This is a genomic window from Shewanella halifaxensis HAW-EB4 (genome assembly GCF_000019185.1).
Taxonomy (GTDB): domain Bacteria; phylum Pseudomonadota; class Gammaproteobacteria; order Enterobacterales; family Shewanellaceae; genus Shewanella; species Shewanella halifaxensis.
Genome location: NC_010334.1, coordinates 1 through 57671, shown reverse-complemented (window position 1 = coordinate 57671; position 57671 = coordinate 1). Strand labels below are relative to the sequence as shown.

Below are 57671 nucleotides of genomic sequence, written 5' to 3'. Positions count from 1 at the left end.
CATCAAGGTCTTCTCTCGTATCGACTGAAATGCCCAGCGAAGAATAGACGGCGGTAGGATCGCTCATATCAAGTGTTTCTTGCTCATCCGCACTCGCAGCAGAGGAGAGCGAAACCAATATGCTCGCCGCAATAAGCTTTTTCATAAGTAATACATCCATTTCTTACTTAAATAATAGGGGGTGTTCTTCTTTGCAATAAGCTTATCTAAAGAGTTAAGAAAGCGGAGTCCCCCATGAATAATCAATACGATACAGAGTTGAGCGCCAGCTATCAATGCTCAACATTTAGCCTCAGACGATTATTTTGATCACTTAGGACTCTAAGATGGGAGATGTAAAACGGTATCTAACCGATTAAAGCTAGATACCCAGAAGAGGTGTGCAAAGGAGAATGCTACTGTACTGCTTATGCGGCCTGTCCAGCCGCAACGCCCGAGCTCCAAGCCCACTGGAAATTAAAGCCTCCCAGCCAGCCACTGACGTCCATCACTTCACCGGCAAAAAATAAGCCAGGGACAGACTTGGCTTCCATGGTTTTTGACGACAATTCATCGGTATCGATGCCGCCTAATGTAACCTCTGCGGTGCGATAGCCCTCGGTGCCATTCATCACTAATGTCCATGACTCAAGATCCAGCGCTAACTGTTCACGCTCGGCATGCACAAGTTGATTGAGAGCTTTATTAAGCAAGCTCTCGTCAAATAGCACTTCGACTAAACGCTTAGGCAACCATTGTGACAAGGCATTACGCAAGCTCTGTTTCGGGCTAGCTTCAAGTGCTTGTTGGATCTTAGCGCGTACATCCTCACCCGGCAGAAGGTTGATACTGATCGCCTCGCCAGGGTTCCAGTAATTAGAGATCTGCAAAATGGTCGGACCCGATAAGCCTCGATGAGTGAATAAAAGCGCTTCACTAAACTGCGTACCATCTTTAGCGGTAATGGTACTTGGCACCGCAATACCCGATAGCGGCTCAAAGCGCTGCTTTTGCTCACTATGCCATGTAAAAGGCACGAGACCAGCATGAGTCGACAATACCTTTAGGCCAAACTGCTCCGCAATATGGTAACCATAAGGTGAGGCACCAAGCTTTGGCATAGACAGACCACCCGTTGCGATAACTAGCGATTGACAGCTGTAGTGCTCTTTATCGGTCAAGACTTCAAACAGACCTTCGCTATTTTTAGTGATCTCACTGATTTCAGTGCGTAATTTAATCTGCGCGCCAGCCCACTCACACTCGGTAAGCAGCATGGTGACGATCTCTTTGGCCGAGTCATTACAAAACAGCTGGCCGTGATCGCGTTCGTGATACTCAATACCGTGGCGTTCAACTAGTTCGATAAAGTCACTCGAGCGGTAACGCGCAAGGGCTGACTTTACAAAGTGGTGGTTACTACAAATAAAGTTTGCAGGCTCAACCTTTTGATTGGTGAAGTTACAGCGGCCACCACCACTAATAAGAATTTTGCGACCCGCTTGCTTAGCGTTATCGAGCACCAATACATCTCGACCACGGTAACCCGCAGTCGCAGCGCACATTAGGCCAGCGGCTCCAGCACCAATAATGATGACGTCATGATGTTTCACTCGAAAACTCCTAAATAAGCTCTATCTATCGTCCGTAAACGCTAGGTATAAAAAAGGGCGCCATTTTAGCACTGTTTTCTATACAGGGAAGTACTTATGCCACTACCAACATCTGCACCATAGACGGCAAGAGGTGGGATTTGTTCAGGCAAGTGCTAATCCCAATGAGAGCTGACGCTGAAAAACAAAAAACCGAAGCTAGGCTTCGGTTTTAATCAACTCTATAAGTTGTTCAGTCTAATAGCTAAAACACTATTCTGCCGACGATGTCTCAGACTTCTGCTCACGACTGAGCAGCTCTTTAGCAGCATCTACTGGAGACTTACCCTTATACAGAACTTGGTAAACCTGCTCGGTAATCGGCATCTCGACGCCTAAACGCTTAGCTAGCGTGTAAACCTCTTTAGTGTTGCGATAACCTTCAACCACTTGGCCAATCTCTTCTTGAGCCGCTTCAACATCTGAGCCTTTGCCCAATGCTAAACCGAAGCGACGATTACGAGACTGGTTATCGGTACACGTTAGTACCAAATCACCGAGTCCGGCCATTCCCATAAAGGTAGAGGCTTGTGCCCCCATAGCCTCACCGAGTCGAGTCAACTCAACTAGGCCGCGGGTGATAAGAGCCGTTCTAGCATTAGCGCCAAAACCGATACCATCAGAAAGACCCGCGCCAATAGCAATAACGTTTTTAACTGCGCCGCCCAATTGCAGACCAATAAAGTCATCATTGGCGTAGACACGCAAACGCTTAGGGCTGTGCAGCAATTCAACTAAATCTTTAGTGAATTGAGGATCGGTACCCGCAATCGAAATCGCAGTCGGCATGCCTGCAGCAAGTTCTTTTGCAAAAGTCGGTCCCGATAACACAGCTAATGGATACTCATCGCCTAACACTTCGCGGGCAACATCTTGTATTAAACGGCCAGTCTCAGGCTCTAGGCCTTTAGTAGCCCAAACAATACGCGAATCTTTACGCAGAAGCGGTTTGGCTTGGCTCAGTACCAAACCAAATACATGGCTAGGTACGACCACTAGTACATTATTAGATGCAGCTAGAGCCGTCGCTAAATCAGCTTCAGGGATCAGCAGGTCAGGAAGTGGAATACCCGGTAAAAACGCTTCGTTAGACTTGTCGTTTTTCAGGTTTTCTATGTGCTCGGGTTCGTGTCCCCAAAGCATGGTTCTGTGGCCATTACTCGCTAAAGAAATGGCAAGGGCGGTCCCGTAAGAGCCCGCCCCCAGTACCGTAATGTCGGCAGTGTTTTTCATGCGATTAAGCGTTAGCTTCTTCTGCTGGTGCATCAGCTGCTGCAGCTTGACGCTGTTGAACATACTGAGCAAATAGTGCGTCAAAGTTAACTGGTGCTAGGTTTAGTTGTGGGAAAGTACCACGGCTAACTAAGCTACCAATTGCTTCACGAGCATATGGGAAAAGAACGTTAGGGCAGTATGCACCTAGAGAGTGAGCTAGCTGCTGTTCAGTTAGACCAGCGATAGCGAAGATACCCGCTTGCTGAACTTCACATAAGAATGCAGTTTCTTCGCCGTTCTTAGCTGTAACAGTCAAAGACAGTACAACTTCATATACGTCATCAGATAGTTTGTTGCTGCGAGTATCTAGATCAAGCTTAACTTCTGGGTTCCACTCTTTTTGGAAAACAGCTGGGCTGTTTGGTGTTTCAAAAGAGATATCTTTTGTGTAAACACGTTGAATGTTGAATTGTGGACCTTGTTGTTCGTTGTTTGCTACTTCAGCCATACTATCCTACCTTTAAAAAAGTTAATGAGGCTACTTAAAAAGAGCCAGTCTCAGGGCTTGGTAAGCTTAGGTAAACACCTAATTTACTGTCCCGGTTCTTGATTTATTTAGTCAACAGACGCTTTTTTGGAGGGAGCTTCCCCTCAGTTCAATGCCGGTAACCATAATAAGTTGAGAGCTAACACTCTAATCAATTTCTCAACAAAAAAACAATGGCTACACCAACACTTCTATCTTTTGCTTTTTGAAACAGGCAAATTATTTGACTGCCATTCACCCATACCACCTTTCAGATTAGTCACGTTTTCAAAACCGTGCTTAACCATCAGTTGAGCAGCTTGAGACGAAGTCATGCCAGCGTTGCATACCATTATAATGGGACTCGCTTTTGAGTTTTCAAGGGTTTTAAGCTGATTATTTTTTATATCGGCTAGCGGTAGGTTGATAGCGCCAACGATATGACCCTTCTTAAACTCTTCTTTCCCGCGCACATCAACCACTTTAGCGTCTTGTTTGTTGATCATCATAGTCGCTTCTTGATGATCAACATTTTTAACTTTAGAAACACTTGTCTTAATCGTTATGACGATAAGTCCGATAAACAAACCAACCCAAGCCACACTTAACATCGGGTTCGCTTTAAAAAATTCCATATATTCTTGCATCGTTAACTGCCTACTATTTTCAGGGCCAAATATAATGAGGGCACAGAGTATACCATTGCTTGAGACAGAATACAGAGCGTTAGTCACGCTTGACGCCCGTAAGCAGGCTTGAATTAGTCCCTATCATGCAATTCGATAACAGCAATCTAGGTAAATTTCTTTATGCGGTACTGCAATTGGTAGTAATATTTAACCAATTCCGATTTCAATCTTATTTTTTAAACTTAAAGGTACTACCATGATGACACGCAAACGCCCACTGGCACTGCTGATCCTCGATGGCTGGGGTTACCGTGAAAACACACAGAAAAATGCTGTTTTTCATGCCAACACACCGGTTCTAGACCAGTTAACTGCCAAATATCCAAATAGTTTAATCTCAGGTTCAGGCATCGATGTTGGTCTACCTGATGGCCAAATGGGTAATTCTGAAGTCGGCCACATCAACATTGGCTCTGGCCGCATCGTTTATCAAGAGCTAACTCGCATTAGCAAGGCTATCGATGATGGCGAGTTTGATACTAATCCGACTCTAATCAAGGCCATCGATGATGCGATCAAGGCTGATGCTGCAGTTCATATCATGGGGCTTTTGTCTCCTGGCGGCGTTCACAGTCACCAAGATCATATCGAAGCTATGTGCCGTCTATCGGTGAAGCGTGGTGCCAAGAAAGTTTATCTGCATGCCTTTTTAGATGGTCGCGATACCCCGCCTCGCAGCGCGAAGCCAGGACTTGCTCACTTTGAAGAGCTATTCAAGACCTTAGGCACTGGGCAGGTAGCCTCTCTAATAGGGCGTTATTACGCCATGGACAGAGACAATCGCTGGGATCGTGTATCACAAGCCTATGAACTGATCACGGAAGGCAAAGGTCTGCACCAAGCAACCAGTGCAGTCGAAGGTATCGAAGCTGCTTATACTCGTGATGAAAATGATGAGTTTGTTGGTAGTACCGCGATTCCCGATGCACAGGGCAACATCATAAAACTAGAAGATAATGATGCGCTGATTTTCATGAATTTTCGTGCCGATCGTGCCCGTCAAATTACCCGCAGCTTTATAAATGCCGACTTTGATGGTTTCAAGCGAGCGGTCACGCCGAAAATTAATTTCGTGATGCTAACTGAATATGCCGCCGATATAAAAGCCGCTATCGCTTATCCATCAAGCGACTTGGTTAATACGCTAGGTGAGACGCTACAGAATCGAGATCTGACTCAGCTACGTATCTCTGAAACAGAAAAGTATGCTCATGTGACTTTCTTCTTCAACGGCGGTAAAGAGGAGCCGTTCAAGGGCGAAGATCGCATTCTGGTTCAATCTCCTAAAGTTGCGACTTATGACCTGCAACCAGAGATGAGTTCAGTAGAATTGACCGATAAGTTAGTGGAAGCTATCGAGTCAACACAATACGATGTCATCATCTGTAACTACCCTAACGGTGACATGGTGGGTCATACTGGTAACTTCGATGCAGCAGTAAAAGCCTGTGAAGCTGTCGATAGCTGTATTGGTCGTATTGTCGAAGCGCTAGAGAAAGTCGGTGGAGAGTGCTTAATTACCGCCGATCACGGCAATGCCGAGCAAATGACCGATGAGTCAACCGGTCAAGCACACACCGCCCACACTAGTGAGTTAGTACCATTAATCTATGTTGGACGTGACGCAGAGATCGAAAAAGGTGGACGTTTGAGTGATTTAGCGCCGACTATGTTAACCTTAATGGGACAAGAAGTGCCTGCAGAGATGACAGGCCGCTCAATAATACAACTCAAAGAGTAATATACCAACTCCACTAAAGATGTGCTCAATTCAGAGCTTTCTCAGGGCTTTCAATTCAAGGCGCATTGTGGAAGAAATGGTTATCCCTTTTGAGACAATGCAACGCAGCAGTGAAAGTCCTGAGAAGCTCACGCTGTGCGGGTTTAAAATCACTTAATACGGCACATGTGGCTTTCAATATAGAATCACTATTAGCTACAAGCCACTTGCTTGTCTAAAGTGATTTTAATTCCCGCTGAATGAGCAACTATTTAATGGAATTGGTATAACACGTGAACATTCGATTTTTTATAAAAGCCAGCATTATTGCTGGCTTTCTATCACTTCCTTTAACGGTTAACGCAACGGATCTAGAGCGTCGTCAGTCTGAGCTAAAATCGATTCAAGTGCAGATAAACAAGCAACAGTCTGCGGTTAAAAATACCAGTAAACAAAGGGAGCGATTGGTCTCTTTATTGAAAGATGATGAAAAAGCGATTGCTCAAGCAGCAAGAAAAGTAAACACCACCAAGCAAGCTCTAGCTAAAACTGATAAGAAAATTGCTGAACTAGACAGAAAACATGTTCAATTAGATAAACTAAAAAAAGCACAACAAAAATCACTGTCAAATCAACTCGCGAGTGCCTATTTAGCAGGAAATCACGATTACACAAAAATGCTGTTAAATCAGCAGTCCCCAGCAAGTATTGAGCGCCTTCTGGCTTATTATCAATATTTGAATAATGCTCGTATCGACTCAATAAACCAATTACAGACAACCTTAAAAGAGTTAGACCAAATTCAAGCGGATCAGCAAGAACAACAAAATCGTCTGAATCAGCTGGTGCTTGAACAGCAGCAGCAAGCTAAAAAGCTCAATCAAGAACAGTCGCAAAGACAGAATACTCTGACACAACTGCAAAGAACCTTAAACAATAGCGGTGCAAAACTAGAGCAACTACAAATTGAAGAAGCCAGCCTTAAGAGGGTGGTCGAGCAAGCCTTACTTGCAATGAAGAACAACCCGTCATACGAAGGACTATCTAGCCGTAACAAGCTAAAGTGGCCCACCAAGGGGCATATAAAATCAGCCTTTGGTAGTAGACGCTCCGGCCAGGTGAAGTGGAAAGGCGTCATCATTTCAGCCGATGAAGGCCAAAATGTGAGCGCAATTGCTGGCGGTAAGGTGATTTATGCCGATTGGCTACGCGGCTTTGGTATGGTTTTAGTGGTCGATCACGGTAAAGGCTACATGAGTTTATACGGTCATGCACAAGCATTACTAAAGAGCGCGGGTGACTCTGTTAGCAAAGGAGAACCGGTTGCTTTAGTCGGGCGTTCGGGTGGACAGACAGAGCCTGGCCTATACTTTGAAGTAAGGCACAAGGGGCAAGCTGTCGATCCTGCAAGGTATTGCAAACGTTAGACCATATAACCCCTTAATATATGAGGGGTTAATATGTCACAGTGCATTCGTTACTTTTGCTGTCTTGCAGTGGGGTTAGCATTAGGGTTATCGGTTACCCTATCCGGACAAGAACACACCCAAGAATATAAGTCTCACTTAAGTTACCCAGTGCTTCTCGATATCATCGACACTGTAGAGACCTATTACGTACAAAAATTCACAGAAGAGGAACTTATAGAGGCTGCCATCGAAGGCATTTTCAATAAGCTCGATCCCTACTCAAGCTTCCTAGATAAACAAACCTTTACCAGTATGCAAGAGCTCAACAGTGGTGAATACTTCGGTTTTGGTGTTGAAATAGCGACTGATAACGACCAAATTACCATAGTTACGCCTTTCGCAGAGTCACCTGCAGAAGCGGCTGGGATTAAACCGGGTGACCGAGTCATCAAACTCAATAAACAACGAGTTACCGCAGAGAAACTAGAGAGTATTCTCAATGAGATCAAGCAGCATAGCTTAGATAACCAGCCCATTGAACTTGAGATGGTGAGAGCCAACTCAGATGTACACTACTCTGTTACCATCAGTCCGAGCCTTATCGCAATAAACTCTGTCGAGGCCGAGATCCTCGACAATCAGATTGGCTATATCCGTCTTTCGAGTTTTCAAGAGAATACCACTCAAGAGCTTGTCAAACAGCTATCAGCTTGGCAATCAGAGAAGCTAAACGGCATTATTCTTGACCTTAGAAATAACCCTGGAGGGCTACTAGACCAAGCAATTACCGTTGCCGACATATTCCTCGACAAGGGACGGATCGTGGCGACTGAGGGGCGCTTCTTCGATGCAAATTCTGACTATTACGCCTCACCGCAAACTATGGCAACTAACATTCCGCTATCGGTACTGATAAATAAAGGCTCTGCGTCTGCATCTGAAGTGCTAGCAGCAGCCTTACAAGAAAATGGTCGAGCCAAGTTAATCGGCCAAACTAGCTTTGGCAAGGGCACCATACAAAGTCTTATTCCGACCCTGATGGATGGCAATGCCATTAAGCTAACAATAGCCAAATACACGACACCAAACGGTAAAGACATTAACTCGAAAGGTATTGAACCAGATATAAAAATCGAACTAGAAGCTGTATCAGATGAGGAAAGTATGCCTATAATCGAAAAAAATTCACTCCGTGAGTCTGTTGCTCAAGATAAATTGGTCAGCTCGGCTATAGCATGGATTCAAGCAGAAAAATAATAACCTGTGCGCTACTTTCTATTATTCATCTTTTTATTGTTACCAAGCTCGAGTGTATTCGCCAGCAAAATGGCCATCATTATTGATGATCTCGGATATCGTCAATCTGATAAGGCGGTGTTGAGTTTGCCCGCCAACATCACTCTTTCTATATTGCCGCACACGCCATTAGGCCAAAGTCTCGCCCGAGAAGCTTACCTACAAGGGAATGAAGTTTTAGTCCACCTGCCGATGCAAGCGCTAAATGGCAAGGCTATTGGTCCCGGCGCTTTAACTAACACTATGAGCGAAACAGAGTTGAAGACCCAAATAGCAGACTCTATCAATAGCGTACCTAACGCTAGCGGCGCTAATAATCATATGGGAAGTTTGCTGACCCAGCTTAATAGCCCCATGCGTTGGGTTATGGAGTCGTTGCAGCAGCACAATTTATATTTTATCGATAGCATGACGACCAAATATACTCGAGCAGGTGCAATAGCGGAGTCAATGGGTGTACCACTATTAAGAAGGGAGATATTTCTAGATAACGATAGATCGCCAGCAGGATTAGAAAAACAGTTTAACTATGCTATTTCTTTGGCACACACTAAGCGCAATATTGTGGTCATAGCGCACCCATACCCAGAAACAATCGAGTTTCTCAATGAGAATCTACACCGTTTGCAGAGTAGTAATATCGACTTGGTGCCCACCTCACAGTTATTACCGCAACGTGTAGCCACCAAATCATTAGCAGACCAAGCGTTACTGCAAGATTGAGATAGACAGATCTGGCAGTAGCGACTTAAGCTCTTGCTTGTTTGTTACTATCATATCTAGAGTATAGGCATCTAGCACAGCCAAATAAGCATTAACGGCATCGCCTAATGCTCCCTTTAGCTTACAAGCTGGGGTAAACAAGCAATATGGCTTACTGCAGTCGATAGGCGCCAAAGAGTTTTCTAAAGCCCGTACCACCTGACCGATATTGATTTCAGCTGCAGGTTTAGCAAGTTTAAAACCGCCACTCTTACCACGAACGGTTTGCAAATAGCCTAGCTTCCCCAAATGATGTACAACCTTAGAAATATGGTTGGCAGACAGGTCAAATACTTCTGTGATCTCAGAGATACGGAAAAGCGACTCTCGCTCGGAGTTCACCGCTAAATACATCAGCGTTCTTAAGCCATAATCTGTGTAACGAGTTAACTGCATCGATTAACAATCCGTAAAATAAGTATCTGAACGAAAATTTCTAAAGGTTTTTTAGGCGCTTGTAGCCATTTCTAAAGACCCGATTAACCACAGAGCTTCAGCATTGGTTTTACCACAAGCGTCTTCGGTTGCCGCGAACAAACCGCATACGGCAGGTCTTTGTTGCTGTCCGAACAATTTACATAAGTTGCTATCATCTAGCTGTATACATCTAATCCCTGCCGGCTTTCCATCTGGCATACCTGGAATAGGAGTAGTAATAGATGGCGCAATGCAACATGCACCACAACCTAAACGACAATTCATCTTATAACCTTAGTTCTTACGGCACCCATTATAGCTCTATAAACTAGTAGAGAGTTGTATCACTTCACATACTATACAGCAAGGCATTAATCAGTTTGTAAATCCGTGATCAGTATGCGACTTTCTATTGAACTTTTTACGCACAATGAAAAGCCTCTGAACTATTTTCAATAAGAAGTGCTGAAGCTTTCACCTTTGTTTATTAAATAACGGATACGAAAAAGCCCTAACATTCTTTATAAACAAGAAGCGTTAGGGCTTATCGTCATGCTTAAACGAAAAAAGCCTCATCTTTCGATGAGGCTTTCGTCTTTATGTTGGCGGAGCGGACGGGACTCGAACCCGCGACCCCCGGCGTGACAGGCCGGTATTCTAACCAACTGAACTACCGCTCCTTTAGCAAAGTGCTTACGCATAATGCTAAATTCTTTTTAAGTCGCTAGCTTGTCAGGGCTAGGAGACTCGCTTATCTCTTTGAGTTAAGCAATGTTTAGCGCCTGGAAATGACCTACTCTCACATGGGGAGACCCCACACTACCATCGGCGATACTGTGTTTCACTTCTGAGTTCGGAATGGATTCAGGTGGTGCCACAGCTCTATGGTTTCCAGACAAATTCGGTAAATTTGAAAAGCTGTTACTCGCTAGCGCAAGTAATTGAAATTATTTTTGAGTTCACACTACATTAAGTGCTTAAATTCTAACTCTGGTGTCTGTTGAAACATCAGTCTCATACAAAACCCATTAGGGTTGTATGGTTAAGCCTCACGAGTCATTAGTACAAGTTAGCTCAACGCCTCACAACGCTTACACACCTTGCCTATCAACGTCCTAGTCTCGAACGGCTCTTTAGAGGAATTAAATTCCTAGGGATGACTCATCTTAGGACTCGCTTCCCGCTTAGATGCTTTCAGCGGTTATCGATTCCGAACGTAGCTACCGGGCAATGCCATTGGCATGACAACCCGAACACCAGCGGTTCGTCCACTCCGGTCCTCTCGTACTAGGAGCAGCTTCCTTCAATCATCCAACGCCCACGGCAGATAGGGACCGAACTGTCTCACGACGTTCTGAACCCAGCTCGCGTACCACTTTAAATGGCGAACAGCCATACCCTTGGGACCGACTTCAGCCCCAGGATGTGATGAGCCGACATCGAGGTGCCAAACACCGCCGTCGATATGAACTCTTGGGCGGTATCAGCCTGTTATCCCCGGAGTACCTTTTATCCGTTGAGCGATGGCCCTTCCATACAGAACCACCGGATCACTATGACCTACTTTCGTACCTGCTCGACGTGTATGTCTCGCAGTTAAGCTGGCTTATGCCATTGCACTAACCGTACGATGTCCGACCGTACTTAGCCAACCTTCGTGCTCCTCCGTTACTCTTTGGGAGGAGACCGCCCCAGTCAAACTACCCACCAGGCACTGTCCCGAACCCCGATTCAGGGGCCGCGGTTAGAACATCAAAACTACAAGGGTGGTATTTCAAGATTGACTCCACTCCATCTAGCGACGAAGCTTCAAAGTCTCCCACCTATCCTACACATGTAGGTTCAATGTTCAGTGCCAAGCTATAGTAAAGGTTCACGGGGTCTTTCCGTCTAGCCGCGGGTATACGGCATCTTCACCGCAATTTCAACTTCACTGAGTCTCGGCTGGAGACAGCGTGGCCATCATTACGCCATTCGTGCAGGTCGGAACTTACCCGACAAGGAATTTCGCTACCTTAGGACCGTTATAGTTACGGCCGCCGTTTACCGGGGCTTCGATCATGAGCTTCTCCGAAGATAACCCAATCAATTAACCTTCCGGCACCGGGCAGGCGTCATACCGTATACTTCCTCTTGCGAGTTTGCACAGTACTGTGTTTTTGATAAACAGTTGCAGCCACCTGGTATCTGCGACTCTCGGCAGCTTAGGGAGCAAGTCCCATCACCACTAAGAGCGTACCTTCTCCCGAAGTTACGGTACCATTTTGCCTAGTTCCTTCAGCCGAGTTCTCTCAAGCGCCTTAGTATTCTCTACCCGACCACCTGTGTCGGTTTGGGGTACGATTCCTACTAACCTGAAGCTTAGAAGATTTTCCTGGAAGCATGGCATCAACTACTTCATCACCTTAGTGACTCGTCATCAGTTCTCAGCCTTAAGTACACCCGGATTTGCCTAAGTGTACAGCCTACAACCTTAAACGCGGACAACCAACGCCGCGCTAGCCTAGCCTTCTCCGTCTCTCCATCGCAGTTAGCAGAAGTACGGGAATATTAACCCGTTTCCCATCGACTACGCCTTTCGGCCTCGCCTTAGGGGTCGACTCACCCTGCCCCGATTAACGTTGGACAGGAACCCTTGGTCTTTCGGCGAGGGGGTTTTTCACCCCCTTTATCGTTACTCATGTCAGCATTCGCACTTCTGATACCTCCAGCGTGGGTTACCCCTTCACCTTCAACGGCTTACAGAACGCTCCTCTACCGCACTAGTGCAAGCACTAGTACCCATAGCTTCGGTGTATTGCTTAGCCCCGTTAAATCTTCCGCGCAGGCCGACTCGACTAGTGAGCTATTACGCTTTCTTTAAATGATGGCTGCTTCTAAGCCAACATCCTAGCTGTCTAAGCCTTCCCACATCGTTTCCCACTTAGCAATAACTTTGGGACCTTAGCTGATGGTCTGGGTTGTTTCCCTTTTCACGACGGACGTTAGCACCCGCCGTGTGTCTCCCGTATAGTACTCATTGGTATTCGGAGTTTGCAAAGGGTTGGTAAGTCGGGATGACCCCCTAGCCTTAACAGTGCTCTACCCCCAATGGTATTCGTACGAGGCGCTACCTAAATAGCTTTCGAGGAGAACCAGATATCTCCCGGTTTGATTGGCCTTTCACCCCCAGCCACAAGTCATCACCGCATTTTTCAACATACGTGTGTTCGGTCCTCCAATTGATGTTACTCAATCTTCAACCTGCCCATGGCTAGATCACCGGGTTTCGGGTCTACACCTTGCAACTAAACGCGCAGTTAACACTCGGTTTCCCTACGGCTCCGCTATTCGCTTAACCTTGCTACAAAATGTAAGTCGCTGACCCATTATACAAAAGGTACGCAGTCACGGTCTCAAGAACCGCTCCCACTGCTTGTACGTATACGGTTTCAGGTTCTATTTCACTCCCCTCACAGGGGTTCTTTTCGCCTTTCCCTCACGGTACTGGTTCACTATCGGTCAGTCAGGAGTATTTAGCCTTGGAGGATGGTCCCCCCATGTTCAAACAGGATGTCACGTGTCCCGTCCTACTCGTTTTCACGTAAAGTTAGTTTTCATGTACGGGGCTATCACCCTGTGCCGCTGTGCTTTCCAACACATTCCACTAACACCCTCTACGCTTAAGGGCTAATCCCCGTTCGCTCGCCGCTACTAGGGGAATCTCGGTTGATTTCTTTTCCTCCGGGTACTTAGATGTTTCAGTTCCCCGGGTTCGCCTCACTACACTATGTATTCATGTAGTGATACATGCTTATGCATGTGGGTTTCCCCATTCGGACATCGTTAGCTCAAATGCTTGTTACTAGCTCGCCAACGCTTTTCGCAAGTTACTACGTCCTTCATCGCCTCTGACTGCCAAGGCATCCACCATATACGCTTAGTCACTTAACCATACAACCCAAATAAGTCTCTATGAGAAATACTCGTTGTCTTGAGCGGGTAAGCTCAACACAGCCGTACTGTAACTAATGGTTTCTACTTTCGCCAAAATTAGAATTTTTATCTTATTGCTCAACAAGTTAATGTTAAACAACAAGCTAAGACACTTAATGTTAAGTGTTTTTAGAACTCAATTTTTTAATTTCGCGCTAATCCTATAAATAACAACACGATAAATCGTAACTGTTATCCCTTTCAGATTAACACTATCAGCTTTCCAAATTTTTAAAGAACGATATCAACTGCAACTAAGGCAGGATATTTTGTCGCTCATCTCTACAAGTAGAGACAAACAAGCAATCTGTGTGAACACTCAACAACGATCAAGTTAGTCGTATAGGTAAGGAGGTGATCCAGCCCCAGGTTCCCCTAGGGCTACCTTGTTACGACTTCACCCCAGTCATGAACCACACCGTGGTAAACGCCCTCCCGAAGGTTAAGCTATCTACTTCTGGTGCAGCCCACTCCCATGGTGTGACGGGCGGTGTGTACAAGGCCCGGGAACGTATTCACCGTAGCATTCTGATCTACGATTACTAGCGATTCCGACTTCACGGAGTCGAGTTGCAGACTCCGATCCGGACTACGACCGGCTTTGTGAGATTAGCTCCACCTCGCGGCTTCGCAACCCTCTGTACCGACCATTGTAGCACGTGTGTAGCCCTACTCGTAAGGGCCATGATGACTTGACGTCGTCCCCACCTTCCTCCGGTTTATCACCGGCAGTCTCCCTAAAGTTCCCACCATTACGTGCTGGCAAATAAGGATAAGGGTTGCGCTCGTTGCGGGACTTAACCCAACATTTCACAACACGAGCTGACGACAGCCATGCAGCACCTGTCTCAGAGTTCCCGAAGGCACTAAGCTATCTCTAGCGAATTCTCTGGATGTCAAGAGTAGGTAAGGTTCTTCGCGTTGCATCGAATTAAACCACATGCTCCACCGCTTGTGCGGGCCCCCGTCAATTCATTTGAGTTTTAACCTTGCGGCCGTACTCCCCAGGCGGTCTACTTAATGCGTTAGCTTGAGAGCCCAGTGTTCAAGACACCAAACTCCGAGTAGACATCGTTTACGGCGTGGACTACCAGGGTATCTAATCCTGTTTGCTCCCCACGCTTTCGTACCTGAGCGTCAGTCTTTGTCCAGGGGGCCGCCTTCGCCACCGGTATTCCTTCAGATCTCTACGCATTTCACCGCTACACCTGAAATTCTACCCCCCTCTACAAGACTCTAGTTTGCCAGTTCAAAATGCAGTTCCCAGGTTGAGCCCGGGGCTTTCACATCTTGCTTAACAAACCGCCTGCGTACGCTTTACGCCCAGTAATTCCGATTAACGCTTGCACCCCTCGTATTACCGCGGCTGCTGGCACGAAGTTAGCCGGTGCTTCTTCTGCGAGTAACGTCACACCCAAACGCTATTAACGCTTGAGCTTTCCTCCTCGCTGAAAGTGCTTTACAACCCGAAGGCCTTCTTCACACACGCGGCATGGCTGCATCAGGCTTTCGCCCATTGTGCAATATTCCCCACTGCTGCCTCCCGTAGGAGTCTGGACCGTGTCTCAGTTCCAGTGTGGCTGATCATCCTCTCAGACCAGCTAGGGATCGTCGCCTTGGTGAGCCATTACCCCACCAACTAGCTAATCCCACCTAGGTTCATCCAATCGCGGAAGGCCCGAAGGTCCCCTCCTTTCCCCCGTAGGGCGTATGCGGTATTAGCAGTCGTTTCCAACTGTTATCCCCCTCGACTGGGCAGATACCTAGGCATTACTCACCCGTCCGCCGCTCGTCACCTCAGGAGCAAGCTCCCTTGTGTTACCGCTCGACTTGCATGTGTTAGGCCTGCCGCCAGCGTTCAATCTGAGCCATGATCAAACTCTTCAATTAAAGTTTTTTTGCTTCTTCCACCTTACAAGTAAGGTTAAATCAGCGGCTCAACGAATTCTGTATTACATATTGCTATGAACACTCATTCATTAAGTAATTTTTTGATTGCCTCGTGAGAGGCAATTTCGAATAACTTAATCTCTGTGAGTGTCCACACAGATTTGCTTGTCATATTGTTAAAGAGCGTGCTAATCCTATTAAGAACAAGTCTTTCAGTTAGCAGCCTAAGACGCTAGGTCGTTGGCTTGAGGAGGCGTATTCTACACTCTCCAGTGGCGGCGTCAAGCGCTTATTTTAAGAAGTTTTTCAAGCGCTGATTTCTTAAGCAGAAGTCAAAACCCGAAGCTCTTAAAGCGTTTGTCACCTGAATCAAATCTCCGTGGAGTTTTAACTCTCACTCTATTCTTTTTCATAAAGAGAAGGGAGTGACTGATTGTGCTGCAAGTCCCGTACTATCTAGCGTTTACGCTGGGTAGTTGGCCTGCTGTGCCGTGTCAGTGGGGTCGCATTATAGGGAGTTTCTAGATGAGCGCAAGGGTGATATTGAATAAAACGGTCTATTTATTACTGTTTGCTGACAAAACACCCTGACCAGCTACTTTTTAGGCATTATAATGCAAAAAAACGCCATTTTAAGGACTTTTAGATGCCTAGTTCAAGAAACCATAATTCACTGCGCCCGTATAAAGGGATAGTGCCAACACTAAAAAGTAATGTTTATGTTGATGAGGCTTGCGTTCTAGTCGGTGATATCACTCTAGATGATGACGCCAGTGTTTGGCCTTTAGTCGCTGCACGGGGTGATGTTAATCATATCTATATAGGTAAGAGGTCGAACATCCAAGATGGTACCGTGTTGCATGTTACCCGCAAGTCGCCCTCACTACCTGACGGTCACCCGCTGATTATTGGGGATGATGTCACGATTGGCCACAAGGCTATGTTGCATGGCTGCCGAGTCGGTAATCGTATTTTGGTCGGTATGGGAGCGATCATCTTAGATGGTGCAATATTAGAAGATGATGTCATCCTTGGCGCTGGTTCTCTCGTACCGCCAGGAAAAGTATTAAAGAGTGGTTTTCTATATGTAGGTAGCCCAGCTAAGCAGGCTCGTCCACTTACAGATGCTGAGCTAGCCTTCCTGCCGCAATCTGCTGACAATTATGTCAGGCTGAAGAATGAATATTTGCAAGAAGGTGAGTAAACAAGGGTTAACGACATAGCTTCCTATATCTCCTATATAAAGCCGCTATAAAAGAATAACTTTACCTTGCTCATCGAACGCCTCCTGTTCGATGAGAGCTTCAACCTCTTCCTCTATATCAAATCGATATTCATCAAATAAGGCTAGTACCTTACTCTCAATATCTTGCTCATCTGGCTTTATCGTTGCTGATGACAATGATGTGAGTTTTGCTAAGCTAATTCGACACTCGACATTAGCCCCTTGCACTTGTGCCGGGAAAATAATGGTTTGGCTTTGTTGATCCCAATCTTGCAGATCCGGAAATAGAATACTTTGGTTCATCTTTATCTCGATTAAAGCTCTGACTTTCGTTTAGCCTATGAGTTCTGATCTAAGCTGAGCCAGAACAGGCTCAACACTGGGTGTCACCTTGCGCCAAATGGAAAAACTTGCTGCGGCTTGTCCCACCAGCATGCCTAAGCCATCTATTGTTTGGCCTGCTCCTAGTGATTTCGCCCACAGATTAAAAGCCGTCGACTGTTTGCCATACATCATATCGTAGCAAACGGTATGCGGCGCAATGGTATCAGGACTAATGTTTGGCACTTCACCAGATAAACTTGAAGAGGTTGAGTTAATAATAACGTCATAGCTTTGCCCTACATGAGTTATTGGTAGAGATGTTACATCACCATAGCTTGTAAAGATCTCCACTAACGCCTCTGCCTTTGCTTGAGTGCGATTGACAATCGTCAACTTAGCAATGCCAGAGTGTAATAATGGCAACACACTACCTCGCGCAGCACCACCCGCACCAATTAATAGAACCTGTAGCCCACACAAGTCTCCTAAATTTCTCTTTAGGTCGGCGACTAAACCTAGGCCATCGGTATTATCGCCGCGAATTTTACCATCGGCTAATACTGATAAGGTATTCACCGCTCCAGCCAGCTGAGCTTGCTCGCTGAGTTCATCGCACAGGCTAAACGCTTGCTCTTTAAATGGGACAGTAACATTTGCGCCATACCCCTCATTAGCAGCAAACTCTTTAAAGCTTGCCTCAAATGCATCGATGGGCGCTAAGATGGCCTCATAACTTAATGACTGTCCAGTCTCTTTGGCAAACATTGTATGAATTTTTGGAGACTTACTGTGCCCTATCGGATTACCAAATACTGCATATCGTTCAGTCATGTTCTCTACTCTAGCCATCCAAAAATAGTAGTGTAACGTGGATTTTGACTCAGGCAAGCGACTCTACCCCAGTTATTTTCAGCTCCGCGTTGTGCCTTTACCGTCTGTTTAAAGGGTTAACCAATCTCTTGGTTTGAGATAGTCACTATAAAGCGCCGCTTCTGCACTACCCGCTTCAGGCGTGTAAGCATACTCCCAACGCACTAACGGCGGCATAGACATTAGAATCGACTCGGTGCGTCCTCCAGTTTGCAGACCAAACAGGGTGCCACGATCATAGACTAAATTGAATTCAACATAACGACCACGACGATAGAGTTGGAATTGACGTTCATGTTCACCATATACAGTATCTTTACGGCGCTCAACAATAGGTGCGTAAGCAGTTAAGAAACCATTACCGACGGCCTGCATAAAGGCAAAGCTAGTATCAAAACCTTGCTTGTTAAGGTCATCAAAGAACAATCCCCCCACACCACGGGTTTCATTGCGGTGTGGAAGGAAGAAGTATTCATCACACCACTGCTTATATTCAGGATAAATCTCGTCGCCAAAAGGCTCACACAATGACTTAGCGCTTTGGTGCCACTCAACCACATCTTCTAGATAAGGGTAGTAAGGTGTTAAGTCAAAACCCCCACCAAACCACCATACCGGATCGGCCCCATCTTTATGAGCAATGAAGAAACGTACATTGGCATGCGTCGTTGGAATATGAGGATTATTTGGGTGAATAACTAAGGACACCCCCATAGCTTCAAAACTGCGACCAGCAAGTTCAGGGCGATGCGCCGTTGCCGATGCGGGCATAGACGCCCCCATTACATGGGAAAAGTTAACGCCAGCTTGTTCAAAGACAGTACCACCAGTCAACACACGGCTTTGACCACCGCCCCCCTCTTCACGCTTCCAAGCGTCTTCAGCAAATTTTGCCGAACCATCTAGGGCCTCGAGTCCATTACAAATTCGATGTTGAAGATCTAGTAAGAAAGCTTTTACTAGTGTTGAATCTGGTGCATTCATATCATTCCTCGTTGAAGCTGATTAGCCTTTTCTTATAACTTGTCCACTCTTGGCATCGATAATTGTTGATGGCGACGCCTGAATCCCTAAGTCACCTATCACCAAGCCCGCAATAATACCTTCAAACTGCTGCTTAACCGCGGCTCCAGATAATGCAGGGTCTTGGCCTGTCAAGTTTGCGCTTGTTGAAACTATCGGTTTATTAATTGCTGCACATAAGGCTTTAACGCCCTCATGGGCAGTCACTCGCACAGCAATCGAGTCAAAACTGCCACTTAGCAAATTAGAAAGACCAGGCTTAACCGGCATAATAAAGGTGAAAGGTCCCGGCCACTTGCTATGAACAAACGCTAACTGCTCTGCGCTTAACTGAGATTCATCAATATAAGGCAATAATTGCTGATAATCGCCAGCGACCAAAATGAGGCCTTTCTGCCAAGGGCGCAGTTTTATTTCCAATAAGCGTTCAATGGCATCGTCATTGTCGGGATCACATCCTAAGCCATATACCGCCTCTGTTGGATAGGCGATGACGCCACCTTGTTCAACAAGCTCTGCGACGTCTGCAGGCAATACTTCTAACATTTGTCTCTCTTCACCTTATATTAATCCGCGCGATGTATGTCGCTATGATTATGCAAAAGCGGCATTAGTGAAAGTTAATATGACTATTTAAACAGGGCGCTTATATTTACAAGTCTTTTCAGGGCACTCTAGGCGCATACCTGCCGCCCCTTTGCGTTCAACTAAAATACCACAGCCACAATCAGGGCAGGTTTCTGCGACAGGAGGATAGTTGACTAAAAACTTACACTTTGGATAAGCACTGCAGGCGTAAAAGGATTTACCAAAGCGACTGGTTCTGTGTTCGATATGTCCCTTTTTACACTTAGGACAGGCTATCTCATCTTCAGCATCAGCTTTATCATGTTTTTCGATATGACTGCAGGCTGGATAGTTAGTACAGCCAATAAAAATACCAAAGCGACCTGACTTCACAGCCAGCTCATTGCCACAGTCAGGACAAACCGAGCCTTGAATCACCTGTGTTTCGATTGACTCATGCTGCACCAACGGCCTTGTGTAGTCGCAGCTTGGATAGTTATTACATCCAATAAAACCACCGTGCTTACTGTGCTTTACCGACAACTCACAGCCACACTTAGGGCACAGCTCAAACTCTTTCTCAAGAGCGTGCTCGTGCGTAGTAAACAGTTGCTGATCGATTTTAGCCATGGTTATCTCAATTCATCTATATAGCGCTATTCTACCAAGGAATCGATTAAGTTTTATATTCCAGTGTTAGAATTTCGTAAAAAGCAATGATATATTGTATTCAATACAATAAAGGGATAAATATAAAGGGATAAAAATGAATACACCCTCTAAGTTCGCTATTACTATTATAGCGAGTCTGCTAGCCTCTCTCTCTGGCTGCGCCAGTGTTAAGCAGCAAAACGCCAACCCACAACTCGTTAATCAGATTAACGCCGCATCAGAAACAGCACTGTTTGATGCCCAAAGCCCACTATTAACGACTGATGCGTTTACTCAAGCCAGCTTTGCGCTTGCGAGCAGCAAAGACATTGCGGTGATTGATAAACTGCTTTACTACTTTCGAGCCTTCAGTTACTACGGGCCAGTAGATGACTTAAGTGATGCTGATATTGCAGCTTTAGCTGAAGCACTTGAAGAGATCAGTGATTCTGGACTTCTCGATGTTCAAGTCCGCTTACAAGAGCAATATGCCGTCACCCTATACCGTTATTTTGCTAATAACGACGCAGCCCCTGCCTTAGCTCCGTTACTGCCTCAGTTAGAGGTACAACTAAAGCAATTGGCAGCATCAACACCCAATAAAGCCAATGATTATGCACTACTAGAAACCTTAAAGGCCTATGGATTCTTACTTAACAAGAGCCGCAAAGAGGTCGATGGTGAACTAAACAAAGTATTGTTAGCTACAGACTTAAACAGCGCCCTTATTGATTTTGCAGCAAGCGCAGAAAGTATTCGCGCAAACAACGACTGGCCACGCACTAATGCCTACTGGGCATTAGCCCTTTATCGTTTAGCACTACCATCATCAGAAGATGGCGAAGACACAGAGCAAGAGCTAGCCCTCGACGCCGCTGTTGCGGCGATTGCTAAAGCCGATGTAACACTTCGTGGTGATGCCGCTAAAGATGCTTATACTGCAGGCTTTCACGTCAACGTATTTGCTGGCCAAGAACTGTGTGAGGAAAATAGCGATATATGCCGTATTCCAGAACTTAAAACCGCGCTCCCCATTGAACATCACTGCTCTGACAGCTTATTTATACTGACTCAAGATCTCAACGAGCAAGAGCTTGCCGAGAGCTGTAAAAAGCTAACATCACAAGAGTCTAACTTCCACAGTGTGCTAAAAACCCAGCTTAAGCCTGCACCAAATGACTTTAATACCGCCCTTAGGGTCGTCGCGTTTAAGAACTGGAGCCAGTACCACCTTAATGGCCAGCTCATCTTCGATATCAATACCGATAATGGCGGTATGTATATTGAAGGCACGCCTTCAAAACCCGGCAACCAAGCGACCTTCTTTGCTTACCGCCAATGGTGGATTGAGCCAGAATTCAAAGTCTGGAATTTGAACCATGAATATGTGCACTACCTAGATGGTCACTTTGTAAAATACGCTGGCTTTGGACACTTTCCTGAGAAAATGGTCTGGTGGTCAGAAGGTTTAGCCGAATACATCTCTAAAGGTGATGACAACCCTTCTGCTCTTCGTGTTATTAAGCGTGACATCGGAGAAGCTCCTACATTAGAAGAGATCTTTGCCACCGAATATAAAGATGGCCAAGATAGAACCTATAAATGGAGCTACATGGCGATTCGTTTTCTGGTTGAAAACTACCATAGCGAGTTTGTTCAGCTGAGCCACTACTTGAAAACGGACTACTTTGAAGGCTATGACCAGTTGATGGCCTCCCTTACTCAGCATCAAGCACAGTTTTCAACTTGGCTAGACACTCAAGTTGGCGAGTTTGATGATAACGAAGAGAAAACTAAGCCAAGACTGCACAAGCAGGGTCGTTATGACTACCGAGACTATTTGCAGCCACAGCATTTAGCTCATGGCGAGAACCACCTGAAGTTCTAGTCTGTGGCTGAAAAGTTCCCTCCAATCTACCCCTTAAGAACAGGGGCTGCGCTGGAGGGAGTAACAGCTTCTATACACAAAGCCAATTTGTGTCCATCCATGGCAAATTGGCATAAGTGTTCTGACCTCTAGGGATAGAGGAAATGCGAATAAATGTATGGAATATTTATCGCCTGACACAAATCCCTTCCTACGCAATCCTTGCGTTCAGGGATAAATACATCCATGTACAAAAAAGGAGGCTTAGGCCTCCTTTGTTTTAGGTTCTTTATAGACTATGAGTGCAAGCGCCCATCTGGCTGCTCAAAGATAAGATCTTCCATCTGCTCATAGGCAGACTCATGACCCGGAGCATTAAATAGCACCATCAAGATAACCCACTTAAGATCATCAAGATTTAAGGTCGGTTCATCAATTTCCATGACTCGGTCGATCACCATTTCACGAGTCTCAACACTAAGCACTTTAATCTGCTCTAGAAACAGTAAAAAACCACGGCTTTCGACGTCAATCTTTTCCATCTCAGCTTTGGTGTAAATACGGAATGATTGCTGATCATGGTTACAGAGGTAAGGCGTGCCCGCTTCCTGTATGTCAGCTAAACGCTCTAACCAAGAAAGTGCCTTAATGATTTCACTTTGATGAAATCCGGCGCGAGTGAGTTCTTTTGTGAGTTCGTCTTGATCTACTAATAATTCGACTTCACTATGAACATAGTTTTCAAATAAATACATGAGGATATCAAACATGGCTAGCTCCTCTTTAGTCTTATGTAACCACCAGGGACTGCAGTAATCCACCCCTGCAGCTCGAGTTCAAGCAATTGCTCCAATACTAACTCTATGGTTTTTCCACTATGCTCGACCACATCGTTTATCGTTGTAGTCTCATAGCCTACACTAGCTAACAGCGAGGAAAATGGCAAATCAGAGGCGCTTTCCCCCCCTATATGGTGACGCGATCTTAGTTCTTCAAGGTGAAACTGCGATAAAGCGGTAACTTCTTCTAAAATATCAGCCACGGACTCCACCAATTTAGCACCATCACGCAGTAATTGATGACTCCCCTCACTTTGGCCACTTAGCACACTCCCTGGTACTGCAAACACCTCTCGCCCCTGTTCGTTAGCCAGTCGTGCCGTGATTAATGAGCCACTTTTCAAGCTTGCTTCAACCACTAAGGTCCCTATAGTTAGACCGCTGATAATACGGTTTCGTTTCGGAAAATTTCCTGCAAAGGGCTTAACGTCAGGCCAAAATTCACTCAATATGCAGCCATCTTTCTGAATATCATGATAAATAGATCGGTGACGCTTGGGGTAAATAACATCCGCACCGGTACCCAGCACCGCTACACTCGGTTTCTCAATATCAATAGCCGCTTGATGCGCAGCACCGTCGATCCCTAAAGCCATGCCACTAGTTATCGCCAGACTATGTAAGGCCAACTGGATAGCCAACTCATAAGCCACTTTTTTGCCACCAAGGGTCGCATTACGGCTGCCGACAACAGCGATACCTGGAAACAATAAAGCATCAAGGTTACCTTTTAAAAACAGTACCGCGGGAGGATCATTTATCTGTTTCAATAGCGGAGGATAGAGAGGATCTCCTAGACACACTAGATGATGGTTATCTGCTGCTTGCTGCCAGGTTAACGCCGCATCAACTAACGCATAATCAGGGGATAAATTGGATTGTAGTAACGATTCCGGTAGTGGCAGCGCTTGTGGCTCATGCGCTAACCTTTGCCTTAACTCTGCTACATCCATGTAGTTTATTAATTGTTTAATCCGAGCGGGTCCTAGCCCAGATACAGCTGAAACAACTAGCCAATCGACCAGTTTATCGTTAATGGTTTATCCTTTAAAAGACGATGCCATCATTAAGATGGCATCGATACAATGAGTATAACTAACCTTAGCCTACTCGCTACTAATCAGCGAATCAGGAATAGCCAACTTATCAGCCACCCGCACAGGACGCTCATTAACTAAGATGATGCCCATGCTAGTTTTATCGAAGACTTTAAACACCATCAGTTTACCACGATACAGATCTGGCATCTTAACAGCGCTGTCAGAAGATATATTGGCCAACATTTTCTCGTAGCGATTACGATCGTGGGGCTGCACAGGCACACCATCACCGTCGATCACCACAACTTCGCCATTTTTAAAGATTGAAAACACATGCCCTGTTTCGAGCCCATCAGTAGCGCCCCTGTCTAAGTAAACCACATCGAGTTTACCCATTTCGCGAATATCTTTCCCCGACGCCAATACTGTCGCAGGCTCTTTAAGCTCAGCCGCTCTCGGCATAAAATACGCAGACATCAGCGAGTCATCTTCAATTGGTAGTACGCGATAACCGGCCGCGGTTTCTTGCAGGCTACTGAGTAACTCCACCTTAGAGATTGAGCCCGACTCTACCACTCGACCTGAAGCCGATAAAATCACTTCTAAGCCTAGGTTTTCACCGTCAGTATTTTTGAACGTTCGACCATCGAGATAAACGCCAAGCTTATCGCCAACGGTTAACTCACCCTGCACATAAATAATGTCTGAAACCACATGGAACTTAGAGGGGCTCTCACCGCCCATCACTTTGGGTTGTAGCTCGAACCAATCGGCTTCAACTACCCGGTTCTGCAATAGGTAAGGTTGGATTAAAGAGAGGTCTATCGCCGGAATAGCACCATCTTTGGGAGAGATACGTCCTTGAGGGCTTTTTCTGACATGGGGCTTAACGACTAAACGAGGTTCACCATCGATAAACACCAGAGTCAATTTGTCGCCAGGGTAAATAAGGTGAGGATTGGCAACTTGGGGGTTTGCTCCCCACAACTTAGGCCAACGCCATGGATCTTTGAGGAAAAATGCAGAGATATCCCAAAGCGTATCCCCCTTCTCAACCACATAAGAATCAGGGTGCCCCGACTTTAGGGTTAATGTATCAGCGAAAACAGAGGTGCAACCAACTATAAGTGAAGCAAGTAATATTAACCGTTTCATCAGGGTGTCCATGCTATTTGCTCTTTTATTAGGGTATATATAGAGCTTTTGCTGTTATTGAATGCCGCTAACGACTAAAATTGAGCCATTAGCCAAAGTCAGTATAACTAACTGGCTCAGATTTGACAGACTTGTTAAGAGTTTAGGTATGAGTTTATTAAAAGTTTTACAATTTCCAGACGAAAGATTACGTACTGTAGCAAAGCCGATCGCAGAGTTTAACGCTGCTCTTCAAACACAAATCGACGATATGTTCGAAACGATGTACGAAGAGAAGGGAATTGGTCTAGCTTCAACCCAGGTTAATTACCACCATCAACTTATCGTTATGGATCTTCAAGATGATGTTGAGCGTCCTAAAGTGTTCATCAACTTGGAGATTGTTGCCAAAAGTGGTGACTTCTGTAACGAAGAAGGCTGTTTATCTGTTCCTGGCGTCTACGCTAAAGTCGACCGCGCCGAGTTCGTAACAATCAAAGCCCTCGATCGCGATGGTAATGAGTTCTCTTTAGAGGCTGATGGTTTGTTTGCGATCTGCTTACAGCATGAGCTAGACCATCTATCGGGCAAGCTATTTGTTGACTACCTGTCACCACTCAAGCGTCAACGTATCAAACAGAAGCTAGAAAAAGCCGCTCGTCTCGAAGCCAAACAAGGATAAATTTTTGAAACCATTAAATGTCATTTTTGCAGGAACGCCAGACTTTGCTGCACGCCATCTTCAAGCGCTAATCGATTCAGAGCATAATGTTATTGCGGTATATACTCAGCCTGATAGACCTGCTGGCCGCGGTAAAAAGCTTCAAGCTAGCCCAGTCAAAGCATTAGCGCTTGAAAATGGCATCGCAGTTTTTCAACCTAAATCGCTACGTGATGAAGATGCTCAAGCAGAGCTTACCGCCTTAAATGCTGACATTATGGTTGTTGTCGCTTATGGGCTTATCTTGCCAAAAGTGGTACTCGATACGCCACGTCTTGGTTGCATCAATGTTCATGGTTCAATCTTGCCTCGCTGGCGTGGCGCCGCACCGATTCAGCGCGCACTATGGGCAGGCGACAGTGAAACTGGCGTCACCATTATGCAGATGGATATTGGTCTAGATACCGGTGATATGCTGTTAAAAACTCAGCTAAAAATCGAAGACAGCGATACCTCGGCAACCCTTTATGAAAAGCTAGCAGAGCAAGGCCCAAGTGCACTTATTGAAGCACTAGCGGGTATTGCACAAGATAGCCTGCCTGCAGAAAAACAAGATGAGAGCTTAGCCAATTACGCTGAGAAACTGTCAAAAGAGGAAGCGCGTCTAGATTGGTCTAAATCGGCAACGGCATTATGGCGTGAGATCCGTGCCTTTAACCCTTGGCCTGTTAGTCACTACGAGCATGAAGGCAATACCATTAAAGTATGGCAGAGCCATGTGAGCGATGAGACCAGTTCAAAGTTACCGGGCACAATTTTGTCAGCCGATAAAAACGGCATTAGCATTGCTACGGGTGAAGGCGTACTCATCATCACCCAGATGCAGCTTCCAGGTAAAAAGCCGTTAAGTGTTGCCGACATCCTAAACTCTAGAGCAGACTGGTTTACCCCAGGCACTGTACTGACTAGCACCGACAATCAAGAGGCTTAATCGCTAATGAACTTAAGAGCTTTGGCCGCTAAGGTCGTTTTTCAGGTGCTAGAAAAAGGTATCTCACTTTCTGTGGCACTGCCTGTTCAGCAAAAACATCTCGACAGTGGTAAAGACAAGGCGCTTCTTGCCGAGCTTTGCTATGGCGTAATGCGTCATTTGCCACAGTTAGACAAACAAGTCAGCGACTGCATGAGCAAACAGATGAAAGGTAAGCAGCGCATAGTGCACCAACTACTGCTTGTTGGTTGCTATCAGCTGTACTTCACTCGTATTCCTAGCCATGCGGCAATTTCTGAAACTGCCGAAGCCTGTCGTCAGCTAAAGTTTGAGGGTTTAGTTAAGGTGGTCAATGGCGTCTTACGTAATATTCAGCGCCAAGAAAAGCCATTATCGACCGATAACGACACCTTAGCTTATAACACGCCAGCTTGGATCATTAAGCGTCTACAGGCAGCATATCCGGATAACTGGCAAACCGTGATCGAGCAAAGCCATGAGCGCCCACCTATGTGGTTGCGTAACAACCAGCAGTCTCAAACTCGAGAGACCTACTTGCAGGCGCTAGCAGGATTAGATATTGAGGCACAAGCAGGCAATAGCCCTGACTCAATCCTATTAAGCAGCCCACGAGATGTGATGCAGCTACCGGGTTTTGAATCTGGCGCGGCATCGGTGCAAGACGGTGCAGCCCAATGGGCAGCCACATTACTGGCACCACAAGGTGATGAGCTGGTACTCGATGCTTGTGCAGCTCCCGGTGGTAAAAGCTGTCACTTACTTGAGCTAGCACCGGATATTAAACTGGTTGCGGTAGATTTTGATGCCAAACGTCTTGAACGTGTGCAGCAAAACCTCGATCGCTTGTCACTCAAAGCAGAACTAGTACATGGCGATGCCGCCAATATCGACTCTTGGTGGCAAGGTGATAAGTTCGACCGTATCTTGCTCGACGCACCTTGTTCAGCAACCGGCGTTATTCGTCGTCACCCAGATATTAAATGGCTAAGAAAGAACAACGACATCGAAGAGTTGGCACAGTTGCAGTCGCAAATCTTCGATCATTGCTGGAAGTGGTTAAAGCCCGGTGGCACACTCTTATATGCCACATGTTCGATTTTACCACAGGAAAACAAAGATCAAGTCAGTGCCTTCTTAGCCAGAACACCTGACGCGACCTTAGTACCTATTGAACAACAAGCTAACCCAGATGATATTGGTTGGCAGATTGTTCCGGGGCAAGACAACATGGACGGCTTTTATTACGCTCGCCTAGTGAAGGATTAGAACGGCAATGAAAATTATCATTTTGGGTGCGGGACAAGTTGGTGGCACGTTAGCCGAAAACTTAGTTGGCGAAAACAATGACATCACCATTGTCGATCACGACAAAAACCGCCTGCGTAGCTTGCAAGATAAGTACGATTTAAGGGTGGTTGTGGGTCATGGTGCTCACCCAAGTGTATTAAAAGAGGCGGGAGCCGAAGACGCAGACATGCTGATCGCGGTGACCAATAGCGACGAATGTAATATGGCTGCCTGCCAGATTGCCTACTCGCTCTATGGTACTCCCACCAAAATTGCCCGAATTCGTTCAGAACAATATCTAGGTCTACGCGACAAACTGTTTATCGATAGCGAAACCAAAAATGCAGACAATCGCCCACGTGGCGGGTTTATTATTGATGAGCTAATTGCACCAGAACAGCTAGTCACCGCTTACATCGGCCGTTTAGTTGAATACCCAGGCGCACTGCAGGTGCTTGAATTTGCCGAGGGCAGACTCAGTTTAGTTGCCGTACGTGCTTACTATGGCGGTCCATTAGTGGGTAACGCATTAGCAGCACTGCGCGAGCATATGCCCAATATTGATACCCGGGTCGCGGCCATCTTTAGACAAGGTCGACCGATTATGCCTCGCGGCACCACCATTATCGAAGCCGATGACGAAGTCTTCTTCGTGGCCGACAGTCGCCATGTGCGTGCGGTAATGAGTGAGATGCAAAAACTGGATAACTCCTACCGTAATATCATGATTGCCGGTGGTGGTAATATCGGTTTAGGCCTTGCCAAACAGTTACAACGTAACCATTCAGTCAAGTTGATTGAACGTAAGCAAGAGCGCGCCGAAGAGTTATCAGAGAGACTAGAAAATACCACGGTATTTTGTGGTGACGCCTCAGATCAAGAGTTGCTGCTCGAAGAACATATCGACCAAACCGATGTATTTATTGCCGTGACCAACGACGATGAAGCTAACATCATGGCCGCCCTGCTTGCTAAGCGCATGGGCGCTAAAAAAGTCATGGTGCTGATTCAGCGTGAAGCCTATGTTGATATTGTGCAGGAAGCCAATATCGATATCGCCATCTCACCACAGCAAGCCACGATTTCGGCTCTACTGACGCATATTCGCCAAGGTGATATCTGCAACGTTTACTCACTGCGTCGCGGTGCGGCCGAAGCTATCGAAGCGATTGCTCACGGCGACTCCAATACCTCAAAGGTCGTTGGTAAGCAGATCAGCGAAATCAAATTACCACCAGGCACAACCATTGGCGCCATTGTGCGCGATGAAGAAGTACTCATGGCCCACGATAAAACCGTTATCGAACAAGGCGACCATGTGATCCTCTTCTTGGTAAACAAGAAGTTTATTGGTGAGGTTGAGAAGCTGTTCCAACCGAGTGCCTTTTTCTTTTAAAAACGTTTAGGAGCGTAATAGTGCTGAACTATCGTCCTTTACTGTTTATTCTGGGAGTTTTCCTGTCGACGCTCACCGCGTTTATGTTAATTCCTGGAGCCTTCGCCCTCTATTATGGCGAAGAAACAGTCGGTGCATTTATGGTCTCCTCTCTGGTTGCGGGCAGCGCAGCCAGCTTTTGTATGCATCAAGGCCAGAGCAGTAAACTTCATCTCAATATCCGAGATATGTTCCTGCTGACCTGTCTCACATGGATTATCGTTAGCTTATTTGCTGCAATGCCCTTCACCTTGTATCACGGTATCAACTATACCGACGCCTTCTTTGAAACCATGTCGGGGATCACCACTACTGGCTCAACCGTGTTATCGGGGCTCGACAGCATGGATCACAGCATTCTTATCTGGCGCTCACTGCTACAGTGGCTAGGTGGGATAGGTTTTATCGTAATGGCCGTGGCCGTACTGCCCTTCTTAAATGTCGGTGGTATGCGGCTGTTTAGGACCGAGTCTTCAGACTGGAGTGACAAAACAACCCCACGCACTCAGCATATGGCAAAGAACCTGTTTATTGTGTATTGCCTACTGACATTTCTGTGCTTTTTGGCCTACCACAGCAGCGGCATGAACTGGTTTGATGCGATTAACCATGCCATGACCACCCTTTCAACGGGTGGTTACTCTACCTCAGACAAATCAATGGCGGCGTTTTCAAATGAGGCGCACTGGGTCGGTACCATCTTTATGATTGCTGGCGGATTGCCGCTACTCATGTTTGTTTATATGGTGCAGCAACGCTCAGTAAATGTGTGGAATGATGCTCAAGTAAAAGGCTTCTTAAAGTTTGTGGTTTTTGTTTCTTGCGCATTAGCCTTATGGCTTTGGAGCAGTAAAGATATAGCCCCTCTCGATGCCCTACGCTTGGCCAGCTTTAATGTGGTGTCAGTAGTGACGACAACTGGCTACGGTCTTACCGATTATACGGCATGGGGTGCACTCGCAAATATCGCCTTTCTGTTCTTGATGTTTGTTGGTAGCTGCTCGGGCTCAACCTCTGGCGGAATTAAAATCTTCCGTTTTCAAATTGCTGGCGTGATTATGCGTGAGCAGCTTAAGCAGCAGTTTCACCCTAATGGCGTTTTTAGAGAGCGCTACAATCACCATATTATTAGGGGGGATATCGTCCGTTCACTGGTCACCTTCATTCTATTATTTGTGTTGGTGATTGTGGTTCTATCTATCATCTTGGTGCTGACAGGTCTCGATCCAGTGACGAGTTTTACTGGCGCAATAACTGCGGTAACCAATGTTGGCCCGGGTTTAGGTAGCACCATCGGCCCAGCAGGTAACTTCTCGTCGCTACCCGATGTTGCCAAATGGGCGCTCGCAATAGGCATGCTACTGGGACGGCTTGAAATCTTAACTGTTGCCGTATTATTTCATCCAAGCTTCTGGAAGTACTAAATCGTCAATTTTAAAATATAAAAAAGCCGCATAAAATGCGGCTTTTTTATTAATGAGTTTATTTCGCTAAACTAACCAAATGGTCTGCATAGACCTTAACATCATCCCAATCGGTATAATCAATCACAGCTTTTGGATCAGTTGGGCCATTGGTGATTTTCATGATCAATTGGATCATCATTCTGTCATACCAACGCCAAGCAGGGTAATCAACCTTACCAGCAATCACCTTCACGTCGTTAGGTTTCCACGCTGATAGCTCAATGAACTTCTGTAGATACTTATTGTTTTCTGGCACACATTTTTCTGGGTTACGCGCAACCACATTGACACTGAAGAAGCTTGAGGCTTTCGCGCTTAATTCAGCTTGATGCGCTGCTGCGAATTCAAATACAGACTTATGATAGCTGCCGTAAAGTACACAAGCACCGAGAGCAACAACATCATACTTAGCCCAATCGACACCTTCGGCCTTCGCCTCACTAATATGCATCATGTCGCACTGGTGACCTTGACTAGCTAAGTGGTCGGAGATAGCGCGGCTGATTCTAGCTGTATGGCCGCCACGAGAATAATAAAGTACCAGAACTGATTTCATCTGTATTCCAATTGAAAATTTGTTATTAAATCCATTGTTACAGCAAATCGCAGTTTTTAAAGGATAATGGATCACAAATTAGGTGTAGCTCATATTATCGACATCAAAAATTGAGATAACCGTAATCCACAAGTATGCTCAACAAGTAGATTGTTTTATAAGACCAGTTCAATTAGAATAAACTAATTAAAGGCGATGGAGTAAGTAATCGTATGCAAAAAGAAATCGACGCCAGCGCAATGGTCACCAATGCCGAAAGTGCAGCAAAGTGGCTTAAGGCTATCGCGAACCCCTATCGATTAATGATTTTGTGCTTGTTACTGGATAAAGAGTTAAGCGTAACCGAGTTAAATAAAACGGTTCCTCTCAGCCAGTCGGCGCTATCACAGCATTTAGCCGTATTGCGCTCTGAAGACTTAGTCGCGACCCGCAAGAGCTCACAGATCGTGTATTACACATTAAAGAATGAGCAGGTCACCGAAGTGATCTCCATCTTGCATCGTAAATATTGCGCTTAGCAAAAATTCATAACAAAAAAGCCTGCAATTAAGCAGGCTTTTTTGTTCGTAAACTATTGCAGATTTAACGCTCCGCAAATGCGTGGGCAAACTCATCGACCTTGTTCCAGTCGGTGAACTCAAAGGTTCCGCGAGTATCGGTTGGGCCCTTGGTCATCCACATAATAAAGCGGATCATCACCTTATCGAACAAGCGATATTTAGGGTAATCAATCTTACCCGCAAATACGGCTAACTGCTGTGGCTGCCATAGCGATAACTGCAAAAACTTCTTCATATAGGGGTTAGTTTCTGGGGTATTTTTCTCAGGCTTGCGAGCAACCACATTCACGGTAAAAAATGCATTTTGCTTGGCATCCAGTACCGCGTGATGACGGTTAATAAACTGGTACAGCTCAGGTCTATGCTTACCGTAACGAATGCTAGCAGCAATTAAGATCTTATCAAATTGTGCTAATCCTAAAGACTCAGCCTCATCGAGTGAGGCTAACGTAACCTTGGCATTCTGCGCTTGGTTAATCTTCTTGATCTGCTCACAAATCGCTTTAGTTTGGCCATCAACTGTCGAGTAAATAATTAGTGTGTTGTTCATTAATTTCCTACTATTTTCCGATTCAAACTAGATTCAAAATCTTAATTTAAGCTAGGGTCAAAGGTCTGTATTCAGCTCACTATACTCGCTGAAAATTAACGCCAGCTTAGCCCTTAATAACGGTACGAACTCTCCCGATTTAGTTCTTCCAAAATGTGGGGGTAAATAAGATCAGCAAGGTGAATACCTCTAAACGGCCAAATAGCATGGCAAACAATAGCACCCATTTTTCGCCATCGCCGATACTCGCATAGTTACTTGCAACCTCTCCAAGACCTGGACCGAGGTTATTCAAACAGGCCGCAGTAGCACTAAATGCGGTAATGGCGTCCATTCCTAACGCCATCAGAATAAGCATACATACCACAAAGACTAAGGCGTAAGCCGAGAAGAAGCCCCACACCGCATCGATGACTCTATCAGGCAGTGCATTACCACTAATTCTAATTGAGAACATGCCGCGTGGATGAACTAAACGCTTAAGCTCACGCGAACCTTGAAGCAAGAGTAAAATCACCCGAATAACTTTAATACCACCAGCAGTAGAGCCACCACTACCACCAATAAAACTAGAGAAGATTAACAATATCGGCAGGAACAATGGCCAAGCGTGGAAGCTCTCGGTACCAAAACCTGCAGTGGTAGAGATAGAAACCGCCTGAAACAGTGCATAGTCGAAGGTTTCTTCTGCCGAGTCATAAATGCCGGAGCCATAAAGTGTGACAAAACAGATGGCCGTTAGTACCAGCTGAATCGCAATTAGTACCTTAAATTCGGCGTCTTTAAAGTAGACTCGTAAGTTAATACCACGGCGTGAGAATGCGGCAAAGTGTAGGCTAAAGTTCAGCGCGGCAATCAACAGGAACACGACGCAGATCAAATTGATTGTTGGGCTATTAAAGTAACCCATACTCGCGTCGTGGGTAGAGAAGCCACCGATGGCAATGGTCGAGAATGAGTGACAGATAGCGTCGAAAACATCCATTCCTGCCAGCCAATAGGCAACGGCGCAGGCGACCGTTAACGCTAAGTAGATATACCACAGCGCCTTAGCGGTTTCGGCAATTCTCGGCGTCATCTTGCTGTCTTTAACTGGCCCCGGCATTTCGGCGCGATAAAGCTGCATTCCCCCGACACCGAGTACAGGCAAAATAGCCACGGCTAATACAATGATCCCCATGCCACCTAGCCACTGCAACAGGTGGCGATAAAATAGGATCGCTTTTGGCAGGCTATCTAGGCCAACAATCACTGTCGCACCCGTCGTCGTCAGCGCTGAAAAAGACTCAAAAAAACTGTCGGTTAAACTAAGAGAGGGCTGGCCAGAGAAGATAAACGGTACGGCACCGATGGAGCCCAGCACGACCCAAAACATAACGACCAGCAAGAAACCTTCTCGGGTTCGCAGATCTTTTCGATGCGAGCGGTTGGGATACCAGAGTGTAAAGCCCAAAATCAGGCACAATACAAAAGCCTGAATAAATGCCATGCCGCCGCCATCTTTATAGATAACAGCAACAAGAGCTGGAGGAAGTAAAGATAAAGAAAACAGCCCCATCAATAGGCCAGTAATTCTTATAATTGTTCGATATTGCATTGGTATCCATCGCTAGCGCCTTACTCAAGCGCATTCTCGCATACTTATTAAAAAAAGTTCACAACCGATTCGCAAGCTTGAATAATCCTGCTACTCGATTATAAAAAATCATTTATTGTAAAACTAATCGTCAAATAGCGCCTTTAACTGTCCCTTACTCATGGTCGCCAAATCAAGATTCAACGGCTCCTTAAAGATCTTGGGGATCGCAAACTGAATCACAATTTTGTCGCTAAACTGCTTATCTTCAATCAACACATCAAACTGAGCAAAAATATGCTCAACATCCTTAAGCTGATGATATTCACACAGCAATTTTCCGGGATAACGGATCTGCTTTAACTGCGTCTCAATTTGAGGAATAGCTTGTTTAATGCCAGAGCTATATGCCCTAACCAATCCACCAACACCCAACTTGGTACCACCAAAATAACGGATCACAACGGCACCGATTTCGCCAATATTCGCCCCTTGTAAAGCGGCTAACATTGGTCGCCCCGCACTCCCTGAAGGTTCACCGTCATCACTAGAACCAATATTAATGCTGTCATTTGGTGCTCCAGCGACAAACGCGTAACAATAATGGTTAGCTCCAGGGTACTCAACCTTCAAGTTAGTAAGTACACACTTAAGCTCTTCGCTGGACTGGCAGTGAAATAGAAAAGAGATAAAGCGACTATGCTTTATCTCTTCTTCAATCAGTAACTCTGCTGCAGGGATGAGATAACTCTCACTCAAAATATTTCTCTCAACTGATTACCTTTAGACCTTTTATCATCAACGATTGTCCGTAATATGGCTTAAGACTAACGGTTAAGACCCCAATTACGCGTCATATTCTCGATACGATCGCGATGAACAATCACGTTATCTTCAATACGAATACCGCCAAACGGGCGTAACACCTCTACTGTATTCCAGTTTATTTGTGATTGGCGCTTGTCCTGTTTCAGTTCATTTAACAGCGAATCAATAATATAAACGCCAGGCTCAATCGTCAGAACCTGATTAACATCTAACTCTCGGGTACAACGCAAGAATGGATGTGCCTCTGGCACCGCAATATGCGCTCCCTTATCATCACCAAGGAAACCGCCCATATCGTGAACCTGTATGCCCAACATATGGCCTAATCCATGGGGGAAAAACACACTCGTGATGCCCTGCTCGACCAGTCCCTGAACATCGCCGCTGACAATATCAAAATCCAACAAGATCTGCGCTAACTTATAATGAGTTTCAACGTGCAATTGCGCATAGCTCACACCGGGCTGCATCAGATTAATGATCTGTAACTGCATATTGTCGATTGCAGTAATCAAATCATCGAAAATATTCTTTTCGAAGGCATAGCTGCGGGTAATATCAGAGGCGTAGCCATTAAAGTTAGCACCGGCATCGATTAAAAACGAGCGACGCTGTGCAGGCGCGGTATGTTCAAGTGCGGTGTAATGCAAAATAGCTGAGTTTTCGTTGAGTGCGACGATGCTGCTATAAGGCACTTGATTCTCACCTTGTGAAATAGCCGACAGATAAACCTGCAAGATCTCAAACTCACTAGCACCATTATAAAAAGCCGTTTTTGCCGCTTGATGCCCGGTCACCGCTATTTCGTTAGCTTTACGCATACAAGCCAACTCATACTCGGTTTTTGTTGCGCGGTGATAATTAAGGTAGCTCAATACCGAATCAGGATTTCTCCGAGCAAAGCCCAACACATCGGCAACATCTAAATGCTCACCAATATAAGCCCACTCATCAATATCTGCGGGAAGATATTCAGCGACTTTATCCGCCTTGGTAAGAAACTTAATATCAACATGCTCAGCCCAAAACTCGTTAGGTTCATCGGCCACCTTATGCCAAAAGTCGACTGGGCGATAAAAAATTAACAGTGGTTTGTCAGTGCCGTTCACCACCAACCAAGAGTTAGGGTTATCGATAACGGGTAACCAAGCCTTAAAGTGGGGGTTCACCTTAAATGGATAATCCAAATCATCTAAAAACTGTCTATGGGGCTGACCGGAATGGATAACGAGCCCCGATAAGTTTTCACGAGAGAGAATTTCGCAGACACGCTGATTTAGCACTCGAAGATGGTCATGATAGAGGCGCGCTAACTGTTCCATGAGGGTTACCCTATTGTTATTATTTAGCCAATTTATCGACACTGACTCAGTCTATCACATAGCCAATTAATTTTTCGGCAAACACGTTATTCGCTTTTACGGCTAAGCTCTAGCAGGCAATTCTTGAATCAAAAATCGAATCACCTATAAATAAAATACTGATTTTTAATAGTTATAATTTCACAAACAGAAAAAACCAAACGACCGTTTAAATTGGGTGTTGTATTTTTTTGTGATTAGTCGCACACTGGGCGGTAACTGGTCAAATGATGACCTAGGCTGCCGTGACAAAGAAAGTCACATTCAGATAATAAAATCATTAATGATCTGAAGCGTGAACTTAAGCTATAAGGAAGCAAGCAATGATCTACCAAAGCCCTACAATTGAGGTTGAGTTACTCGAAGACAACATCGCGCATTTGTGCTTCAAGGCACAAGGTTCGGTTAATAAGTTCGACAGGGAAACCATCGACTCGTTAAATGCTGCACTCGACAGCATCAAACAAGACACTAGCATCAAGGCTCTAATGCTAAGTTCAGCGAAAGACGCTTTCATCGTTGGTGCCGATATCACAGAATTCCTAGGATTGTTCGCCGAAGAGGATGCAGTCTTACAGTCTTGGCTAGAGCAAGCCAACGTTGTATTCAACAAATTAGAAGATCTGCCCTTCCCAACTCTTTCTGCAATTAATGGCTTTGCGCTGGGTGCCGGTTGCGAAACCATTCTAGCTACCGACTTCCGTATAGCAGACACCACAGCCCGTATTGGCCTACCAGAAACTAAGCTAGGTATTATCCCGGGCTTTGGTGGTACCGTGCGCCTACCTCGTGTAATTGGTGCCGACAACGCACTTGAGTGGATCACATCAGGCAAAGACCAGCGTCCAGACGCCGCACTTAAAGTTGGTGCCATCGATGCAGTTGTTGCTCCAGAGCAACTTAGACCCGCGGCATTAAGAATGCTCAAAGACGCCATGGCAGAAAAACTTGATTGGCAGACCCGCCGCGCTAAGAAGCTGGCACCGCTTACGCTACCAAAACTCGAAGCCATGATGTCTTTCGCAACCGCAAAAGGTATGGTCTTTAAGATTGCAGGTAAACACTACCCAGCACCAATGGCTGTGATTAGCGTTATCGAGCAAGCCGCGCAGTGCGGCCGCGCTGAAGCACTACAAATAGAACATCAAGCATTTATAAAGCTTGCCAAGACAGAAGTCGCACAGGCACTGATTGGTATCTTCCTTAATGACCAGCTCGTAAAAGGCAAAGCCAAGAAAGCAGGCAAGCTGGCTAAGAAGGTAAACTCGGCAGCGGTACTCGGCGCCGGCATCATGGGCGGCGGTATCGCATATCAAAGTGCCAGCAAGGGCACGCCGATTGTGATGAAAGATATTGCCCAACCCGCACTCGATTTAGGTTTAGGTGAAGCCGCTAAGCTATTAACTGCACAAGTTAAACGCGGACGCTCAACACCAGCCAAGATGGCTACGGTGCTGAATAACATCACTCCAGCACTCGATTACGCTCCAGTAAAAGATACTGATATCATCGTTGAAGCGGTTGTCGAGCATCCAAAAGTAAAATCTATGGTGCTGGCAGAGGTTGAAGAGCATGTCAGTGAAGATGCCATTATCACTTCAAACACATCGACTATATCAATTAACCTACTAGCCAAGAGCCTTAAAAAGCCTGAGCGCTTCTGTGGTATGCACTTCTTCAACCCGGTACACAAGATGCCGCTAGTCGAAGTCATTCGTGGTGAAAACAGCTCTGACGAAACGGTTGCCTCAGTAGTGGCTTACGCCAGCAAAATGGGCAAGACGCCTATAGTGGTTAATGACTGCCCAGGCTTCTTTGTAAACCGAGTACTCTTCCCGTACTTTGCCGGCTTTAGTGGCCTACTTGCCGATGGTGCTGATTTTGCCGCTATCGATAAAGTGATGGAGAAGCAATTTGGTTGGCCAATGGGCCCTGCTTACCTTCTTGATGTTGTAGGCCTAGATACTGGTCATCATGCACAAGCAGTTATGGCTGAAGGCTTCCCTGACCGCATGGGTAAGTCAGGTAAAGATGCTATCGATGTTATGTTCGAAGCCGAGCGCTTCGGCCAGAAAAACAATAAAGGTTTCTATCAGTATTCGGTTGACCATCGCGGCAAGCCAAAGAAAGATTTAGATCCAACCAGCTATGAATTACTGCAAGCTGAGTTTGGTGAGCAAAAAGCATTTGAATCAGATGAGATCATCGCTCGCACTATGATCCCTATGATTATCGAGACAGTTCGCTGCCTTGAAGAAGGAATTATCGCTTCGCCTGCTGAAGCGGATATGGGCTTAGTTTACGGCCTTGGCTTCCCACCATTTAGAGGCGGTGTATTCCGTTACCTAGATACCATAGGTGTCGCTAACTTTGTTGCACTAGCAGACAAATACGCACACTTAGGTGGTCTATACCAAGTAACCGACACTATGCGTGAACTTGCCGCCAACAATGGCAGCTACTACCAGCAGGCTTAAGCAGGAAGGATTAGAACAATGAAAAATGCCGTTATCGTAGATTGCATTCGTACTCCAATGGGCCGCTCAAAGGCTGGAGTATTTAGAAATGTGCGTGCAGAAACCCTCTCTGCAGAACTAATGAAGTCACTACTTGAGCGCAACCCAAAGCTTGACCCAAACACCATTGAAGATGTGATGTGGGGTTGTGTGCAGCAAACCCTTGAGCAAGGCTTTAATATTGCCCGCAACGCCGCCCTACTCGCTGGCATTCCAAAACAAGTCGGTGCTGTTACCGTAAACCGTTTATGTGGTTCATCGATGGATGCACTGCATCAAGCAGCGCGCGCCATTATGACAGGCCAAGGCGATACCTTTATCGTAGGTGGTGTTGAACATATGGGTCATGTACCAATGAACCATGGCGTCGACTTTCACCCAGGTCTTGCCAACAACGTAGCGAAGGGCTCTGCCATGATGGGTCTGACCGCAGAGATGCTAGGTAAGATGCACGGCATTACCCGTGAGCAACAAGACGCTTTTGCCGTACGTTCACATCAACGCGCTCATGCTGCAACGGTTGAAGGCCGTTTCGCTAACGAGATTGTGGCTATTGAAGGTCACGATGCCGATGGCGCCCTGATTAGAGTAGACCATGATGAAGTGATCCGCCCTGAAACATCGATGGAGTCACTATCAGGTTTACGCCCAGCTTTTGACCCAGCCAACGGCACGGTGACAGCGGGTACCTCATCTGCACTTTCTGATGGCGCTTCAGCCATGCTAGTGATGGAAGAAGAGAAAGCCAAAGCGCTAGGCCTACCAATTCGCGCACGTATTCGTTCTATGGCGATTGCAGGTTGTGATGCCGCTATTATGGGTTACGGCCCAGTACCCGCCACTCAAAAAGCCCTTAAGCGTGCAGGCCTCACCGTTGATGACCTAGACGTTATCGAGCTTAACGAAGCTTTTGCCGCGCAGTCTCTACCCTGTGTAAAAGACTTAGGCTTGATGGATGTAGTCGATGAGAAGGTCAACCTTAACGGTGGTGCGATTGCACTGGGTCATCCACTAGGTTGCTCGGGTACGCGTATCTCAACCACGCTTATCAACCTGATGGAAGCTAAAGATGCTAAGTATGGTCTTGCGACCATGTGTATTGGTCTAGGCCAAGGTATTGCAACTATCTTCGAGCGTCCATAAGCATTCGCTCCCGAGTAAACAAAAGCCAGCGCAAGCTGGCTTTTTTGTTTTCAGAATCGGCCTAATTTTCCAAAATAGAAAGCATTAATAACTCAATATCTAAACCATCTAGCCTATTACCGACAACTGCATTAATCTGAAGTTATCTGAAAATTTCTTATTGGATCCTCTATGAAATTTGTATTACTTGCTGATAATCAACCAGCCCTGCCACAAGTCGCAAAGTGGTATAGCGATCAATGGGGTTATATTGGTGAGGGTCGTAGTACTAAAGAACTAGAACTCAAACTTAGAGATTACCTTAACCGCGACAAACTGCCATTGATCATCTTAGCCCAAGACGGCAATGAGGTGATTGCTGCAGCCCAACTTCGTTATCACGAGATGGATATCTACCCAGAACGAGAATATTGGCTCGGTGGTGTTTATGTTAATTCTAAGCATAGAGGCAAGGGTGTCGCCCAAGCCTTAATCAGTGCCATTATAGATAAGGCCAAAATATTGGGCGTTGGCAGCATCAACTTACAGACCGAATATTTGTCTGGTGGCTTGTATCGCGACCTAGGATGGCAACCGATAGAACAAGTGGTTAATCACGGAATTAACGTGCTGGTTATGGAAAAATCACTATAATTGAAAACAGCGTAATCTCATGTAAACCAGGTAACCAAATGACCCCCGCTATCGACCTGCTCGTTAAACACAAAATCGCCCACCAAGTTCACGAATATCACCATGATCCAGCTTGCCAAGCTTATGGCTTAGAAGCTGCCGAAAAGATTGGCGTTGCACCAGAATTAGTCTTTAAAACCTTAGTGGTTAAATTAGACGCTAAGCAGCTTGCCGTAGCGATTATTCCCGTTGCCGAAAAGCTCAGCATGAAGGCTATCGCCAAGGCGGCGAAAGCCAAAAAGGCAGTGATGGCAGAAGCCGCTGAGGTGCAACGCAGCTCAGGCTATGTGCTCGGCGGTGTCAGTCCTTTAGGGCAAAAGCGACTGCTGCTAACCGTTATCGATGCATCCGCCTCTCAGCTAGAGCAGATGTATGTCAGCGGTGGACGCCGAGGACTAGATATAGCCTTAGCCCCTGAGGATATCAAGCAATTACTAAAAGCTAACTTCGCCCCTTTGACGGCATAAAGCTGCACCACCCTTTGTAATGTTCCACGTGGAACACTGTAAAGAGTAAATGATCTTAGGCTCACAAATTATGGCTAGCGGCTTGGATAAACTATGACGCTGGAGTAATATTAGCCACTTCTGTTTAATCGTTCTGCCGAGGTAATATGAACGACCAATTTAGCGCTGCACAACATCAACTCGACGCTTTAGGACTACGCTGCCCAGAGCCAGTAATGATGGTGCGTAAGTCAGTAAGACGCATGAACGACGGTGAAACCCTATTGATTATTGCTGATGACCCAGCAACGACTCGTGATATTCCAAGCTTTTGTGAGTTTATGGATCACACATTAATCGCCAGTCAAACAGAGTCAACGCCATACCAGTACCTTATAAAGAAAGGTCTGTAGTCATTAGTTGGTGAACTAGATAAAGGGAATTATCATGGCCAAATTAATCGGTATCGCATTTAAGGCTGAGAAACGCGCCGCGATGATCTCGGTAGCACAAGCCGAGGTCACTCAAGCCAGAGGCGTCGAAGAGGATATCTTTGGGCGCCCTAGCAATCGCCACATTAACCAAAGTGCTCATATCCAGCTCAATGATTATGTTAGCTTAACCGGTTAAAGCTTCTCATACACTAAGCTCAAAAGACTCCTCAAAAAAACGCCCCTCACTAATCAAAACACTGAACCAGAGCCACAAACCTTTTATTGGTTGCTTAATACCAATCAGTATAAAGATTTGGTCACTCAGCGAGAGTTTAGCGGCACTGAGACAAGGCAACGAGTGAAGAGCATAGTTATTCTACGTTTAAGCTCGTTAACACAGTATCAGAGCCGCTAAAACTCGCCATTCTGGAGCGTTTTTGGCTGCCTACTTCTGCGTTGAACAACTTCACAAGGGAGCAACCATTCTTTCAGTTATTCGCCTTGAATTAGTTTGCCAAAAACGTTCTGAGTAGATCAACTTCTTATACTGATTGGTATAAGGCTAAAGACTTCCTACCACAACTCGGCTATTCCCCCCCTCTGCAATATTCTTCCGGCTTAATTCCGCTTTACTAATTGAAACAGATTTTCTATTTTACTGTTAATAAAATTGTGCGATAACTGTTGCACGATTTAATATTCAATTAAGCGCTACCACTAACAATTAAGAAGATACATCTTAAGTCACTCCTTTAAAACGAAAACTAAAATAATAGGATTAGCATGTTAAACAATAAGTTTACCCCCCTATATGCAGCTATTGCCCTTAGCTTCAGTACTCCAACAATTGCCGAAGAAGATAAGCAAGCCTGGCAAGTTAACGCGCCAGCAAAAGCACCGTTAGAACAGATAAAGATTGATGTAAGTGAAGGTACATGGATGAACGTCAGTGTTAGCCCAAATGGCAAACATGTGGTGTTTGATCTACTCGGTGATATTTATCAAATGCCAATTGATGGTGGCGAAGCCAAGCCACTGGCCGAAGGTATCGCATGGCAGATGCAGCCCGTTTACAGCCCCGATGGCAAATACATCGCCTTCACATCTGATGAAGATGGCGGCGATAATATCTGGATTATGCAAGCCGACGGTAGTAACCCGCGCCCAGTAACCAATGAAACATTCCGCCTATTGAACAGCCCAGCGTGGAGTCCTGATGGCCAATACCTAGTGGCGCGTAAACACTTTACCGGCAGCCGCAGCTTAGGCGCCGGTGAAGTATGGATGTACCACGTTGCCGGCGGTGATGGGGTTAAGCTGACAGAGCGCCCTAACGAACAGAAAGACTTAGGTGAGCCCGCTTACTCTCCAGATGGGCGCTACATCTACTTTAGCCAAGATGCGACGCCGGGTAAGACTTTCCACTACTCAAAAGACTCGGTAAAAGGCATCTATAAGATTAAACGTTATGATACTCAAACGGGTGATATCGAAGTCTTGATCCAAGGCACTGGTGGTGCTATTCGACCGACCCCTAGCCCTGATGGTAAAAAACTTGCTTACATCAAGCGTGATGGTTTTCAGTCTTCACTATATCTTCTCGACCTCAAGTCCGGTGAAACTGAAAAACTCTATGGCGACTTAGACCGAGATATGCAAGAAACTTGGGCTATTCACGGCGTCTACCCAACCATGAGCTGGACCGCCGATAACGAAGAAATCCTGTTCTGGGCTAACGGTAAAATCAATAAGCTGGATGTTGAATCAAAATCTGTAGCGCAAATTCCCTTTACTGTAAAGTCAGAACGCGCCGTTCAACCCGCGGTACGCTTTACACAAGATCTCGATAAAGATGTCTTCGATGTGAAGATGCTGCGTATGGCACAAGTGTCACCTGACGGCAAAAAAGTGGCTTTTGAGGCATTAGGTAAAATCTGGGTTAAGAGTCTGCCCGATGGCAAAATGTCACGCTTGACCAAACTCGATAGCGATCTACGAGAGCTATTCCCACAATGGTCACGCGATGGTAAACGCATCGTTTTCACCACTTGGGATGACCAAGAGCAAGGTACTGTTAGCTTAGCGACCGTGCGCAATAAGCGAGTAAAGGCACTCACTAACGAGCCAGGAAAGTATGTCGAACCGACCTTCTCACCTGACGGCGAAACCGTGGTTTACCGCAAAGCCAAAGGCGGCTACATCACTCCACGAACTTGGTCTCAAGAAACCGGACTCTATCAAGTTGATATCGATGGTGACAAAAATACTAAGATTACCGCAGCGGGTTACCAGCCACAATTTGGTGCCGATAACGACCGTGTCTACTTTATGGAGAGCGGTGAAACACCACAACTCGCTTCTATTGGCCTGAACGGTTTCGAGAAGCGCGTGCACTACACCAGCAAGCATGCAACCGAATTTAGGGTTTCTCCTGATGGTAAGCAGCTGGCTTTTGCCGAACGCTTTAAAGTGTTCGTGACTCCCTTTGCTAAACACGGTGAAACCATTCAAATCGGGCCTAAAGCAAGTAATCTGCCTGTTGAGCAGCTAAGTGTTCGTGCTGGTGAAAGCATCAGTTGGAACACCAATAGCAATCAACTTTACTGGACCCTTGGTCCAGAGCTTTATCAAGTTAATGTAGATACTCAATATAAGGAACAAGCAGAAGACGATAAAGCCAAGCCAATCATCACCGATCTTGGCTTTAGCCAAAAAGCGGATGTTCCACGTGGAACAGTTGCATTTGTTGGTGGCAATATCATCACCATGGAAAATGATGAGGTCATAAAAAATGGTACGGTTATCGTCAAAGACAACCATATTGTCAGCGTGGGTTCCGCTGCTGATATCGAAATTCCAGATGACGCTAAGGTGATCGACATTAAGGGCAAAACACTGATGCCAGGCTTATTCGATGCCCACGCTCATGGCGCTCAAGGTGAGAACGAGATCATTCCACAGCAAAACTGGGAGCTCTACTCTAACCTGTCATTGGGTGTCACTGCGATTCATGACCCATCGAATGACACTACAGAGATCTTCGCGGCATCAGAGCAACAGAAAGCGGGTAATATTGCAGGTCCACGGATCTTCTCAACGGGTACCATTTTGTATGGTGCAAATGCTCCGGGTTACACTTCGCATATAGATTCATTAGATGATGCCAAGTTCCACTTAGAGCGTCTAAAGAAAGTCGGAGCTTTCAGCGTAAAGAGTTATAACCAGCCACGTCGTAACCAACGCCAGCAAGTTATCGCAGCCGCTCGTGAACTAGAAATGATGGTCGTTCCTGAAGGTGGTAGCTTGCTGCAACATAACCTAACCATGATCGCCGATGGTCATACTGGCATAGAGCACTCACTACCAGCAGCCAATGTTTATAGCGATATAAAACAGTTCTGGGGACAAACCGATGTAGGTTATACACCAACACTCGTTGTCGCCTACGGTGGTATTTCAGGTGAAAACTATTGGTACGATAAGACAGATGTTTGGGCTCATCCTCGTCTTTCTATGTATGTACCATCTGATATTTTGGATGCTCGCTCGATGCGCCGCCCTACTGCGCCCGATGAACATTACAATCACTTCAATGTGGCACGTGTCGCCAACGAATTAAATGAAGTTGGCATCAAAGCGAATATTGGTGCTCATGGTCAGCGTGAAGGTTTAGCCGCTCATTGGGAGATGTGGATGTTTGCTCAAGGTGGTATGAGCAACCTTGAAGTGTTGAAAACGGCAACCATCAATCCTGCTAAGCACTTTGCAATGGATCATCAAATTGGGTCTATCAAACAGGGGAAATTAGCCGACCTGATTGTTATCGATGGTAATCCGCTTGAAGATATTCGCGTCACCGATCGTGTCAGCTACACCATGGTGAACGGAAAGTTGTTTAATGCGGAAACCATGGACCAGCTAAATGGTGGATCTAAAAATAAGGGTAAGCAGAGAGAAGCATTCTTTTTCGAAAAATAAATTCATTTTTAAATTTAAAATCTGAGTAACTCAGCGTCAGGTTTTAATATTGCATGAAAATTATTTTTTGATTTAAAAAAGTCAAAAAAGAGAACTTCATTGTTAATGAAGTCCTCTATATAAAAAAGGATGTTCCACGTGGAACATCCTTTTTTACAAAAACACCTTTATCTACTTTAGCTAATACTTTATGCTGATACTTAGAGAATGGAACTCTTTGCACAATTAGGGAAATCAAATATGAACGCATCTAGAGTAATTGCTTTAGTCATAGTTAGTATCACACTATCAGTATCAGCCAGCCTGCTATTTTTAAACTCACCAGATCCCATAACTCAAACCATAGAAGATACGGCTGAAAAGATATTACCCCTAGAGAATGAAAAATCTTCGGCAACCTATGCCAAGGCCAAAAAACCTGAAGAAACGACAACAACGCAAGAGCACCAGATAACTCCACAACAAGCAGAGAACCCCAAGAGTAAATACGCTAACCTCATAGATGAGACATCGATAAATAGCTTCTTTATAAGTAATCAAGGTACGGTCAATGGGGTCGCTATTACTGATGTGCTAACAATCGGCATGACTGACTTTATTGAGCAAGCTTCTAGTCTGCATACAAGTAGTGAGATAGCCATAAAAAGGCAGGACAAACTAAGTCAGCAGTTATTACAACTTAAGGACATGGCCATATACGATCAGCAACTTATCTGCTCAGGTCAAATCTGCGCCCTATCACTCACCACCAATGAACTTTCGGAGGAAAACAGAATGTTGGTATCTGAATTTGATAGCAATATCAGCTTTGTAAATACCTCAGATAATGCAGCGGGTGAAGTTGAGTTCAAAGCTATCTATTTGCATTCAGAAGATCCATCACAACTTGTAATGACCCAACCTTAAACTCCTAGAATATGCGTGTTATTTTTGATAACAAAAACAGTCTGTGGTGTGATCATTCACCATACCCACGGCCTGCATAAAAGCGTAGCAAATCGTTGGGCCGACAAAGTTGAACCCTAGTTTTTTTAACGCCTTAGACATAGCCTCTGACTCTGGAGTTTGCGCGGGTAACTCACTCATAGAAGTGAAGTGATTAAGCTTAGGTTCCCCGCCGACAAACTCCCATAAAAATGCTGAAAAATCATTACCCTGCTCAATAAACTCAAGGTACGCCCTAGCGTTTTTGATGATCGAGTTTATCTTTAATCGATTACGTACGATTCCTGGATTGAGCATCAACTCTTCTATCTTTTCATCGTCAAAAGTCACAATAATTTTAGGGTCAAAATTAGCAAATGCGGCTTCATAGTTCTGCTGTTTCTTGAGAATGGTAATCCAAGATAATCCCGCTTGTTGACCGTCTAAACAAAGCTTTTCAAACAGCTCTAGACTATCAAACACAGGCTTTCCCCATAGCTTATCATGGTACTCTTGATAGATGGGATCCGCCCCAACCCAGTCGCAACGCGTTACTTCCATAGCCCTAATTCCTAAATTTTTAACCTACCAGATAAAAAATAACCTACATAAGCCTTATTCTACAAGGTATAATCGAAACCATTTTCTATTAAGGCTTCCAGGCAGTAGACAAGCGGATATGACGACGAAACACGACGTAAAAACATTCCAGGGCTTCATTATGACCCTACAGGAATACTGGGCGCAGCAAGGTTGCGCAATCGTTCAACCATTGGACATGGAAGTAGGTGCGGGTACATTCCACCCTATGACATTCTTACGCTCACTAGGCCCAGAGCCAATGAGCAGTGCCTATGTTCAGCCTAGTCGCCGTCCTACTGATGGCCGTTATGGTGAAAACCCTAACCGTCTGCAACACTACTACCAGTTCCAGGTCGTACTGAAGCCATCGCCAAGCAACATGCAAGAACTCTACCTAGGCTCACTCGAAGCCTTAGGCGTCGATATGAATGTGCATGATGTACGCTTCGTAGAAGACAACTGGGAATCACCAACTCTTGGTGCTTGGGGTCTAGGCTGGGAAATTTGGCTAAACGGTATGGAAGTCTCTCAGTTTACTTACTTCCAGCAAGTAGGTGGTCTAGAGTGTAAACCGGTTACCGGTGAAATTACTTACGGCCTTGAGCGTCTAGCCATGTACATCCAAGAAGTAGACAGTGTTTACGATCTTGTATGGACTGACGGCCCATTGGGCAAAGTCATGTACGGTGACATCTTCCATCAAAATGAAGTTGAACAATCAACTTATAACTTTGAACATGCTGATGTTGATGTTCAATTCAAGATGTTCGATGACTGCGAGCAAGCTTGCCAGCGCTTATTGGCTCTTGAAAAGCCACTTCCACTGCCTGCTTATGAGCAAGTAATGAAAGCCTCTCATGCATTTAACCTGCTTGATGCTCGTCACGCTATCTCTGTTACTGAGCGCCAGCGTTATATCTTACGCGTTCGTACCATGGCTAAAGGCGTTGCCGAGGCTTACTATCAAGCCCGTGAAGCTCTTGGCTTCCCAATGTGTAAGTAGAGGAATAACCAATGAATTTTGAAAACTTACTGATTGAAGTAGGCACTGAAGAGTTACCACCAAAGTCACTGCGTAAACTGGCCGAATCTTTTCTTGCCAACTTTACCGAAGAGCTAACCAAAGCAGAGCTCAGCTTCGACTCTGCCGTATGGCACGCGTCTCCACGCCGTTTAGCGATTTGTATTAACCAGCTAGCACTTGCGCAAGCAGATAAAGTGGTTGAAAAGCGCGGACCTGCTATAGCGCAAGCTTTTGATGCCGATGGCAACCCAACTAAAGCTGCTCAAGGCTGGGCTCGTGGTAACGGGATTTCCGTCGAGCAAGCTGAACGCTTAAAGACTGACAAAGGCGAATGGTTACTACACCAAGCACGCGTTGTCGGTGTTGAAACTAAGAGCCTGATTGCCGATATGGCGCAGCGCTCTTTAGATAAGTTACCTATCCCTAAGCCAATGCGCTGGGGTAGCAACACGACTCAATTTATCCGCCCGGTTCACACTGTCACTATGCTACTGGGTAGCGAAGTGGTTGAAGGCGAGCTACTAGGCATTAAATCTGATCGCGTTATTCGTGGCCACCGCTTTATGGGTGAGTCTAGCTTCGAGCTAGATCACGCAGATAACTACCTTGTAGCACTAAAAGAAAAAGGTAAAGTATTAGCGGATTACCAAGCTCGTAAAGCCATCATTAAAACTGATGCTGAAGCGGCTGCAGCTAAAATTGGCGGCGTAGCCGATCTTGAAGATGACCTGCTTGAAGAAGTGACTTCTCTAGTTGAATGGCCAGTAGTACTGACAGCCAGCTTCGAAGAGAAATTCTTAGATGTACCAGCAGAAGCTTTGGTTTACACCATGAAAGGTGACCAAAAGTACTTCCCTGTATTTGATAATGCCGGCCAGTTACTACCTAACTTTATCTTCGTGACTAACATCGAGTCGAAAGATCCACAGCAGATTATTTCTGGTAACGAGAAAGTGGTTCGCCCACGCCTTGCCGATGCTGAGTTCTTCTTCGAAACAGACAAGAAAGAATCTCTTGAGGCACGTCTTGCCAGCTTAGAGACCGTGGTATTCCAAAAGCAACTTGGCACCATCAAGCAGCGTGTTGAACGTATCTCTGCTTTAGCGGGTTATATCGCCACCAGCATCAACGCTAATAGCGAAGAAGCTGCGCGCGCGGGTCTGCTATCTAAGTCTGACTTGATGACTAATATGGTCATGGAGTTTACCGATCTTCAAGGCACCATGGGTATGCATTACGCACGCCTAAATGGTGAAACTGAAGCGGTTGCTGTAGCCTTAGCGGAGCAATACAAGCCTAAGTTCTCAGGCGATACCGTGCCAACTGCACCTATCTCTATCTGTGTAGCACTAGCTGAAAAGCTCGACACGTTAGTGGGTATTTTTGGTATTGGCCAAGCGCCTAAAGGTGCTGCGGATCCATTTGCACTACGCCGCGCAGCAATTGGTGTACTACGTATCTGTTTAGAGAACAACTTACCACTAGATCTTGTTGATTTAATTGCTAAAGCACAAGAGCTACACGGTGAGAATCTCACTAACGAAAACGTTGCTGAGCAAGTACTTGAGTTCTTCATGGGCCGTTTCCGTGCCTGGTACCAAGATCAAGGTGTGAGTGTAGACGTTATTCTAGCAGTACTCGCTCGTCGTCCAACGGCTCCAGCAGACTTTGAAAGCCGCATTAAAGCCGTTGCTCACTTCAGAACGCTTGAACAAGCCTCAGCACTAGCTGCAGCTAATAAGCGTGTATCAAACATCTTGGCTAAAGTTGAAGGTGAGCTTCCAGCTGCAATCGACGATAAGCTACTCGTTGAAGAAGCTGAAAAGGCGCTTGCTGCTAAACTTGCTGAGCTTCAGCCACAGCTAGCACCACTATTTGCAGCAGCTAACTATCAAGAAGCCCTAGCACTGCTTGCTAGCCTTCGTGAAAGCGTTGATACCTTCTTCGAAGATGTGATGGTTATGGCAGATGATGAAGCACTTAAGAACAACCGCCTAGCGCTACTTTCTAGCCTACGTGAGCAGTTCCTACATGCGGCAGATATCTCGCTACTGCAATAATATTTGTAGTAAACCAGATATAAAAAACGCGCCGATTGGCGCGTTTTTGTTTGAGTGACTTTACAGCCTAAAACAGTATGAGCTTCTGATGCAGTTGTTCAAAGGTTTCACGGTCTATGGCCGCATCAAATAACAGTCTATCGAGTTGTTGAGTCTGTAACTTACCCGCCTCAAACAACATAGAGCATTCACTGATAAGGTTTGCTCGCCAAACGACTTCAGCAAGTCCACCAGCAGGCTTAGAGTCAATGATAGCTAAACGACTAAGCTCTGCTTCAAATAGTGATGGTAACTCCCAGTAGCGAGCCAGTAACGCACTTAAACTCAAAGACTTTGTGGTCATCACCTGCCTGAACAAACTAGAACAGGGCTGCTCACCGGGCTCCGCTTGTTTAAATGCCTCTAATAACAGTTTAAAAATCGCAATCTTACCTACATCATGCAATAAGCCCAGCAGAAAGGCACTATCAGGGTCATCTTGAGTAAGCTCACTCGAAAGGTAAGCTACCTGCATTGAGTGACGCCAGATTTGACTACCAAAACGACGGAAATAGATGGGTTTTACTTCAATGACTTTACGCATCATCGCGGTAGTAACAAAGCGTCGCATCTGTTCCCGACCAAGCTGTACCAATGCCTGTTGTAAGCTGGTCACCTCTTTATCGCTGCGTTTAAAAAGGGGTGAATTACATAGCTTTAGCACTTCAACACTCAATACGGGATCTCTCTCTATTAAGGCTAACAGTGCTTTAGTATCGCTGTTTTCATCTGCGAGTTGCTGATCTAAAGCCGCGACTTGGGTCGGTAGCTTCAACACCCTTTCAGCAATTGCCTTAGGAGATGTCAAAGCCGCTTCTACTCGTCGAAATACACTCTTCTCCAGCTCATTTGCCGTACCATTAAGCTGAGTACTCGGAAATAATAGACTATAAAACAGAGCCGATAGATCGATTGCGATGACGGGATCATTGCTTTGTAGCGGTGGTTGATTCTGAGTTATAGGTGCTGCATGACTCTGCTTAGCTTGAAACTGATCCATCGAACCACTGAAGCTCTTTGGTCTTTCAATGACGACTTGTTCTCTGATATTAAACAGTTTTCTCAGGGCTTTACTAAACAATTTACTTATAACCACGCCAGAATTATTAAAAAAAATCGGTGCATATAGCACCGATTTCACTCAATTTCTAAGTTTACCTATAATAAACTTAAACGTCGAGGTTCGCCACATTCAGAGCATTGGCTTCAATGAAATCACGACGAGGTTCTACTTGATCACCCATCAAACAGGTAAACAGTTGATCTGCACCAATCGCGTCTTCAATAGTCACTTGCAACATGCGACGAGATTCAGGATCCATTGTCGTTTCCCACAACTGCTCAGGGTTCATCTCACCCAATCCCTTATAACGCTGAATGTATAAACCACGTTTAGATTCGTTCATCAACCAATCAAGAGCTTCAACAAAGCTTGTTACATCCTTAGTACGCTCACCACGTTGCACGTAACCACTCGCTTCAACCATACCATTGATTTCTGCACCCATCTTAACGATGCGCTGGTAATCGGTAGACTGGAAGAAGTCATACGAGAACATGTAGTGTGTATCGATACCATGCTTACGGATAGTAATCTTTGGTAAGTAAACCTGACGCTCAGGATCGAGTACTGGCTCAGCACTATATAAGATACCACCAGACTCTTTGTCAATTAAGTCAGCGACAAACACATCAGTCCAAGCTTTAATTTGCGCTTCATCACTCAACATCTCATTAGTGATTGCAGGGTGATATAGCATTAGATCAGTGATGTTAGTTGGGTAACGCTGCTCTAGACGAGCAATGACAGATTCAACTTCACGATATTGATTAACTAAACGCTCTAGTGGCTGACCAGACATGCCTGGTGCACCTTGAGACGGATAGATATTGGCATTATCTAGTGCTTGAGTCGTTAGGTACTCAGTCAATGCAGGATCATCTTTCAGATACTGCTCTTGCTTACCCTTTTTAACTTTGTACAAAGGTGGCTGTGCAATATAAACATAACCACGTTCAATCAGCTCTGGCATTTGACGGAAGAAGAAGGTCAACAGCAGTGTACGAATGTGCGAGCCGTCGACGTCAGCATCGGTCATGATGACGATGTTATGGTAACGCGTCTTATCTGGGTTATATTCATCACGACCAATACCACAACCTAGTGCGGTGATCAGTGTTGCCACTTCTTGAGAAGATAGCATCTTGTCAAAACGGGCTTTTTCTACGTTTAGAATCTTACCTTTAAGTGGCAGAATCGCTTGGTTCTTACGGTTACGACCCTGCTTAGCACTACCGCCCGCAGAATCACCCTCCACTATGTAAATTTCAGAAAGACCAGGGTCCTTCTCTTGGCAGTCAGCAAGTTTACCTGGCAAACCACCTAAATCTAATGCGCCTTTACGACGAGTCATTTCACGGGCTTTACGCGCCGCTTCACGAGCACGCGCAGCGTCGATAATCTTACCAACGATCATCTTAGCTTCATTTGGATGCTCCATTAGGTAATCACCTAACTGCTCACCCATTGTTTGTTCTACTGCCGACTTAACTTCACTTGAAACAAGCTTGTCTTTAGTCTGAGAGCTGAACTTAGGATCAGGTACTTTAACAGAGATAACAGCCGTTAAACCTTCACGAGCATCGTCACCCGTTGCAGCAGTCTTACCTTTCTTGTTATACCCTTCACGTTCCATGTAGTTATTTAGGTTACGTGTCAACGCACCACGGAAGCCCGCTAAGTGAGTACCACCATCGCGCTGTGGAATGTTGTTGGTAAAACAGAAAATGTTTTCTTGGAAACCGTCGTTCCACTGCATAGCGACTTCAACGGTAATACCGTCTTCACGCTCTTGGCAGAAGTGGAATACTTCTTTGTTTACCGGTGTTTTGTTAACGTTTAAGTAGTCAACAAATGCACTGATACCGCCTTCGTATTTGAAAAACTCATCACGGTTATCACGCTCGTCAACAAGACGAATACCAACACCTGAGTTCAAAAATGACAGTTCACGAACACGCTTAGCTAGAATATCAAAATGGAATAAGACATCAGTAAAGGTTTCTGTACTTGGCCAAAAACGGATTTCAGTACCAGTCTTAGTCGCTTCACCAATAGGTGCAATCGGAGCATCAGGTACACCGTGAGTATAAAACTGCTCATATACCTTGCCGTCACGACGAATAGTCATCTGCAATTTTGAAGATAGTGCGTTTACAACTGACACGCCCACACCGTGCAAACCACCCGATACTTTATAAGAGTTATCATCGAATTTACCACCAGCGTGAAGTACCGTCATAATAACTTCAGCAGCAGAGATACCTTCCTCTTCATGGATCGATACCGGAATACCACGGCCGTCATCTCGAACCGATACAGAACCATCGGCATGAATGGTAATTATGACGTCGTTACAGTGGCCCGCTAACGCTTCATCGATAGAGTTATCGACCACTTCGAATACCATGTGATGTAGACCTGTACCATCATCGGTGTCACCGATGTACATTCCTGGTCTCTTACGTACCGCATCAAGGCCCTTTAGAACCTTGATGCTCGAAGAATCGTAACTATTCTCTGACATATTATTCTCTCGTCGGTTTATCAATTACCGTTACACACCCCTGTTCCACATGGAACATCTTACTTGGTGGTGTGGCTAACGAATCGACTATTGCTGCAGGCTCGATAGCGGTGACAAAAACTTGCGCGCCGGTATCCATTAATTGCTGCAACAATAGTTTTCTATGCTGTGCATCTAATTCTGATGGAAGATCATCCACCAGATAAATACTATTTTTATCTGTTTGTTGTTTTAACAACTTTCCCTGTGCAATACGCAGCGCACAGACTAACAATTTCAATTGTCCTCGGGATAAAGCATCTTGAACAGGCAAGACGCCAACACGTAATCGTAAATCAGCCTTATGGGGGCCACTGCCGGTATTACCCGCCGCCACATCTCGAAGATATTGCGTCTCGAGTAGCTGCCCAAAATCTGTTTTACTATCCCAGCCTCGGGTAAAAGAAACCTTAACTTCAACCAGAGGTAAAAACTCTCCGATTATACCCTTAAGTTGTTCATTTAACGAGTCTACATATTGTTTACGTATCTCTGTAACCTGCTCAGAATAGCGTACTAGTTCCTTATCCCAATATTGTATCTGACTGTAGGAAACTTGGTTTTTAAGTAGCTGATTTCTTTGCTTTAAAATTCGCCTTACGTTAGCCCATGCCAAATGAAAACTTTTGTCACTATGAAATGCGCCCCAATCGATAAACTGACGCCTCGACTTTGGGCCTTCAAACAGCAGTGAAAAACTCTCAGGAGTAATCACCTGGATAGGTAATGTTTCAGCTAAAGTCGATAAACGTTTTATGTTATCGCCATTAATCTTGACCTCAGTCTCGCCATTTCTAAAACGACGCAAACCGATTTTGCTTTCCTGCTCGCAGACACTTAAATTGGCAAACAGGGTTAATTTGTCATCATTATGTTGGATCACTCGTTGAGACAGGTGACTTCTAAATGAACGCCCCATACCCAAAAAATAAATAGCCTCAAGAATACTCGTCTTGCCACTACCATTTTGACCATATATGAGGTTTAAACCATCACCGGGATCCAACTGAGCCAAACTGATATTTCGAAATGTTTCGATATGAAGACGCGTCAGGCTCATTTAGTACTCAATTCACACCCAAAAGTAGCTCCAACCTACAGTATAAATACGCAGGCTAAAACGAAAAATAGCCAAATAGATTAGCATATCCATTGACCACATCAAAGCCCGGATTCAATCCAAAATAAGACAAGAAAAACGCTAAACATTAGAAACAAAAAAAGACTGATTAATCAGTCTTTTAATTGGTAAGAATAAGATATTTGCTAAAGAAAATATCTACAACCTCATTGGCATTACAACATACATAGAATCTTGCTCTATGTGATTATCGATAAGCGCACTTGAGTTGCCATCTATCAAAGTAATACGTACATCGTCTGAAGGCAGGTTATTTAATACATCAAGCAGATAACTGACGTTAAAACCAATCTCTAGCGGTGTATTCTCATATTCAACATCTAAGATCTCTTCAGCCTCTTCCTGTTCAGGGTTATTAGCGGTGATCTTAATAAGGTTGTTTTCCAGCTGTACCCGCACACCACGGAACTTCTCATTCGACAGGATAGAAGCACGCAATAATGCCTGTTTTAGCTGCAGACGGCTTGCTATAACAATTTTGTCGCCACCTTTTGGTAATACACGACGATAATCTGGGAAGCGACCATCAACCAACTTACTGGTAAATACCGCCGTCGCCGTTGTCGCTCTAATAGCATTATCGCCAATCGCAATAGTGACGTCTAAATCGTCAGCTTCAAACGAGCGCATCAGCTCTAATACGCCTTTACGCGGTACAATCACCTGCTTCTCTGGTAGAGAGGCTTCGATCATACGGTGGCTTAGCGCCAAGCGATGCCCATCGGTGGCAATGGCACGCAATACGTTACCTTCGGTCTCAAGCAGTAAACCATTGAGGTAATAACGTACGTCTTGGTTAGCCATAGAGAATTGCGTCGCGTCGATCAACGACTTCATCGTACCCTGCTTCAGAGTAAACTCAATCTCAGCCTCAAAGGCATCGACATTTGGATACTCCTCAGCTGGCAATGTAGCCAAGGTAAAGCGACTGCGGCCTGAACGTAACAGTAAACGATTTTCTTGCTGCTCTATCTTAAGCTCAACCTGATCAGGTAGAGACTTAACGATATCCAAAAACTTCTTCGCTGGGACCGTAGTACGACCTTCAACAACCTCACCTTCGAGCTGAACCTCACCGACTAACTCAACTTCTAAATCGGTACCAGTCATCTTAAGTGAGTGACCACTTACTTCAACGAGTAAATTGGCCAAGATGGGCAAGTTATGACGTCTTTCAACCGCGCCACTAACTAGTTGAAGCGGTTTTAATAAGGCGTCCCTATCAATTGAAAATTTCATTGGTTCAATATCCCAGATATTAAGAAGATAAGGTTCTTATCAAGTTAGCATAATCTTCTTTAATGTCATGACTTTCTTCACGCAACTGCGCAATTTTACGACATGCGTGTAAAACAGTTGTATGGTCACGACCACCAAATGCATCACCAATTTCTGGCAAACTCTGGTTAGTTAATTCTTTTGATAACGCCATAGCCACCTGCCTAGGTCTGGCGACACTGCGTGAACGACGCTTAGACAACATATCAGCCATCTTAATCTTGTAGTATTCCGCTACCGTCTTTTGGATATTATCGATAGTGACTAGCTTCTCTTGTAGAGCAAGCAGATCGCGCAATGCTTCCCGAACAAAATCGATAGTGATAGGACGACCGGTAAAGTTGGCGTTAGCAATAACTCGGTTCAATGCGCCTTCTAGCTCACGTACGTTTGAACGTAAACGCTTAGCAATAAAGAAAGCCACTTCATCAGGTAAGTTAATACCGCTCTCTTGTGCCTTACGCATCAAGATCGCCACACGAGTTTCTAACTCTGGCGGCTCAATAGCTACCGTTAGTCCCCAGCCAAAGCGAGACTTAAGACGATCCTCAACACCATCGATCTCTTTTGGATACTTGTCTGAAGTTAAGATGATCTGATGATTCCCCTCTAATAGTGCATTAAAGGTATGAAAAAACTCTTCTTGCGATCTGTCTTTATTGGCAAAAAATTGAATATCATCGATAAATAGTGCATCAACACTGCGATAATAACGCTTAAACTCTTCAATCGCGTTATTTTGCAATGCCTTAACCATATCCTGCACAAAGCGCTCAGAATGCATATAAACCACTTTGGCATTAGGATTATTCTTAATAATACCATTGCCAACAGCATGCAAAAGGTGAGTCTTACCTAAACCAGTGCCACCATAAAGGAAGAGTGGGTTATAGGCACCGCCTGGATTTTCAGCCACCTGCATAGCAGCGGCCTTACCCAACTGATTTGATTTACCTTCGACGAAGTTGTCAAACTGATAAGTGGGATTAATATTGCTACGGTGATTAGCATTAGCAATAGGGTCAGCATGTGGAGTATTAAAAGAAGGCTTAACAACTTCTCTACTAACTGGTCTGCTAGTTCTTATTGCTGCAGTAGCCTGAACAATAGGCCTAGCCGATGGACGACTACCAATATCGAAACGCAAATTTGGCGCATCGCTACCCATTTGTTCAGTAAAAAATTGGTTGATGATATTTAGGTATTTATCCCTAACCCAATCCAACACAAAACGGTTAGGCGCATAGATGACGAGAGTATCGCCTTCCATTTCTACTTGTAACGGTCTTATCCACATACTGAATTGCTGAGCAGAGAGCTCATCTTGCAGCCTTGCGATACATTGTTGCCAAAGTGAAACCGCCACTGTAGTTATCCCCAAAAATCATACAAAAGAGGCCTATTCTATAGTGAGATCACGCTGATCGCTATCCTTTAAATATATTT

48 protein-coding genes, 1 tRNA gene and 3 rRNA genes (1 of these 52 running past the window's edge) are annotated in these 57671 nt (G+C 45.4%); 22 read left to right on the top strand and 30 right to left on the bottom strand.

Annotated features, from left to right (window positions below; all coding sequences use genetic code 11):
• The 5 genes from SHAL_RS00260 to SHAL_RS00240 all read right to left on the bottom strand — a co-directional run.
• Positions 1–145, bottom strand: partial view of a hypothetical protein gene (locus SHAL_RS00260; RefSeq protein WP_150102042.1) — the beginning only. Its footprint begins 458 nt before the window's first position; the window shows 145 of its 603 coding nt (coding positions 1–145); the start codon lies at positions 143–145; the stop codon falls past the left edge of the window.
• 262 nt (positions 146–407) lie between these two features.
• Complete coding sequence (locus SHAL_RS00255; protein ID WP_012275181.1) at positions 408–1592, bottom strand: BaiN/RdsA family NAD(P)/FAD-dependent oxidoreductase; 1185 nt, start codon at positions 1590–1592, stop codon at positions 408–410.
• 252 nt (positions 1593–1844) lie between these two features.
• Positions 1845–2864 carry an NAD(P)H-dependent glycerol-3-phosphate dehydrogenase gene (gpsA, locus tag SHAL_RS00250; RefSeq protein WP_012275180.1) on the bottom strand — a complete coding sequence of 340 codons (1020 nt, stop codon included), beginning with the start codon at positions 2862–2864 and terminating at the stop codon, positions 1845–1847.
• 4 nt (positions 2865–2868) lie between these two features.
• Complete coding sequence (gene secB / locus SHAL_RS00245) at positions 2869–3354, bottom strand: protein-export chaperone SecB (protein ID WP_012275179.1); 486 nt, start codon at positions 3352–3354, stop codon at positions 2869–2871.
• 230 nt (positions 3355–3584) lie between these two features.
• Complete coding sequence (locus tag SHAL_RS00240) at positions 3585–4019, bottom strand: rhodanese-like domain-containing protein (RefSeq protein ID WP_012275178.1); 435 nt, start codon at positions 4017–4019, stop codon at positions 3585–3587.
• A 238-nt stretch (positions 4020–4257) separates the two neighbouring features.
• On the opposite strand from SHAL_RS00240, the gene gpmM reads away from it, so the two are divergent.
• The 4 genes from gpmM to SHAL_RS00220 all read left to right on the top strand — a co-directional run bounded on the left by gpmM (position 4258) and on the right by SHAL_RS00220 (position 9209).
• Positions 4258–5802, top strand: a complete 1545-nt coding sequence (gene gpmM / locus SHAL_RS00235) for a 2,3-bisphosphoglycerate-independent phosphoglycerate mutase (RefSeq protein WP_012275177.1) — start codon at positions 4258–4260, stop codon at positions 5800–5802.
• A 272-nt stretch (positions 5803–6074) separates the two neighbouring features.
• Positions 6075–7208, top strand: coding sequence for a murein hydrolase activator EnvC family protein (locus SHAL_RS00230; RefSeq protein ID WP_012275176.1), 1134 nt, complete (start codon positions 6075–6077; stop codon positions 7206–7208).
• A gap of 33 nt (positions 7209–7241) precedes the next feature.
• Positions 7242–8447, top strand: coding sequence for a S41 family peptidase (locus SHAL_RS00225; RefSeq protein ID WP_012275175.1), 1206 nt, complete (start codon positions 7242–7244; stop codon positions 8445–8447).
• 69 nt (positions 8448–8516) lie between these two features.
• Positions 8517–9209, top strand: coding sequence for a divergent polysaccharide deacetylase family protein (locus SHAL_RS00220; protein WP_012275174.1), 693 nt, complete (start codon positions 8517–8519; stop codon positions 9207–9209).
• Here SHAL_RS00220 and SHAL_RS00215 read toward each other — a convergent pair.
• The 6 genes from SHAL_RS00215 to SHAL_RS00190 form a co-directional block, all read right to left on the bottom strand.
• Positions 9195–9644 carry an Rrf2 family transcriptional regulator gene (locus SHAL_RS00215; protein WP_012275173.1) on the bottom strand — a complete coding sequence of 150 codons (450 nt, stop codon included), beginning with the start codon at positions 9642–9644 and terminating at the stop codon, positions 9195–9197. The two genes, SHAL_RS00220 and SHAL_RS00215, sit on opposite strands and share 15 nt — an antisense overlap.
• 51 nt (positions 9645–9695) lie before the next feature.
• Positions 9696–9950 carry a YkgJ family cysteine cluster protein gene (locus SHAL_RS00210; RefSeq protein ID WP_012275172.1) on the bottom strand — a complete coding sequence of 85 codons (255 nt, stop codon included), beginning with the start codon at positions 9948–9950 and terminating at the stop codon, positions 9696–9698.
• Positions 9951–10268: 318 nt separating this feature from the next.
• A tRNA-Asp gene (locus SHAL_RS00205) sits at positions 10269–10345 on the bottom strand.
• 100 nt (positions 10346–10445) lie between these two features.
• Positions 10446–10561, bottom strand: a 5S ribosomal RNA gene (rrf, locus tag SHAL_RS00200).
• Positions 10562–10703: 142 nt separating this feature from the next.
• Positions 10704–13598 (bottom strand): 23S ribosomal RNA (locus tag SHAL_RS00195).
• Between the two features lie 389 nt (positions 13599–13987).
• Positions 13988–15530: ribosomal RNA gene (locus tag SHAL_RS00190) — 16S ribosomal RNA — on the bottom strand.
• The 16S, 23S and 5S rRNA genes sit together here with 1 tRNA gene alongside, the layout of an rRNA operon.
• 646 nt (positions 15531–16176) lie before the next feature.
• Between SHAL_RS00190 and SHAL_RS00185 the strand changes: the two genes are divergently transcribed.
• The gene (locus tag SHAL_RS00185; RefSeq protein WP_012275171.1) at positions 16177–16734 is read left to right on the top strand and encodes a gamma carbonic anhydrase family protein; all 558 of its coding nucleotides are present in this window, start codon (positions 16177–16179) and stop codon (positions 16732–16734) included.
• A gap of 45 nt (positions 16735–16779) precedes the next feature.
• On the opposite strand, the gene SHAL_RS00180 is transcribed toward SHAL_RS00185, so the two are convergent.
• The 5 genes from SHAL_RS00180 to SHAL_RS00160 form a co-directional block, all read right to left on the bottom strand.
• Positions 16780–17058, bottom strand: a complete 279-nt coding sequence (locus tag SHAL_RS00180; RefSeq protein WP_012275170.1) for a DUF1488 family protein — start codon at positions 17056–17058, stop codon at positions 16780–16782.
• A gap of 30 nt (positions 17059–17088) precedes the next feature.
• A complete protein-coding gene (gene aroE, locus SHAL_RS00175) occupies positions 17089–17910 on the bottom strand; it encodes a shikimate dehydrogenase (RefSeq protein WP_041415778.1) in 822 nt (273 codons plus the stop codon).
• A gap of 108 nt (positions 17911–18018) precedes the next feature.
• Complete coding sequence (gene hemF / locus SHAL_RS00170; RefSeq protein WP_012275168.1) at positions 18019–18933, bottom strand: oxygen-dependent coproporphyrinogen oxidase; 915 nt, start codon at positions 18931–18933, stop codon at positions 18019–18021.
• A 21-nt stretch (positions 18934–18954) separates the two neighbouring features.
• Positions 18955–19518, bottom strand: coding sequence for an L-threonylcarbamoyladenylate synthase type 1 TsaC (gene tsaC / locus SHAL_RS00165; protein ID WP_012275167.1), 564 nt, complete (start codon positions 19516–19518; stop codon positions 18955–18957).
• A gap of 87 nt (positions 19519–19605) precedes the next feature.
• Positions 19606–20169: a DNA topoisomerase family protein gene (locus SHAL_RS00160; protein WP_012275166.1), complete on the bottom strand. Its 564-nt coding sequence runs from the start codon at positions 20167–20169 to the stop codon at positions 19606–19608.
• Between the two features lie 136 nt (positions 20170–20305).
• Here SHAL_RS00160 and SHAL_RS00155 point away from each other — a divergent pair, with 136 nt between their 5' ends.
• Positions 20306–22078: a collagenase gene (locus SHAL_RS00155; RefSeq protein ID WP_012275165.1), complete on the top strand. Its 1773-nt coding sequence runs from the start codon at positions 20306–20308 to the stop codon at positions 22076–22078.
• 275 nt (positions 22079–22353) lie between these two features.
• Here the strand turns inward: SHAL_RS00155 and SHAL_RS00150 are convergent, their stop codons facing one another.
• The 3 genes from SHAL_RS00150 to SHAL_RS00140 all read right to left on the bottom strand — a co-directional run bounded on the left by SHAL_RS00150 (position 22354) and on the right by SHAL_RS00140 (position 25103).
• Positions 22354–22827, bottom strand: coding sequence for a DUF494 family protein (locus SHAL_RS00150; RefSeq protein ID WP_012275164.1), 474 nt, complete (start codon positions 22825–22827; stop codon positions 22354–22356).
• 2 nt (positions 22828–22829) lie between these two features.
• Positions 22830–23849 (bottom strand): DNA-processing protein DprA, encoded by a 1020-nt coding sequence (gene dprA / locus SHAL_RS00145; RefSeq protein ID WP_012275163.1) that lies wholly within the window; start codon positions 23847–23849, stop codon positions 22830–22832.
• Between the two features lie 153 nt (positions 23850–24002).
• The gene (locus SHAL_RS00140) at positions 24003–25103 is read right to left on the bottom strand and encodes a LysM peptidoglycan-binding domain-containing protein (RefSeq protein WP_012275162.1); all 1101 of its coding nucleotides are present in this window, start codon (positions 25101–25103) and stop codon (positions 24003–24005) included.
• A gap of 136 nt (positions 25104–25239) precedes the next feature.
• Here SHAL_RS00140 and def point away from each other — a divergent pair, with 136 nt between their 5' ends.
• The 5 genes from def to SHAL_RS00115 are packed head-to-tail and all read left to right on the top strand — an operon-like array spanning position 25240 to position 30889.
• The gene (gene def, locus SHAL_RS00135; protein WP_041416182.1) at positions 25240–25752 is read left to right on the top strand and encodes a peptide deformylase; all 513 of its coding nucleotides are present in this window, start codon (positions 25240–25242) and stop codon (positions 25750–25752) included.
• A 4-nt stretch (positions 25753–25756) separates the two neighbouring features.
• Positions 25757–26722, top strand: a complete 966-nt coding sequence (gene fmt / locus SHAL_RS00130) for a methionyl-tRNA formyltransferase (RefSeq protein WP_012275160.1) — start codon at positions 25757–25759, stop codon at positions 26720–26722.
• 6 nt (positions 26723–26728) lie between these two features.
• A complete protein-coding gene (rsmB, locus tag SHAL_RS00125) occupies positions 26729–28009 on the top strand; it encodes a 16S rRNA (cytosine(967)-C(5))-methyltransferase RsmB (protein WP_012275159.1) in 1281 nt (426 codons plus the stop codon).
• A gap of 7 nt (positions 28010–28016) precedes the next feature.
• Positions 28017–29426 (top strand): Trk system potassium transporter TrkA, encoded by a 1410-nt coding sequence (gene trkA, locus SHAL_RS00120; protein ID WP_012275158.1) that lies wholly within the window; start codon positions 28017–28019, stop codon positions 29424–29426.
• 20 nt (positions 29427–29446) lie between these two features.
• Positions 29447–30889: a TrkH family potassium uptake protein gene (locus SHAL_RS00115; protein WP_012275157.1), complete on the top strand. Its 1443-nt coding sequence runs from the start codon at positions 29447–29449 to the stop codon at positions 30887–30889.
• A gap of 58 nt (positions 30890–30947) precedes the next feature.
• On the opposite strand, the gene hemG (SHAL_RS00110) is transcribed toward SHAL_RS00115, so the two are convergent.
• On the bottom strand, positions 30948–31487 hold the full coding sequence (gene hemG / locus SHAL_RS00110) for a menaquinone-dependent protoporphyrinogen IX dehydrogenase (protein WP_012275156.1): 540 nt from the start codon (positions 31485–31487) through the stop codon (positions 30948–30950).
• Between the two features lie 212 nt (positions 31488–31699).
• Between hemG (SHAL_RS00110) and SHAL_RS00105 the strand changes: the two genes are divergently transcribed.
• The gene (locus SHAL_RS00105) at positions 31700–32005 is read left to right on the top strand and encodes an ArsR/SmtB family transcription factor (protein ID WP_012275155.1); all 306 of its coding nucleotides are present in this window, start codon (positions 31700–31702) and stop codon (positions 32003–32005) included.
• Between the two features lie 64 nt (positions 32006–32069).
• Here SHAL_RS00105 and hemG (SHAL_RS00100) read toward each other — a convergent pair whose 3' ends face one another.
• The 4 genes from hemG (SHAL_RS00100) to pepQ form a co-directional block, all read right to left on the bottom strand.
• Positions 32070–32597: a menaquinone-dependent protoporphyrinogen IX dehydrogenase gene (gene hemG / locus SHAL_RS00100; protein ID WP_012275154.1), complete on the bottom strand. Its 528-nt coding sequence runs from the start codon at positions 32595–32597 to the stop codon at positions 32070–32072.
• A gap of 139 nt (positions 32598–32736) precedes the next feature.
• The gene (locus SHAL_RS00095) at positions 32737–34194 is read right to left on the bottom strand and encodes a TrkH family potassium uptake protein (protein ID WP_012275153.1); all 1458 of its coding nucleotides are present in this window, start codon (positions 34192–34194) and stop codon (positions 32737–32739) included.
• A 123-nt stretch (positions 34195–34317) separates the two neighbouring features.
• Positions 34318–34932 (bottom strand): YigZ family protein, encoded by a 615-nt coding sequence (locus SHAL_RS00090; RefSeq protein ID WP_012275152.1) that lies wholly within the window; start codon positions 34930–34932, stop codon positions 34318–34320.
• A 68-nt stretch (positions 34933–35000) separates the two neighbouring features.
• Complete coding sequence (pepQ, locus tag SHAL_RS00085) at positions 35001–36323, bottom strand: Xaa-Pro dipeptidase (RefSeq protein ID WP_012275151.1); 1323 nt, start codon at positions 36321–36323, stop codon at positions 35001–35003.
• A 362-nt stretch (positions 36324–36685) separates the two neighbouring features.
• Between pepQ and fadB the strand changes: the two genes are divergently transcribed.
• From fadB to SHAL_RS00045, 8 genes are all read left to right on the top strand, one after another.
• A complete protein-coding gene (gene fadB, locus SHAL_RS00080) occupies positions 36686–38839 on the top strand; it encodes a fatty acid oxidation complex subunit alpha FadB (RefSeq protein ID WP_012275150.1) in 2154 nt (717 codons plus the stop codon).
• An 18-nt stretch (positions 38840–38857) separates the two neighbouring features.
• Complete coding sequence (fadA, locus tag SHAL_RS00075) at positions 38858–40021, top strand: acetyl-CoA C-acyltransferase FadA (protein WP_012275149.1); 1164 nt, start codon at positions 38858–38860, stop codon at positions 40019–40021.
• 171 nt (positions 40022–40192) lie between these two features.
• The gene (locus SHAL_RS00070) at positions 40193–40654 is read left to right on the top strand and encodes a GNAT family N-acetyltransferase (RefSeq protein ID WP_012275148.1); all 462 of its coding nucleotides are present in this window, start codon (positions 40193–40195) and stop codon (positions 40652–40654) included.
• Between the two features lie 38 nt (positions 40655–40692).
• Entirely contained in the window at positions 40693–41160 is a 468-nt protein-coding gene (gene ybaK / locus SHAL_RS00065) for a Cys-tRNA(Pro) deacylase (RefSeq protein WP_012275147.1), read from the top strand.
• A gap of 146 nt (positions 41161–41306) precedes the next feature.
• Complete coding sequence (tusA, locus tag SHAL_RS00060) at positions 41307–41552, top strand: sulfurtransferase TusA (RefSeq protein ID WP_012275146.1); 246 nt, start codon at positions 41307–41309, stop codon at positions 41550–41552.
• Between the two features lie 34 nt (positions 41553–41586).
• A complete protein-coding gene (locus tag SHAL_RS23170) occupies positions 41587–41769 on the top strand; it encodes a hypothetical protein (protein WP_012275145.1) in 183 nt (60 codons plus the stop codon).
• Between the two features lie 587 nt (positions 41770–42356).
• Positions 42357–45551 carry an amidohydrolase family protein gene (locus tag SHAL_RS00050; protein ID WP_012275144.1) on the top strand — a complete coding sequence of 1065 codons (3195 nt, stop codon included), beginning with the start codon at positions 42357–42359 and terminating at the stop codon, positions 45549–45551.
• A 240-nt stretch (positions 45552–45791) separates the two neighbouring features.
• Positions 45792–46457 carry a hypothetical protein gene (locus SHAL_RS00045; RefSeq protein ID WP_012275143.1) on the top strand — a complete coding sequence of 222 codons (666 nt, stop codon included), beginning with the start codon at positions 45792–45794 and terminating at the stop codon, positions 46455–46457.
• Between the two features lie 18 nt (positions 46458–46475).
• Here the strand turns inward: SHAL_RS00045 and SHAL_RS00040 are convergent, their stop codons facing one another.
• Positions 46476–47036 (bottom strand): DNA-3-methyladenine glycosylase I, encoded by a 561-nt coding sequence (locus SHAL_RS00040; protein ID WP_012275142.1) that lies wholly within the window; start codon positions 47034–47036, stop codon positions 46476–46478.
• Positions 47037–47154: 118 nt separating this feature from the next.
• Between SHAL_RS00040 and glyQ the strand changes: the two genes are divergently transcribed.
• Positions 47155–48060 (top strand): glycine--tRNA ligase subunit alpha, encoded by a 906-nt coding sequence (gene glyQ / locus SHAL_RS00035; RefSeq protein WP_012275141.1) that lies wholly within the window; start codon positions 47155–47157, stop codon positions 48058–48060.
• Positions 48061–48071: 11 nt separating this feature from the next.
• A complete protein-coding gene (glyS, locus tag SHAL_RS00030; RefSeq protein WP_012275140.1) occupies positions 48072–50141 on the top strand; it encodes a glycine--tRNA ligase subunit beta in 2070 nt (689 codons plus the stop codon).
• A gap of 67 nt (positions 50142–50208) precedes the next feature.
• On the opposite strand, the gene SHAL_RS00025 is transcribed toward glyS, so the two are convergent.
• The 5 genes from SHAL_RS00025 to dnaA form a co-directional block, all read right to left on the bottom strand.
• Entirely contained in the window at positions 50209–51261 is a 1053-nt protein-coding gene (locus SHAL_RS00025) for an HDOD domain-containing protein (RefSeq protein ID WP_041416181.1), read from the bottom strand.
• 88 nt (positions 51262–51349) lie between these two features.
• Positions 51350–53767 (bottom strand): DNA topoisomerase (ATP-hydrolyzing) subunit B, encoded by a 2418-nt coding sequence (gene gyrB / locus SHAL_RS00020; protein ID WP_041415777.1) that lies wholly within the window; start codon positions 53765–53767, stop codon positions 51350–51352.
• A 1-nt stretch (position 53768) separates the two neighbouring features.
• Complete coding sequence (gene recF, locus SHAL_RS00015; RefSeq protein ID WP_012275137.1) at positions 53769–54866, bottom strand: DNA replication/repair protein RecF; 1098 nt, start codon at positions 54864–54866, stop codon at positions 53769–53771.
• A 219-nt stretch (positions 54867–55085) separates the two neighbouring features.
• A complete protein-coding gene (gene dnaN / locus SHAL_RS00010) occupies positions 55086–56186 on the bottom strand; it encodes a DNA polymerase III subunit beta (RefSeq protein WP_012275136.1) in 1101 nt (366 codons plus the stop codon).
• A gap of 19 nt (positions 56187–56205) precedes the next feature.
• On the bottom strand, positions 56206–57591 hold the full coding sequence (dnaA, locus tag SHAL_RS00005; protein WP_012275135.1) for a chromosomal replication initiator protein DnaA: 1386 nt from the start codon (positions 57589–57591) through the stop codon (positions 56206–56208).
• Positions 57592–57671 lie beyond the last annotated feature (80 nt).

Excerpts from the sequence above, each read along its gene's own strand:
- gpsA (WP_012275180.1), bottom strand. The coding sequence starts at position 2,864 with ATGAAAAACACTGCCGACATTACGGTACTGGGGGCGGGCTCTTACGGG.
- secB (WP_012275179.1), bottom strand. The coding sequence starts at position 3,354 with ATGGCTGAAGTAGCAAACAACGAACAACAAGGTCCACAATTCAACATT.
- SHAL_RS00240 (WP_012275178.1), bottom strand. The coding sequence starts at position 4,019 with ATGCAAGAATATATGGAATTTTTTAAAGCGAACCCGATGTTAAGTGTG.
- gpmM (WP_012275177.1), top strand. The coding sequence starts at position 4,258 with ATGATGACACGCAAACGCCCACTGGCACTGCTGATCCTCGATGGCTGG.
- SHAL_RS00225 (WP_012275175.1), top strand. The coding sequence starts at position 7,242 with ATGTCACAGTGCATTCGTTACTTTTGCTGTCTTGCAGTGGGGTTAGCA.
- SHAL_RS00220 (WP_012275174.1), top strand. The coding sequence starts at position 8,517 with ATGGCCATCATTATTGATGATCTCGGATATCGTCAATCTGATAAGGCG.
- SHAL_RS00215 (WP_012275173.1), bottom strand. The coding sequence starts at position 9,644 with ATGCAGTTAACTCGTTACACAGATTATGGCTTAAGAACGCTGATGTAT.
- SHAL_RS00210 (WP_012275172.1), bottom strand. The coding sequence starts at position 9,950 with ATGAATTGTCGTTTAGGTTGTGGTGCATGTTGCATTGCGCCATCTATT.
- SHAL_RS00185 (WP_012275171.1), top strand. The coding sequence starts at position 16,177 with ATGCCTAGTTCAAGAAACCATAATTCACTGCGCCCGTATAAAGGGATA.
- SHAL_RS00180 (WP_012275170.1), bottom strand. The coding sequence starts at position 17,058 with ATGAACCAAAGTATTCTATTTCCGGATCTGCAAGATTGGGATCAACAA.
- aroE (WP_041415778.1), bottom strand. The coding sequence starts at position 17,910 with ATGACTGAACGATATGCAGTATTTGGTAATCCGATAGGGCACAGTAAG.
- hemF (WP_012275168.1), bottom strand. The coding sequence starts at position 18,933 with ATGAATGCACCAGATTCAACACTAGTAAAAGCTTTCTTACTAGATCTT.
- tsaC (WP_012275167.1), bottom strand. The coding sequence starts at position 19,518 with ATGTTAGAAGTATTGCCTGCAGACGTCGCAGAGCTTGTTGAACAAGGT.
- SHAL_RS00160 (WP_012275166.1), bottom strand. The coding sequence starts at position 20,169 with ATGGCTAAAATCGATCAGCAACTGTTTACTACGCACGAGCACGCTCTT.
- SHAL_RS00155 (WP_012275165.1), top strand. The coding sequence starts at position 20,306 with ATGAATACACCCTCTAAGTTCGCTATTACTATTATAGCGAGTCTGCTA.
- SHAL_RS00150 (WP_012275164.1), bottom strand. The coding sequence starts at position 22,827 with ATGTTTGATATCCTCATGTATTTATTTGAAAACTATGTTCATAGTGAA.
- dprA (WP_012275163.1), bottom strand. The coding sequence starts at position 23,849 with ATGGATGTAGCAGAGTTAAGGCAAAGGTTAGCGCATGAGCCACAAGCG.
- SHAL_RS00140 (WP_012275162.1), bottom strand. The coding sequence starts at position 25,103 with ATGGACACCCTGATGAAACGGTTAATATTACTTGCTTCACTTATAGTT.
- def (WP_041416182.1), top strand. The coding sequence starts at position 25,240 with ATGAGTTTATTAAAAGTTTTACAATTTCCAGACGAAAGATTACGTACT.
- rsmB (WP_012275159.1), top strand. The coding sequence starts at position 26,729 with ATGAACTTAAGAGCTTTGGCCGCTAAGGTCGTTTTTCAGGTGCTAGAA.
- trkA (WP_012275158.1), top strand. The coding sequence starts at position 28,017 with ATGAAAATTATCATTTTGGGTGCGGGACAAGTTGGTGGCACGTTAGCC.
- hemG (WP_012275156.1), bottom strand. The coding sequence starts at position 31,487 with ATGAAATCAGTTCTGGTACTTTATTATTCTCGTGGCGGCCATACAGCT.
- SHAL_RS00105 (WP_012275155.1), top strand. The coding sequence starts at position 31,700 with ATGCAAAAAGAAATCGACGCCAGCGCAATGGTCACCAATGCCGAAAGT.
- hemG (WP_012275154.1), bottom strand. The coding sequence starts at position 32,597 with ATGAACAACACACTAATTATTTACTCGACAGTTGATGGCCAAACTAAA.
- SHAL_RS00095 (WP_012275153.1), bottom strand. The coding sequence starts at position 34,194 with ATGCAATATCGAACAATTATAAGAATTACTGGCCTATTGATGGGGCTG.
- pepQ (WP_012275151.1), bottom strand. The coding sequence starts at position 36,323 with ATGGAACAGTTAGCGCGCCTCTATCATGACCATCTTCGAGTGCTAAAT.
- fadB (WP_012275150.1), top strand. The coding sequence starts at position 36,686 with ATGATCTACCAAAGCCCTACAATTGAGGTTGAGTTACTCGAAGACAAC.
- fadA (WP_012275149.1), top strand. The coding sequence starts at position 38,858 with ATGAAAAATGCCGTTATCGTAGATTGCATTCGTACTCCAATGGGCCGC.
- SHAL_RS00070 (WP_012275148.1), top strand. The coding sequence starts at position 40,193 with ATGAAATTTGTATTACTTGCTGATAATCAACCAGCCCTGCCACAAGTC.
- ybaK (WP_012275147.1), top strand. The coding sequence starts at position 40,693 with ATGACCCCCGCTATCGACCTGCTCGTTAAACACAAAATCGCCCACCAA.
- tusA (WP_012275146.1), top strand. The coding sequence starts at position 41,307 with ATGAACGACCAATTTAGCGCTGCACAACATCAACTCGACGCTTTAGGA.
- SHAL_RS23170 (WP_012275145.1), top strand. The coding sequence starts at position 41,587 with ATGGCCAAATTAATCGGTATCGCATTTAAGGCTGAGAAACGCGCCGCG.
- SHAL_RS00050 (WP_012275144.1), top strand. The coding sequence starts at position 42,357 with ATGTTAAACAATAAGTTTACCCCCCTATATGCAGCTATTGCCCTTAGC.
- SHAL_RS00045 (WP_012275143.1), top strand. The coding sequence starts at position 45,792 with ATGAACGCATCTAGAGTAATTGCTTTAGTCATAGTTAGTATCACACTA.
- SHAL_RS00040 (WP_012275142.1), bottom strand. The coding sequence starts at position 47,036 with ATGGAAGTAACGCGTTGCGACTGGGTTGGGGCGGATCCCATCTATCAA.
- glyQ (WP_012275141.1), top strand. The coding sequence starts at position 47,155 with ATGACGACGAAACACGACGTAAAAACATTCCAGGGCTTCATTATGACC.
- glyS (WP_012275140.1), top strand. The coding sequence starts at position 48,072 with ATGAATTTTGAAAACTTACTGATTGAAGTAGGCACTGAAGAGTTACCA.
- gyrB (WP_041415777.1), bottom strand. The coding sequence starts at position 53,767 with ATGTCAGAGAATAGTTACGATTCTTCGAGCATCAAGGTTCTAAAGGGC.
- recF (WP_012275137.1), bottom strand. The coding sequence starts at position 54,866 with ATGAGCCTGACGCGTCTTCATATCGAAACATTTCGAAATATCAGTTTG.
- dnaN (WP_012275136.1), bottom strand. The coding sequence starts at position 56,186 with ATGAAATTTTCAATTGATAGGGACGCCTTATTAAAACCGCTTCAACTA.